This is a genomic window from Paracoccus pacificus (assembly GCF_042680785.1).
Lineage (GTDB): Bacteria > Pseudomonadota > Alphaproteobacteria > Rhodobacterales > Rhodobacteraceae > Paracoccus > Paracoccus pacificus.
In genome coordinates this window covers 113179-170849 of the sequence record NZ_JBHUEN010000021.1, presented here as the reverse complement: position 1 = coordinate 170849, position 57671 = coordinate 113179, and the positions used below count along the sequence as shown (strand labels likewise).

The following is a 57671-nucleotide window of genomic DNA, read 5'->3' as shown; positions in this document are numbered from 1 at the left end:
TCATGTTGATTGGCGGCTTGGTCCTTATGTTTGCCGCGCTTTCGGTGATGTTGGTCGTTCTGGCCCTGCGTTGGTTGCGGCGAAACCCTCACCCGCCACGGTTGCAGAACGAACACAATCGCGAAGGGGCGGTGCTGCTTTTTCGCGGCACCCGGCTGATCGACAGCACCGCGCCCGCGCGCGGCCTGCTTGCCGCGATCGGGGGCAACGGCGGCGAATATGACCGGCTGATCGGCTGGCTGACCCCCCGGATGCCCGATTTGTCCGGCCGGCTGCAACAGCTTCCGGACACCGGATCGGACGAGATTTTCGGCGTCGACGGGCGTGGCTCGGCGCGTCTGAAACTTCTGGCCGAGGATCTGGGCGACGGCTATCGCCGCTTTAACCTGACCGACCCCGGTGCCGAAGGCGCCGGCATCATTGTCGATTCGCTGTCCCAGAACGCGCTTGAGGAAGAGTTGCACATCCTGCGCGAACTGGTGGATCACGCCCCGATGCTGGCATGGCATCAGGAACCGTCTGGCGCGATCACCTGGGCGAACGACGCCTATTTGTCCCATATGGCGCAGCATCTGCCCGATACCGCGGACGAAGGCCCGATATGGCCGATTCCGGCGCTGTTCGATCTGATCGTGCCGGAAACCGACCAGACCGTAATCCGCCGCGCCCGATTGGGCGGTGATGCCGCGCCCGAGGCCGATCTGTGGTTCGACTGTCACATTCAGCGCAAGGACAGCCAGATCATGTGCTTTGCGCTGCCCGCCGGCGCGGCCGTGCGTGCCGAACGTTCGCTGCGGGAATTCGTCCAGACCCTGACGAAAACCTTTGCCGACCTGCCGATCGGGCTGGCGATCTTCGACAAGGACCGGGCGCTTCAGCTGTTCAATCCGGCGCTGATCGACCTGACCGGGCTGTCGGCGGGTTTCCTGATCGGGCGGCCGACGCTTTATGCCTTTCTGGACCGGCTGCGCGAGGCACGGATGGTGCCCGAGCCCAAGAATTATCGCAGTTGGCGCGAACAGATGAGCAATCTGGAAAGCGCCGCCGCCTCGGGCCATCACGTCGAGACATGGTTGCTGCCCGGCGGTCAGACCTATCGCGTCACCGGCCGGCCGCACCCGGACGGGGCCGTCGCCTTCCTGTTCGAGGATATCACCTCGGAAACCTCGCTGACCCGCAAGTTCCGCACCGATCTTTCGATGGGCCGCGCGGTAATCGAGGCGATGGACGACGCGATCATCGTCTTTTCGGCCACCGGTCAGACGATGCTGGCGAACGCGGCCTATCAGACCGCCTTCGGGCTGAGCGAGGCGATGCATCACCCCTCGGCCCCCGAAGCGTTGCGCGCATGGCAGTCCTCGGCACAGGGCGGGGCGGGTTTTGAACGGCTGCGCGGCTGCCTGAACGGCACCGCCGGGCGGCAGCGCCAGCGCGGCGCAATGATGGGCCCGGACGGCCGGCTGATGAACTGGCACTTCCAGCCCTTGCAGGGCGGCCTGTCGATGGTGCGTTTCGAGGCGGCGACCGAAACGCTGGCGCCAACGCAGCCGGCTGCGCCGCAGGCCGCGCCGGAACCGCAGGCCGAACCGATGTCCCGGCAGCGCGCGCAGGCATGATCCGCGTGCAAGCCTGATCAACGTGTGGGCGTGATCGACGCCCCCGCATGATCAACGCACAGGTTTGACAGCCCCCGGCCGCCGTGGTGATCTGCGGCTCATCGCCGGGGGACACATGCAAACGACAGATCTTTTTGTTATCGGCGGCGGCGTTAACGGCTGCGGAATTGCGCGGGACGCCGCCGGGCGCGGGCTGAGTGTCCGGCTGGCCGAGATGGGCGATCTGGCGCAATCGACCAGCTCGAAATCGACCAAGCTGTTCCACGGCGGCCTGCGCTATCTGGAATATTTCGAGATCCGGCTGGTCCGCGAAGCCCTGACCGAGCGCGAGATTCTGTTGCGCGCGATGCCGCATATCAGTTGGCCGATGCGCTTCGTCCTGCCGCTGAACCCGCAGATGCGCTTTGCCGGCGACACCCCGGCCTCGCATATCCTGGGCCGGCTGATGCCCTGGCAAAAGGGCCGCCGCCCGGCCGCGCTGATCCGGCTGGGGCTGTTTCTGTACGACAACCTCGGCGGCAGAAAGATCCTGCCCGGCACGAAATCGCTCGACCTGCGCCAGGACCCGGCTGGCGCGGCCCTGCAGGACCGCTTCGCGCGCGCCTATGAATACTCCGATTGCTGGGTGGACGACGCCCGTCTTGTCGCCCTTAACGCGCGCGATGCGCGACAGCGCGGCGCCGATATTCTGACCCGCAACCGGGTGACGCTTGCCCGGCGCGAGGGTGATCTGTGGCGGATCACGATGGAGGACGGGGCCGAGCATACCGCCCGCGTGCTGGTCAACGCCGCCGGCCCCTGGGTCGGCGATGTGATCCGCGACGTGGCGCATCTGCCGACGCACGAATCGGTGCGGCTGGTGCGCGGCAGCCATATCGTCGTGCCGAAACTGTTCGATCACCAGAAATGCTATTTCTTTCAGGGCGAGGATGGCCGGATCATCTTCGCCATCCCTTACGAGCAGGATTTCACCCTGATCGGCACCACCGATCGCGACCATCACGGCCCGGCGCAGGATGCCGTCTGCACCCCGGAGGAACAGGAATATCTGTGCAGTTTCGCCAGCAGCTATTTCCGCAACCCGGTGACGCGCGACCAGATCGTCTGGACCTATTCCGGGGTTCGCCCGCTTTACGACGATGGCGCCAAGTCGGCGACGGCCGCCACGCGCGAATATGTCCTGTCGCTGGATGCGAACGGCCCGGCCTGCCTGAATGTCTTCGGGGGCAAGATCACCACCTATCGCCGACTGGCCGAACACGCGCTGGAAAAACTGGCGCCGCATCTTCCGGCGGCCGGACCGGCATGGACGGCCGGTGCTCCCCTGCCCGGCGGCGATTTTCCCGTGGATGGCGCCGATGCCCTGACCCGGGCGCTCATCGCCGAGTTTGCATTCCTGACGCCCGCGTGGGCCAGCCGCCTGATCCGCGCTTACGGGACCGACGCGCGGCTGATGCTGGCGGGCGCGCGGGACATCGCCGGGCTTGGCCGGAACTTCGGTGCCACATTGACCGAGCGCGAGGTGCGCTGGCTGGTCACCCATGAATTCGCCCGCCGGGCCGAGGATGTGGTCTGGCGCCGCTCAAAGCTGGGATTGACCATGACGCCCGCGCAGATCGAAGATCTGGATGCATGGCTGAAGGCCGAAGCGGGCGTCTGAGGACGTCCCGCGCCCGGCTTGGGGCCTACCTGTTAGCGGCCCGCTGATATCGGAGGAGTTGACGTGACCATATTAGCCATTGATCAGGGCACCACCTCCTCGCGCGCCATTCTGTTCGACGATCAGTTGAACGCGCGGGCCAGTGCACAGCAGGAATTCGCCCAACATTTCCCGCAATCCGGCTGGGTCGAACATGATGCGCATGATCTCTGGACCTCGACCGCGGCGGTGGCGCGGGCCGCGATCGAGAAAGGCCGCTCCAGCGGTGCGGCGATCGCCGCCATCGGCATCACCAACCAGCGCGAGACGACCGTGATCTGGGACCGGCGCAGCGGCGAGCCGATCCACCGCGCGATCGTATGGCAGGACCGCCGCACCGCCGCGCTTTGCCAGCGCCTGAAGGACGAGGGGAACGAGGCCGCCGTGACCGAGGCGACGGGATTGCTGCTCGACCCCTATTTCAGCGCCACCAAGATCGCCTGGCTTCTCGATAATGTCGAAGGCGCGCGGGCCGCGGCGGAACGCGGCGAACTGGCTTTCGGAACCGTCGATTCGTGGCTGATCTGGAACCTGACCGGCGGCCGCGTGCATGCGACCGATGCCACCAACGCAGCGCGGACCATGCTGTACGACATCCGCCGCGGCGAATGGTCGCAGCCGATGTGCGCCCTGTTCGGGGTGCCCGCCGCCATTCTGCCCGAGGTCCGCGACAGTGCCGGCGATTTCGGTCTGACCCGCCCCGACCTGTTCGGGAAAGAGCTGCCCATTCTGGGCGTCGCGGGCGATCAGCAGGCGGCGACGGTCGGGCAGGCCTGTTTTCAGCCCGGGATGATGAAATCGACCTATGGCACGGGCTGTTTCGCGCTTCTGAACACCGGCGACCGGGCGGTGACCAGCCAGAACCGGCTGCTGACAACCATCGCCTATCAACTCGACGGCAAACCGACCTATGCGCTGGAGGGAAGCATCTTCATCGCGGGCGCGGTGGTCCAATGGCTGCGGGACGGGCTGGGCCTGATCCGTCAGGCCGCGGATACGCAAAAGCTGGCCCAGAAGGCCGACCCCGCACAGGACGTGATCATGGTGCCGGCCTTCACCGGACTTGGCGCGCCGTGGTGGCAGCCGGATGCGCGTGGCGCGATCTATGGCCTGACCCGCAACACCGGGCCGGCCGAACTGGCGCTTGCGGCGCTGGAAAGCGTCGGTTTCCAGACCCGCGACCTGTGGCAGGCGATGCACGCCGATTGGCCCGGGGGCGGCGATGCGGTGCTGCGGGTCGATGGCGGGATGAGCGCCTCGGACCCCACGATGCAGTTCCTTGCCGATATTCTCGGCGCGCCCGTGGACCGGCCGAAGGCGGTCGAGACGACCGCCAAGGGGGCGGCGTGGCTGGCCGGGATGCGCGCCGGTATTTGCCCGGGCGCCGAGGAATACGCCGCAAGCTGGGCGCTTGACCGGCGGTTTGAACCGAAATTGCCCGAAGCCGAACGTGAGGCCCGTTACGCCCGCTGGACCAAGGCGGTTCAGGCCACCATGTCGCTGTGATCGCGCCTTAGGCTCAGCCGGTATTGAATCAGTCTGTGGTGGATCAGCCTATGATGACTCAGCCGGCGGCAAGGGCCGGGGTCATCTGCCCGCGCGCGACGATCCAGTAACGCGCGCCATCCCCGGTTTCGCCCTCGGCCAGCAGGACATGGCCCGACTGGGCGCAGAAATGCGGAACGTCGATGACGGCGGCGGCGTCCGTCGCCTCCAACCGGACCCGTTCGCCGGGTGAAAGCTGTTCCAGCCGCTTGCGCAGCCTCAGGACCGGCAGCGGACACAAAAGATCCCGTGCATCGACGGTCCGGGCCGTAAGCTGGTCCACGCACCAGCCGAAAACCGCATCCTCGCCGCTGCCAAGCGGCACCGCCAGATCGCCGGCGAACGCCTGAAATGCGGGCATAACCGATGCCGGGACCGCCAGCAGCACCGGCACATCGGCTTCCAGCGCCTGCGCGATGGCGGTGCGAAAGCCGCGGCCGGCGGCCTCGTGCTTGCCGAACTTGTTCAGGATGACCAGCTCGGCCCCGGCATCCAGCCGCGCGCCAACCAGCCCGACCGCCGTTTCCAGCGCGCCGGTATCCAGACGGCACCCCTCGGCCCCGCCCCCCAGGTTTTGCGAGATGCGCAGGACAGGACCGTCGCCCAGCACCCGCAGATCCATGTCGCAAGGGCTGTTTTCACCGCGATCGGTGTTGATCTGGACCGCCCCGGCAAGATCGACGCCGGCCGCGGCCAGCCGGTCGGCAACCGCGACCAAAAGCGCGTCCGCCCGGCCGGCACCGTCCTTGGCGGTGGTTTGCACCAGATAACCCAGCATGGTTTCATCCCATCAGCATTTCGGACTGATATTTCGTACCGGCATTTCAGACCGGCATTTCAGACCGGCTAGCATAGCGGCGCCCCGGGCAATGGCAACTTGCCCCGGAGGGGCTAACGGGGTTGGATGGCGGTGCAAGATGGGGGGCGCTGGTGCGGGGAATTGCGGGACTTGTCCTTGCCGGAGGGTTGGGGCGCCGGATGGGTGGCCGCGACAAGGCGCTGATCCCGCTGGCGGGACGGCCGATGATCGCGCATGTCATCGACGCGCTGTCGCCGCAATGCGCCGCCCTTGCCATCAGCGCCAATGGCGATCCGCAGCGGTTCGGAGCCTTCGGCCTGCCGGTGCTGCCGGATCCGTTGCCGGACCATCCGGGGCCGCTGGCCGGGTTGCTGGCCGGGATGGAATGGGCGGCCGGGAACGGGTTTTCCCGCATTGTCACCAGCCCGGTCGATACCCCGCAGCCGCCGGGCGATCTGGTGGCGCGGCTGTCATCGGTCGATGCCGCCGTCGTGCTGCCGCGCGGAATGACGGCTGACGGGTCGCGGCTGCACCCGACCTCGGGGCTGTGGCGGTGCGATCTGGCGCCCCTGTTGCGGCTTGCGCTGGACCGGGGCGTGCGCAAGGTCCGGGTTTTCGCCGATATGGTCGGTTTCGCGCAGGTCGCCTTTCCCGGGGATGAACCCTTCGCCAATCTGAACACACCCGAGGCGATCGAATCATGGCGGAACCGGCGCGAATCCGCCAAGTAACCGCCAAGGCTGAAAAAAATCTTGGATCGAGGGAAACAATTTCGGTCTAAACGGGTTTTATGACCGACATGGCCCGCTGAACTCGGGCGCGTGCAGCAAAGAAGGGACCAGTTATGTCTGATCACAACACCGATCCGAACCGCACGACCCCGCGGACCACGACGACCAACAACATCAACACGGGCGAGCGTGCGGGCTCGGGCGGCATCATCGGCATCGTTATCGTGCTTTTGATTCTGGCTGCTCTGGCTTGGTATTTCCTGGCTGGCCGCAGCACTGAGACCGCCACCACCACGACCGAGCCTCCGGCCGCGACCGCGCCCGCCGATTCTTCGGCGACCCCGCCGGCTGACACGGCCCCGGCCACCGATGCGCCGGCAACCGACGCACCGGCGGCTGATGCGCCCGCGGCTCCGACCGACACCGCCCCGGCTCCGACCGAGTCGACCCCGCCGGCCGACGCGGCCCCGGCCGACAGCGGCACCACCCCGGCACCTGCACCGAACTGATCGGGCGCAGGCACGCCCTGGTCCCGATCGGATCAGGGGAAAAGCCACGGAAACCCCGGCCCTTTGCGGCCGGGGTTTTTATTTGGCCCGACACATCTTCGTCGGCGGCCGTCTTTTCGCAGGCTTGCCAACCAGCCTGTAGCGCGCCATGTTCGGCCATCAGGTCCGGGCCAACCGGGCGAACCAACGGGGAATATCACAATGATGCATTTCACGCGAACCAAGTCGCTTTTGCTGGCGACCGCCATCAGCGTTGCAGCTGTATCGGCGCCCGCCGCCTGGGCGGAAACGCCGGCCGATGTGCTGGTCGTCGCCGCGACGATCGACGACATCATCAGCCTTGATCCGGCGCAGAGCTTTGAGTTTTCGGGCAATGACGTCGATCAGAACCTGTATGACCGTCTGGTCGACTTCGACCCCCTGGATCTTGATGCGGGCTTCAAGCCCAGCCTTGCCGAAAGCTGGGAGGTCAGCGAGGACGGCAAGACCATCACCTTCACCATGCGCGACGGCGTCAAGTTCCATTCCGGCAACCCGGTCCGGGCCGAGGATGCCGCCTGGTCGCTTCAGCGGGCGGTCAAGATCAACAAATCGCCCGCCTTCATCCTGAACCAGTTCGGCTTTACCCCCGAGAATGTCGAAGAGCTTATCAAGGCCGACGGCAACAAGCTGACCATCACGCTGGATCAGCCCTATGCGCAATCCTTCGTTCTGAACTGTCTGACCGCCAATATCGGCTCGGTGGTCGACAAGGAACTGGTGATGCAGCATGTCGAAGGCGAGGATCTGGGCAACACCTGGCTCAGCACAAATGACGCCGGTTCCGGTCCCTACACGCTGACCGCATGGCGCCCGAACGAGGTCGTGCAACTGGCCGCCTATGAGGAATATTTCCAGGGCGCGCCGGCGATGAAGCGGGTCATCGTGCGCAACGTGGCGGAATCGAGCGCGCAGCGCTTGCAGCTTGAGCAAGGCGACATCGACGTTGCCCGCAACCTGACGCCCAGCGATATTCAGGGTATCAGCGGCAACGACAAGCTGAAAGTGGTCGACGAAAAGCGCGGCCGCATCCTGTACATGGGGATGAGCCAGAAGGACGAAGTGCTGAAGAACCCGGCCGTCCAGCAGGCGATGCGCCACCTGATCGACTTCGACGGCATGGCGAACAGCTTCCTCAAGGGACAGTGGCAGGTTCATCAGGCCTTCCTGCCCGAAGGCTATCTGGGTGCGCTGTCGGAAAACCCGTGGAAATACGATGTCGAGGAAGCCAAGAAGATTCTGGCCGACGCCGGAGTGACCGGCGGCACGATCACCACGAAAATCCGCGACATCCGTGAATATATCGACGTGGCCCAGACCATTCAGGCCTCGATGGCGCAAGCCGGTCTGACGCTGAACATCGAACAGATGACCGGCGCGCAGGTTCTGGATGCCTATCGCGCCCGCGAAGTGCCGATCTTCCTTGGCGAATGGGGCCCGGACTATGCCGACCCGCAGACCAATGCCGGTACCTTCGCGTGGAACCCGGATAACGAAGGCAAGGGGTCGACGCTCGCTTGGCGCAACAGCTATGCCGTCCCGCAGGAAATGCAGGATCAGGTCAAGGCCGCGACGCTTGAAGGCGACACCGAAAAGCGCAAGCAGATGTATGTCGATATTCAGACCGAATATCAGAAAACCGCACCCGTCCTGCCCCTGTTCCAGCGGATCGAACAGGTTGCGATGCAGAAGGGTATCACCAACTGGAGCGGCGGCGGCGCCGTCACCAGCGTGAACTATCGTCAGGTGACCAAGGGCGAATGACCTTGTCGAACGTGGACAAGGCGGGGGGGCAGGGCAACCTGCCCCCTTCGCCGCGCAGGTCGGGCGCCGCGCGACGGCGCGCCAAGCGCATCGGCGGCATCCTTTTGTCGCTGGCCCTGACGCTTCTGGGGTTGTTGCTGGTCACTTTCGTCATCGGGCGCGTGATGCCGATCGACCCGGTGCTGAAAGTGGTGGGCGAGCGTGCCACACAGGCCCAATACGACGCTGCCTATCAGGCGATGGGTCTGGACAAGCCGCTGTGGGAGCAATTCCTGATCTATATCGGCGACGTTCTGCGCGGAAACTTCGGGCGCTCGATCTCGACCGGTCATCCGGTGACCGAGGATCTGAAGCGCGTGTTCCCGGCAACGGTGGAACTGGCCAGCCTTGGCACGCTGATCGGCATTCTGGTCGGGGTTCCGCTGGGCGTGGTGGCCGCCGCGCGGCGCGGCGGCTGGGTCGATCAGATCGCCCGGGTCGTCGCACTGATCGGGTATTCCATGCCGATCTTCTGGCTCGGCTTGATGGGATTGCTGGTGTTCTACGGCATTCTGGGCTGGGTCGGCGGACCCGGGCGGCAGGGCATCGTCTATGACGGCATGGTGCCGACCTATACCGGCATGATCCTGATCGACAGCCTGATCGCCGGTGACTGGGCCGCGTTCCGCGACGCCTTTTCACACGTCATCCTTCCGGCCAGCCTGCTTGGCTATTTCAGCCTCGCCTATATCAGCCGCATGACCCGCAGCTTCATGCTGGAACAGCTTTCGGCCGAGTATATCACCACCGCGCGGGTCAAGGGCCTGTCCGAAACGCGGGTGATCTGGGGCCATGCCTTCCGCAACATCCTCGTGCCGCTGATCACGGTGATCGCGCTGTCCTTCGGATCGCTGCTGGAAGGTTCCGTGCTGACCGAGATCATCTTCAGCTGGCCCGGAATCGGCCAGTACATCACGAAAACCCTGCTGGCCGGCGACATGAACGCGGTGCTGGGGGGCACGGTGCTGGTCGGCTTGTGCTTCATCGTGCTGAACATGCTGTCGGATCTGCTTTACAAATTCCTTGACCCGAGGGCCGAATGACCCAGGCAAGCACCGAAACCATGACGACCCGCCAATGGCTGTTGTCGAATGCGCCGCAATCGCGCCGGCAGGCCCGTCTTGGGGCGCTTTATCAGGGCTGGCTGACCTTCCGGTCGAATCATCTGGCGATGGTCGGGCTGATCATATTGGTTCTGTTGGTGCTGACGGCGATTTTCGCCCCGTGGCTGTCGCCACAAAGCCCCGTCGCGCAGAACCTCGCCGGACGGCTGCAACCCCCTTCGGCCGAAAATTGGCTGGGCACAGATGCGCTGGGACGGGACATCCTGTCGCGGCTGATCTGGGGATCGCGCATCACGCTGTTCATCGTCGGAACGGTGGCGCTCATCTCGCCCCTGATCGGGCTGTTGGTCGGCACGGTCGCGGGCTTTACCGGCGGCTGGGTCGATCAGGTGCTGATGCGGATCACCGACATCTTTCTGGCCTTCCCCAAGCTCATTCTGGCACTGGCGTTCGTAGCAGCCCTTGGCGCCGGGATCGGCAATGCCGTTCTGGCGCTGGCGCTGACCGGCTGGCCGCCCTATGCCCGGCTTGCCCGGGCCGAGACGCTGACGATCCGCAATGCCGATTATATCGCCGCCGCCCGGCTTCAGGGCGCGGGTCCGCTGCGGCTGCTGATCGGGCATATCTGGCCGCTGTGCATAAGCTCTCTGATCGTGCGGGTGGCGCTCGACATGGCCGGCATCATCCTGTCGGCGGCGGGGCTTGGCTTTCTGGGCCTCGGCGCCCAGCCGCCGCTGCCCGAATGGGGGGCGATGATCTCGGACGGGCGCACCTATATCCTTGATTTCTGGTGGGTCGCGGCCATGCCGGGTCTTGCGATTTTCATCGTCAGCCTAGCCTTCAACCTCTTGGGCGACGGGTTGCGCGACGTACTTGATCCGAAGGCGGCAAAGCAATGACCGAACCGCTTCTGGACGTGCAGAACCTGCGGGTGACCTTCCCCTCGCGTCAGGGTGATTTCGAGGCCGTGCGCGGGGTGTCCTTCCAGCTTGGTCGTGAGCGGCTGGGCGTCGTCGGCGAAAGCGGGTCGGGCAAATCCATGACCGGCCGCGCCATCCTTGGCCTCGTCCGACCGCCCGGGCGGGTGACGGCCGACCGGATGACGCTCGACGGCCGGTCGATCCTGAACCTGCCCGAACGCCAGATGCGCGCCATTCGCGGCGGCCGTATCAGCATGGTCATGCAGGACCCCAAATTCAGCCTCAACCCGGTGATGACCGTCGGCCGGCAGATCATGGAGGCGTATCGCCTGCACGCCGGTGGCGACCGGAACGCCGCGCGCGACAAAGCCATGGAGATGCTGCGCGCCGTCCAGATCCGGGATCCCGAGCGGGTGTTCGACGCCTATCCGCACGAAGTTTCGGGCGGCATGGGCCAGCGCATCATGATCGCGATGATGCTGGCCCCCGACCCCGAGATCCTAATCGCGGACGAGCCGACCAGCGCGCTTGACGTATCGGTGCGGACCGAGGTTCTGCGGATCATGGACCGGCTGGTGCGTGATCGCGGCATGGGGCTGATCTTCATCAGCCACGACCTCAATCTGGTGGCGCAATTCTGCGACCGGGTGCTGATCATGTATGCCGGCCGCATCGTCGAGACGCTGCCCGCGGATCAGTTGCACGCCGCGAAACACCCCTATACCCGGGGGTTGCTGAACAGCCTGCCCCGTCTGGACGAGCCCGTCGACCGCCTGCCGGTCCTTGTCCGCGATGACGACTGGCGCGACGCGCCGCTGGTCACCGAGTTTCCCGGGGGGCTTTGAACATGCTGAACGTCTCGGACCTGAACGTCTGGTTCGGCCATGATGCCGACCGCGTCGATGCCGTGCGCGGCGTCGGCTTTGAGGTTGCGCAGGGCGAAAGCTATGGGCTGGTGGGCGAAAGCGGGTCGGGAAAATCGACGATCCTGCGCGCGATCACCGGGCTGATCGCCACATGGTCGGGCCGGATCGCCGTCGAGGGACGCCAGGTCACCGGCAGACACCGCGACCGGGCTTTCCACAAGACCGTGCAGATGGTGTTTCAGGACCCCTATGCCAGCCTTCATCCGCGCCACTCGGTCGACCGGGTGCTGTCCGAAACCCTGCGATTGCAGGGTATGGACAACGTCGACCGGCGGATCGGCCGGTTGCTCGAGGATGTGGGGCTTGGCGGCGGCTTCCGGTTTCGCTATCCGCATCAGCTTTCGGGCGGTCAGCGTCAGCGCGTCGCCATCGCGCGCGCGCTTGCTGCCGAACCGCGGCTTTTGCTGCTGGACGAACCGACCAGCGCGCTGGACGTTTCGGTTCAGGCCGAGATCCTGAACCTGCTGACCGACCTGCGGCGCGAACGCGACCTGACCTATGTCATGGTCAGTCACGATCTGTCGGTCATCGCCCATATGTGCGACCGTCTGGCGGTCATGCGCCATGGCGAACTGGTCGAGCAGATGACCACCGCCCAGCTTCGCGGCCGCGCCGCAAAAAGCGATTATGCCCGCCATCTCATCGCCGCCAGCGAGGGCTATCTGCGCGAAGATGCGCCGCACTGAGCCTGATCGGGGCGGGATCCAACGGTTTTTTCAAGCGAAATCCCAGGTTTTCGTCGCGGATGCCGGGCGCGGGCTGCCTCCGTTCAGAGGATGGTAACTATTTCACGCTAGATCTTTCCCAACTGCGAGGGGAATCAGCATGAATCTGACCATCACCGAAAGCGACGACAACCGCACCGTGATCCAACTGGCCGATGCACGGCTGGATGCGGCCATCGCCACCCGGTTCAAGGACAAGATGCGCGCCGTCACCGGATCGCGGCACGGCGCGGTCATTCTGGACATGTCTTGCGTCGATTTCATGGACAGTTCGGGGCTTGGGGCGATCATCGCGGCCCGAAAGAACATGCCCGACGGCGCCGACCTCCAGATCGCCGGCCTGACCCAGAATGTGGCGCGGGTGTTCAAGCTGACCAAAATGGACACGATCTTTACCATTCACGACACGATCGCCCCGGGACCCGCGGAATGACTTCGGCGCATCGGACCGAGGCGCTTGCCGATCCGATGCGGCAACCGCTTTTCCATCGGGTCTTTCGGGCGGATCCCGGCAATGTGCGCCGAACGCTGATCGAGATCAGGTCCCGTTTCTCGACGCTGCTGGAATCCGCAACCGCGGGCCGGTTGGAGCTGGTTTTGGCCGAGGTGCTGAACAACGTGGGTGAACACGGCGCGCCGACGCCGGATCTTCACGCTGACGATCAGGGCGACAATCTTGATGGCGGCGGGCGTGCCATGGCGCCCGGCCGTCGGCGCGTGCCGCTGGTCCATCTGGCGCTGACCCGCCACACCACCGGCATCGCCTGTGCGATCAGCGATGACGGCAGGCGGATCCCCGCGAATTGCCTGATCCAGCCCAGCATGCCCGTCATCCTCGGGCCGGATCATACGCTGCCCGAAGGCGGGTTTGGCTGGTTCCTGATCCATGATCTGACCCAGTCGCTTTGCTATTTCCGCGAAGGGCACCGCAATTTTCTGGCCTTCTGCGTGCCGTGGGAAGACACCGAGAATCAGCGCTGATCGGGTCGGTCGCGGTGCCGGATCGACCCCGGTTCCAGGCGCGCCCGGTTCAGCCCGGCGTGGCGGCGTGTTTCATCGGCTGCCCGGCGACATAGGTCTGGGCTATGGCGCGGTCGTCGCCCATGATCTGCAGGATGAACAGCTCTTCCGCCAGCGTCGTCGCACGCTCCATCCGCAAGGCCATCGCGGGCGTGGCGTTGGCGTTCAACACCACGAAATCGGCATCCGTCCCCGGCTCCAGCGTGCCGATCCGGTCCGCCATTCCCATCGCCAGCGCATTGCCGCGCGTGGCCCAGTGAAACGCCGCCAGCGGGTGCAGGTTCTGGCCACGCAACTGCATGACCTTGTAGCCCTCGGCCAGCGTGGTCAGCATGGAATAGCTGGTGCCCCCGCCGACATCCGTCGCCACCCCGGCGACGATACCGGCCGCCCGCGCCCCCTCGGCGTCATAAAGCCCCGATCCGATGAACAGGTTCGAGGTCGGGCAGAAAATCGCCCGGCTGCCGGTTTCCGCCATCCGCGCGATCTCTCGGGGTTCAAGGTGAATGCAGTGCCCCAGCATCAGCTTTGGCCCCAACAACCCAACCTGCTCATACACGTCCAGATAGTCGCGCGCCTGTGGATAGAGCTCCCGCGTCAGCGCGATCTCGTCGCGGTTTTCCGACATATGGGTCTGGATCAGGCATTCGGGGTGTTCGGCCGCCAACTGCCCCGCCGCGGCAAGCTGCGCCGGCGTCGAGGTGATCGCAAAGCGCGGTGTGATGACATATTGCGCTCGGCCACGCCCGTGCCATTTCGCGATCAGCGCCTTGCTTTCGTCATAGCCCTGCTGCGCGGTATCCAGAACGGCGGCCGGCGCGTTGCGGTCCATCATCACCTTGCCGGCGGCGATCGCCATGTTGCGGGCCTCGGCCGCCGCGAACAGCGCCTCGGCCGACCCGGCATGGACCGAGCAATAGGCGCTGGCCGTGGTCGTCCCCGCCTCGATCAGCCGGTCCAGAAACGCCTCGGCCATGCGGGCGGCGTGGGCCGGGTCCGAAAACCGCGCTTCCTCGGGGAAAGTATAGGTGTTCAGCCAGTCCAGAAGCTGCGTGCCCCAACTGGCGATGACCTGCACCTGCGGAAAATGGATATGCGGGTCGATGAAGCCGGGCAGGATCAGATGCGGTCTGTGGTCGGTCTCGGCCAGACCATCGGCGCGCAGATCGGCATAGTCGCCGATCGCGGCGATCTTGCCACCTTCGACGATGATCGCGCCATCCTCGATAAAGCGGTGATTGTCCTCGGTCTCGGCCGGATCGGCGTGAAAGTTAAGAACGCGGCCACGAATCAGATGTTTCATGAATTTTCTTGTATGAGGTCGGTGGATACGGCCGAGGTGAGCCGGCCGATGATTTCGGCGGCCGCGAAGGCGGCGATCACTTCGGGGCGTTTGTCGCGGCTGTATCCGGCCCCGATCGGGCAGATCAGCGGCGCGGGGTCAATGCCGCGCGTCCGGGCAAAGCGCGCGAAGCTGGCGCGTTTAGTGCCGCTGCCGATCATGCCGACATAGCCCGCGTCACCGCGCTGCAACGCCTCGGCCGCCAGAAGGAAATCCAGCGCATGATCATGGGTCAGGATGACATAGCTGCTGCGCGGCGGGGCGGCGCGCAGCTCAGCCTCGGGCAGGGGCGTCAGACGGGCGTCAAGACCCGGCGCCGCCAGCGAAAGTTCATCCGCGCGGCTGTCGACCAGCGTCGCCCGCACCGGCAAGGGCCGCAGCGCCAGCGCCAGCGCGCGCCCGACATGACCGGCGCCGAAGATCAGAACCCGGGGCTGTTCGGGATCGGGACCGGGCAGCGCCTGTTCCAGCGACAGCGCGACCCGTCCGCCGCAACACTGCCCGATTTCGGGCCCCAAAGGCACGTCCATCGTCGCGCGGCTTTCGCCGAAGGCCAGCATCTGCCGGGCCCGGTCGATGGCCATGTATTCAAGCGCGCCGCCGCCGATCGTGCCGCGCGTCATATCGCGATCCACCCACATCTCGGCCCCCGCCTCGCGCGGGGTCGAGCCTTTGGTATGGGTCACGCGAATGCGGATCATGCGGCCGTCCCCCCGCCGCGCAGCCGCTCGACCGCCATCAACACCCGCTCGGGTGTGGCGGGCGCGTCCAGCCGGGGACATTCGCGGTAATGCGCGACGCTGGCCACGGCCATGCCGATCGCCTCGAACACCGAGATCGCCAGCATGAACGGCGGCTCGCCCACCGCCTTTGACCGCTTGACCGTCTTTTCGCGGTTCACCGACCAATCGGCCAGCGCCACATTGAAGATACGCGGGCGGTCGCCGGCCAGCGGAATCTTGTAGGTCGAGGGCGCGTGCGTCTTCAGCTCGCCCTTGTCGTTCCACCACAGTTCTTCGCTGGTCAGCCAGCCCACGCCCTGAACGAACCCGCCCTCGACCTGGCCCTTGTCTATGGCCGGGTTGATCGAGCGGCCGACATCGTGCAGCACGTCCACGCGGTCGACTTCGTATTCGCCAGTCAGCGTATCGACCGAAACCTCGGACACGGCCGCACCATAAGCGAAATAATAGAAGGGGCGGCCGGTGCCCTTGGCGCGGTCCCAGTGGATCTTGGGCGTCTTGTAAAAACCCGCCGCGGACAATTGCACCCGCGCCAGATAAGCCGCGCGGATGAAATCGGCGAAGGGCATGGTTTCGCCACCGATCCGCACGGTTTCGCCGATGCTGATCTGGTCGGCGGGCACGTTCCACGCCGAAGCGGCGAAACCGGTCAACCGGGCGAGCAACTGATCGCACGCATCCAGCGCCGCCATCCCGTTCAGGTCCGAGCCCGAGGACGCCGCCGTGGCCGAGGTATTCGGCACCTTCTCGGTCGTGGTCTTGGTGATCTTGATCCGCGACAGATCGACCCCCAACGCCTCGGCCGTCACCTGCGCCACCTTGATGTTCAGGCCCTGCCCCATCTCGGTCCCGCCATGGTTCAACTGGATCGAGCCGTCGCTGTAGATATGGATCAGCGCACCGGCCTGATTGTACCAGGTGGCGGTGAAGCTGATCCCGAACTTGACCGGCGTCAGCGCGATGCCCTTGCGGATAACCCCGCCACGGGCATTCCAGTCCAGCACCGCCTTGCGGCGGACGTGATAGTCGCTGCTCGCCTCCAGCTCATCAAAGATGCGGGGCAGGATCTGGTCCTCGACCTCTTGATGATAGGGCGTCAACTGGCCGTTCTGGTATAGGTTGGCCTTGCGGATCTCCAACGTATCCTTGCCCAGCGCATAGGCGATTTCCTCGATCATGCGCTCGGCCACGATCACGCCCTGCGGACCGCCAAAGCCGCGAAAGGCGGTGTTCGATACGGTATTCGTGCGCATCGGATGGCTGCGCAACTCCACGTCGGGATAGAAATAGGCGTTATCGGCATGGAACAACGCCCGGTCGGTCACCGGGCCGGACAGGTCGGCCGAGAAACCGCAGCGCGCATACCAATCGCCGCTGACGCCCTGAATCCGGCCCTGCCGGTCGAAACCCAGCGCATAATCGGCCACGAAATCGTGCCGCTTGCCGGTTGCGGTCATGTCATCGTCGCGGTCGGGCCGCAGCTTGACGGCGCGGTGCCATTTCTTGGCGGCGACGGCGGCCACGCAGCAGAACAGGTTCATCTGCGTTTCCTTGCCGCCAAAGCCGCCGCCCATGCGCCGGACATTCACCACCACCGCGTTCGAGGCGACGCCCAGCGCGTGGGCGACCATGTGCTGCACCTCGCTTGGGTGCTGGGTCGAGGTATGGATGACGACATCCTCATCCTCGCCCGGGACGGCCATGGCGATCTGGCCCTCAAGGTAAAAATGGTCCTGGCCGCCGATGACCATACGGCCGGTGATCCGATGCGGCGCGGTGGCAAGGGCGACCTCGGGTGCGCCCCGGCGCAGCTTCAGCGGATCGGTCACGTAGCCCATGCCGGCGTCGCGCGCGGCGATGGGGTCAAGCGCGTGAGGCAGGGCATCATATTCGACAACCGCCAAGGCGGCGGCGCGGCGCGCCTGATCGCGGGTTTCGGCGATCACCGCAAATATCGGCTGGCCCCAGAACCGCACCTCGCCCTCGGCGAAGATCGGATCATCGTGATTTCCGGCGGGGCTTACGTCATTCACGCCCGGAATATCGGCGGCGGTCAGCACGTCGATCACGCCGGGTGCGGCACGCACCGGGTCCAGATCCAGCCGCGTGATGCGGCCATGGGCGCATTTCGACAGGCCTAGATAGGCGTGCAGCGTGCCCTGCGGCTCGGTCAGATCGTCGGTATAGTCGGCCCGCCCGGTGACATGCTTTTCGGCGCTGTCGTGGCGGATGTCGTCCGAGATACCGGGGCTGAGGTTATCCTTCATCCTACTCTCCTGCGGCGCGGGGCAGGCGCACCGGCAATGCGCCACCGGCATGTTCCAGCCAGAAGCGGCGGAAGAAATTCGCCGCGACCGTGCGGCGATATTCCGCGCTGGCGCGCCAGTCCGACAGGGGCTGGAAATCCTCGGCCACGGCGCGGGCAGCGGCCTCGAACGACTGCCGGGCGAAGGGCGCGCCGACCAATGCCGCCTCGGCGTGCGCGGCGCGCTTGGGAATGCCGGCCATGCCGCCAAAGGCGACATGCGCGCGGGTGATGATGTCATGCGCGACGGTGATGCGGAAGCCGGCGGCGACGGCCGAAATATCCGCGTCCCGGCGCTTGCTGATCTTGTAGGCGGCGATCAGCGCGTCGCCCCGGCGCGGAATGATGATGGTTTCCAGAAATTCGCCCGGTTTGCGGTCCTGTTTGCCATATTCGATGAAATAGCTTTCAAGGGGAATTTCGCGCCGCTCGGCCCCCCGGCGCAGCACGATCCGCGCCCCGAGTGCGATCAGCAGCGGCGGGCTTTCCCCGATGGGTGAGCCGTTGGCGATATTGCCGCCGACCGTGCCCATGTTGCGCACCTGCCAGCCGCCGATCCGGTGCCAATAGCTGTCGACCTCGGGGAAATGTTCGGCGATGACGGGCGCCGCCTCGGAATAGGTGACACCCGCGCCGATGCGGATTTCCTGGTCGTCGACCGCGATATCCTTCATCAGATGGCCGATGAACACGGCGGGCGAGATGTTGCGCAGGAACTTCGTCACCCAAAGACCGACATCGGTCGCGCCGGCCACAAGGGTGGGTTTGTCTTGCGCCAGCATCACCTCCGCCAGATCGTCCACATCGGCGGGAACGATCGCCCGGTTTCGACCGTCGCGCGCGACATCGACGCGACCCCGCATGCCCGCCAGCCGGGACGCGACATTTTCACGCTCGGTATTCAACGCATCGGCGGCCTGACCGCCGGCGCGGGTTGCGGCGAATGCGGCGCGGACGATGGGCTCATACCCGGTGCAGCGGCACAGATTGCCCTGCAACGCCGTCTCGACCTCGGTCATCGTGGGATCGGGATTGGTCATCCATAGACCATAAAGCGCCATGACAAAGCCGGGCGTACAGAAACCGCACTGGCTGCCGTGATGGTCGACCATCGCCTGCTGGACCGGGTGCAGCTTGCCGTCCTGCCCGCGCAGATGTTCGATCGTGACCACATGACAGGCGTGGCACGAGGCAACGAAGCGGATACAGGCGTTCACCGGCTCATAGATCAGCCCGACCGGTGTCAGCCGCCCGACCATGACCGTGCAGGCACCGCAATCGCCCTCGGCGCAGCCTTCCTTGGTGCCGGTCAGACGCCTTGAAATACGCAGGAAATCCAGCAGCGTATCCGAGGCCCCGACCTCGGACAGGCTGATTTCGGTATCGTTCAGCAGAAAACGCAGTTCGGTCATCTTCCCCTCGCGGCCCGGCGCCGGGCAAGTCATTAACCTAATCCTTTAATTGGAAATCCAAAATGTTTTCAGCGATAGAAGAGTTTACACGAGTCGTTGAAAAACGGGATGCATAACGTTGCCCTATCTTGAAAGTCTGCGGGTCTTCGTCCGGGTGATCGAACTGGGCTCGATCACCGCCGGGGGACGCGATCTGCGCATGTCGCCCGCGGTCGCGTCGAACCGGATCAGGGATCTGGAAACCCGGTTTGGCGTGCGCCTGTTGAACCGGACCACGCGCAAGCTGACCCCGACCGAAATCGGGCGCGCCTTCTATGACAGCGCGCGGCGGGTCATCGAGACGCTGGATCAGGCCGAGGCGGTCGTGTCCGGCTTTTCCGGCACCCCGCGCGGCGTCATCCGCCTGACCGCGCCGCTGGGCGTCGGCCGCAGGCTGGTCGGGCCGCTGGTGCCGCGGTTCTGCGAACAGAACCCCGAGGTCGAGATACGGCTTCGGCTGTCTGACCGCTCGGTGAACATCGTCGAGGACGGGATCGACATCGCCTTCTTTCTGGGCGAGCCGCAGGACAGCGCGCTTTTGTGGCGCAAGATCAGCGATTGCCCGCGCCGGCTGGTGGCCGCGCCGGAATATCTGGCGCGGCACGGTGTGCCCGGATCGCCCGACGATCTGGCCGGACATAATTGCCTGCTGCTGCGCTATCCCCGCAGCCCGGAATATTACTGGATGCTGTCGACCGCTGATGGCCCGCGCAAGATGCTGGTCTCGGGCCGGTTCGATGCCGATGACGGCGATGTGCTGACCGGATGGGCGCTGGACGGTCACGGCATCGCCAACCGGCCCGCCTATGAGGTCGCCAGCCATCTGGCACAGGGCCGGCTGGTCGAGGTCCTGCCCGAGACGCCGCCGCTGCCGGCGCAGTTCGGGATACTGACCCCTCACCGGCAGTTGCAGGATCCGAAACTGCGAATATTCGCGGATTTCGCGCTGCGCGAGTTGAAAGGCGCAACCGATACCGGCCGATAAGGACCGTTCGGGACCATATGACGGGTTGCCACCCGCCACGGACGGCCGCGATCTGAACCGGATCACGCCTGCCGCCTCCGCCAGGCTTTCACGGCATCGCCTGCCCGCGCGGAAAACCTAGTTCCAGGCCAGCTTGTCGGTCCCGATGCCGCGATACCAGCGAACGATTTTTGCCCGTTCCTCGGGCTCCATGAAGCTGACGTTGGCGGGCGGCATGGCATCGGTCAGCCCGGCCTGAATATAGATCTCGCGCGCGGCATCTGCGATTTCGCCGTCGGTCTGCAACAGGACCCCCTTGGGCGCGTGCCAGATCCCTTCGAAGGCCGTTTCGCGCGCATGGCACATCGAACAGCGCCCGCCGATGATGTCGCGCACCTCGTCAAAGCCCGCCGATTGCACGATACGTTGCTGGGCGGCGTTCAGCGGGCGGGCCTCGGCCTCTTCCAGCGGCTCGACCCGCAGCCCCAGCGAGGACAGCCACATGATGATCACGAACAGGATCGCAGTCACCGCCCAGGTCCACCACAGATAGCCACGGCGGGCATGCAGCGTGTTGAAGAAATGCCGGATCGTGACCCCCATCAGGAACACCAGCGCCGCGATCAGCCAGTTGTATTCCGAGGCGAAGGCCAGCGGATAATGGGTCGACAGCATCAGGAAGATGACCGGCAGGGTCAGATAGTTGTTGTGGGTCGAGCGCAGCTTGGCGATCCTGCCATATTTCGGATCGGGCACCCGCCCCGCCTTCAGGTCGGCGACCACGATGCGCTGGTTCGGCATGATGATCAGGAACACGTTCGCCGTCATGATCGTGGCGGTGAATGCGCCCAGATGCAAAAGCGCGGCGCGGCCGGTGAAGATCTGGTCATACCCCCAGCCCATCACCACAAGCGCCACGAACAACAGCAGCATCAGCACCGTCGGCTTGTCACCCAGCGGCGATTTGCACAGCGTGTCATAGATCAGCCAGCCGATGGCCAGCGACCCGCCCGAGATCAGGATCGCCTGCCAGACCGCCAGATCCATCTTGGACGGGTCGATCAGGAACAGGTTCGCACCCGCCCAATAGGTGACCATCAGCAGCGCGAGGCCCGACAGCCAGGTCGAATAGCTTTCCCATTTGAACCATGTCAGATGTTCGGGCATCTGTTCGGGGGCGACCAGATATTTCTGGATGTGATAGAAGCCGCCGCCATGGACCTGCCATTCCTCGCCATAGGCTCCCTTCGGCAGGTGCGGGGCTTTTTGCAGGCCAAGGTCCAGCGCGATGAAATAGAAGGACGACCCGATCCACGCGATCGCGGTGATGACATGGGTCCAGCGGATGGCGAAGGCCAGCCATTCCCAGATGATCGCATAATCGGGCATGCGCGACTCCAAATTGATCCGCGGCAAAGACTATCGGCTTTGCGCCCCGGCGAACATGGGTCGCGGCCGCCGGGCAGTCTTTACGGTCGATTGAAAATCAGCTTCCCCGATAGGTGGAATAGCCATAGGGCGCGATCAGCAGCGGCACGTGATAATGGCTGTCCTCGGCCATGCCGAAACGGATCGGCACCACATCCAGAAAGCGCGGTGTCTCGGCCCGGTGATTCAGGCCGTCCAGCCAGTCGCCGACATGAAACAGCAATTCATATTCGCCGGTGGCGAAACGATCGGCCGGCAGGATATGGGCATCGGTGCGGCCGTCGTCATTGGTCACGACCTCGGCCAGACGCTGGCGATCACCGCCGTCCAGCCGAAACAGCTCGATCCGAAGGCCCTGCGCCGGGCGCCCCGTGGCGGTGTCGAGCACATGAGTGGTCAGAAAACCCGCCATCGCTCAGGCCTCGGCGAAAAAGGCAAAGCGGATCACGAACAGCACCGCCACCACCCAGGTCGCGGGATGCACCTCGCGGGCGCGGCCGGTCAGCAGCTTCAGCGCGGCGTAGCTGATGAAGCCAAAGGCCAGACCGTTCGCGATGGAATAGGTGAACGGCATCATCAGCGCGGTCAGCGCGGCCGGCGCGGCGTCGGTGATGTCGGTCCATTGCACCTCGGTCAGTTCGCGCAGCATCAGGGTCGCCACGTAAAGCAGCGCCGGCGCCGTGGCATAGGCCGGAACCGACCCTGCCAGCGGCGCCAGAAACATCGCCAGCAGGAACAGGACCGCCACGGTCAGCGCCGTCAGCCCGGTGCGCCCCCCCGCCTGCACACCCGACGCGCTTTCCACGTAGGCCGTGGTCGACGAGGTGCCCAGCAGCGAGCCCGCGACAATGGCGGTCGAATCGGCCATCAATGCGCGGGACAGGCCCTTGTTGGTATGCGTCGGCCCCTCGGTCAGCAGGCCGGCGCGCTTGGCCACCCCGATCAGCGTACCGGTGGCGTCGAACACCTCGACCAGCACCATGACCAGCACGACATGCACGATGCCGAAGCCAAGCGCGCCGATGATGTCCAGTTGCAGGAAGGTCGGCGCGATGGATGGCGGCATCGAGACGATGCCCCCGAACTGGCTGACACCCAAGCCGATCGAGACGATCGTGACGGCCAGAATACCGATCAGGATCGCCCCCCTGACCCGCAGCGCATCCAGCGCGGCGATCAGGAAAAACCCCGCGATGGCAAGCAGAACCGTCGGCTGGGTCATGTCGCCAAGGGTGACAAGCGTCGGCTCGCTCGGCACGACGATCCCCGCCGTTTTCAGCGCGATCAGCCCAAGGAACATGCCGATCCCGGCGGCGATGGCGCTGCGCATGGATTTCGGAATACCCTCGATCAGCCAGCGGCGAATGCCGGTGACCGACAGGATCAGGAAAATGATGCCCGAGATGAACACCGCCCCAAGCGCCTGCTGCCACGTGAAACCCATGCCGGCCACCACGGTAAAGGCGAAAAAGGCGTTCAGCCCCATGCCCGGCGCCATTCCGATCGGCCAGTTGGCGAAAAGCCCCATGACCGCCGATCCCAGCGCCGCCGCCAGACAGGTGGCGACAAAGACGGCGTTGCGGTCCATGCCGGTGGTCGACAGGATCTCGGGGTTGACGAAGATGATATAGGCCATCGTCAGGAATGTGGTGATCCCCGCGATGATCTCGGTCCGCGCCGAGGTGCTTCGTTCAGTCAACCCGAACCATTGTTCCAGCATTTTCATGTCCCTGATCTGGTTGCACCGTCCGGCTTGACGCCGTTCCGGACGGGAAGCCTAGGCCGGCGCCGGCATTCAGACCATAGGGCGGCCGCTGGCAGTCTTTCAACGGAACGTTGAAAACGCATCGGCGGCCGGACCGTTCACCCGGCCGCCGCCCGATGCCTTGTTCTTGAAGCCTAGTTATAAACCGACTGCTTATTGAACTGCGTGCACAGCATGTAATAGATGACCGGCCGGAACTTGTTACGATTGCTGGTGCCGTATTTTTCCAGCACCGATTTGATCGCCGCCATCAGCTCAGGGCCGTCGGCAAGGCCGAGTTTCTTGACCAGATAGCTGTTCTTGACCCGGGCCAGCTCATCCGGGTCCGAGCCCGCTACGGTTTCGCTGTCCTGATTATAGATGGATGGTCCGCAGCCGATGACGACCTTTGTCAGCAGATCCATGTCGGGCGTGACACCCATCTTGGATTTGAGGTCCTCGGCATATTTCGCGATCAGTTCGTCCCGTCTACTCATGTCGTCCCCGTTCGGTGATCAGGGCCTTGCGCCCTGACCAAACCCTAATGGCGGCTTAACAAAAAGCAAAGTCTTTCAGTAGCGGTAGTGATCCGACTTGAACGGGCCTTCGGGGGTAACGCCGATATAATCGGCCTGTTCCTTGGACAATTGGGTCAGTTTGACGCCGATCTTGTCCAGATGCAGCCGCGCCACTTTTTCGTCCAGATGCTTCGGCAGGATATAGACGCCGGGCTGATATTCATCGCCCTTGGTCCACAGTTCGATCTGCGCCAGAACCTGATTGGTGAAGCTGGCCGACATCACGAAGGACGGGTGGCCGGTGGCGTTCCCAAGGTTCAGAAGCCGCCCCTGCGACAGCAGAATGATGCGATTGCCCGAGGGCATCTCGATCATGTCGACCTGATCCTTGACGTTGGTCCATTTGTGGTTGCGCAGCGCGGCGACCTGAATTTCGTTGTCGAAATGGCCGATGTTGCCGACGATGGCCATGTCCTTCATCGCCCGCATATGCTCCAGCCGGATCACGTCCTTGTTGCCGGTGGTGGTCACGAAGATGTCGGCGCTGTCGGCCACATCCTCCAGCGTCACCACCTCGAACCCGTCCATGGCTGCCTGCAAGGCACAGATCGGATCGACCTCGGTCACCTTCACGCGCGCACCGGCGCCGCGCAGCGACGCGGATGAGCCCTTGCCGACATCGCCATAGCCGCAGACCACGGCGACCTTGCCGGCCATCATCACGTCGGTGGCGCGGCGGATGCCGTCGACGAGGCTTTCCTTGCAGCCATATTTGTTGTCGAATTTCGATTTGGTGACGCTGTCGTTCACATTGATCGCCGGAAACGGCAGCAAGCCTTTCTTGTGCAGATCATAAAGGCGGTGCACGCCGGTCGTGGTTTCCTCGGACACGCCCTTGATCGCATCGCGCTGACGGGTGAAGAAACCCGGGCTTTCAGCCATCCGCTTCCTTATCTGCGCGAACAGAGCCTCTTCCTCTTCGCTGGTGGGGACGGCGATCAGATCGGTCTCGCCCGCCTCGACCCGCGCGCCTAGAAGGATATACAGCGTCGCGTCGCCGCCATCGTCCAGGATCATGTTCGCGGTCGCTTCCGGGAACTGGAAGATCCGGTCGGTATAGGCCCAGTATTCCGGCAGCGTTTCGCCCTTGATCGCGAAAACCGGGATGCCGGCGGCGGCGATGGCGGCCGCGGCGTGATCCTGGGTGGAATAGATGTTGCACGAGGCCCAGCGCACATCCGCCCCCAGCGCCACCAGCGTTTCGATCAGCACGGCGGTCTGCACCGTCATATGCAGCGATCCGGCGATCCGCGCGCCCTTAAGGGGCTTCGATTCGCCATATTCGGACCGCAGCGCCATCAGCCCCGGCATTTCGGTTTCGGCGATGTCGAGTTCCTTGCGGCCGAACTCGGCCAGCGCGGCGTCCTTGATGATGAAGTCTTTCACGCGGCGCACCCTGCTTGAATTGCGTTAGGCGCGCCCCATAGCACTCGGACGGCGGCAGTTCAATCAAACAGCCGCGGCACCGTTCCCGGACGGGCGTTCGATACCCGCCGCGTCAAGAAACGCCCCGCTGTCGATACCGCTTCTGTACCCGGTCCCCGAGGCGACGACGCAGGCCGTATCATCGGGCCGCGCATAAACGATCGTCCAGGTGCCCATGACGTCGGAGCCCCAAAGTTCGGCCTGACCGCCCGCGTTGACCGTCTGCATCTGAATCAGCTCCTCGCCGAAATCATGGTCCAGCGAGGCACCAAGCGCCGAGTAGGTTTCGCAATAGGGCTGCATCGTCGGATCCTCGGGCAACGGGATTTCGCCCGCCGCCATGCCGATCACCTGCGCCACCGGAACATCGGCGATTGCCGAATAGGCGCGAATATCGGGGCGGCTCATCGCCTGCGATCCTGCCAGCGCAATACCCCCGATCAAAGTCAGGGCGGTCGCGCCGATAATTACCTTTTTCTTAACATCCATTGCCTTCTTCCCATCCAGATGGGGTTACAGGGAAAACCGGCAATCGCGGAAAAAGTTCCGTTTTCGGGGTTTCCGCCGGCGCACTTGCGATAATCCGGCCGCAACGTCATCTTGGCCATGACACGAAATTCATCGGGCGGAGGAAACCGAATGGCCATGTTATTGGCGGATGTGGGCGGGACGAATGCGCGTCTGGCGCTGGCCCATGCCGGCAAGATCGACCCGGTTTCGATCACCCGGTTTCGCGGCGAAGATTATGCCGATTTCGACAGCGTGGTGACCACCTACCTGCAACAGCAATCCCAACCCGCGCTGACCGCCGTCTGCGTCGCCGTCGCCGGTCCGGTCGCGGGCGGGCAGGCGCGGCTGACCAATCGGGACTGGAGCTTTGATCAGACCGGACTGGCGCGGCTGACCGGTGTCGACCGGGTGCGGCTGATCAACGACCTGACCGCGCTTGGCTATGCGACCGCGATGCTGGGGGACGACGGCTATGGCGTCCTGCGCGCGGTCGATCCGGCACGGTCGCGCAACGGTCAGGGGCTGGTGGTGAATGCCGGAACCGGCTTCAACGTCTGCTCGGTCCGGCACCTGTCCGGCGGCGGCGTGATCTGCCTTGAGCATGAAGAAGGCCACACCGTTCTGCCCGGCAATATTCAGGATCGCCTGCGCGCCGCCCTTGGCCCGGCCGCCGCCGGCTTTCCCACCACCGAGGATCTTTTCGCGGGGCGCGGCCTGTCGCGTCTGCACGCCGCCCTGCACGGCACCGAACCCGTCCGGTCCGAGGAAATCGCCCGGGCGCTTGAGGGCGGCGACGCGGCCGCGCTGCGCACCTATCGCTTCTACGCCGAGCTTTTCGGCCTGCTTTGCCGTGAACTGGCGCTGCGGTTCATGCCGCTGGAGGGGCTTTATCTGGCCGGCAGCGTCGCCCGGTCGGTCAACCGTCAGGATCTGCAATCCATTTTCATCGACGCCATGATGGCCGAGCCGTTCATGCGGGCGATTCCGGCCAATGTGCCGATATTGGTGATTCGCGACGACATGGCGGCGCTTTCGGGATGTGTGGCCGCGTTGACATGAATTCGGCCGGATAACGCACAATCGACCGCCAAAAGGTTAATGTTCACTGGAATTGAGCCCGATTTCCTGCGAAAACGGTCTCAAGGCCCGGTACAAGGGTTAACGAGGCACTTTTTTTGGCAGGTCAAGCATGGCGAGACGGCGAATTCTGCGAACGGGCGTGACGGCCTTCGCACTGGGCGGTTTGGCGATATGCGGACAGGTGCCCGAACGGGCCGCGGCGCAATCGTCCTCATCCGCGTCATCGGCATCGTCCTCGCCTTTCTCGGGAATCTTCGGCGGCCCGAAAGCCGAGGCGCCGGTCAAGCTGAACTTCAACATCGCCGGCGATACCGATCTGGAAAAATCGCTGCGCGGGCGGTCATTGATGTCCGGCGCGATCGACGAAGGCCGCTATACCGGGCAGGACCTGCTGGCCGCCGCACGGGCGGATTACGCGCGGTTTCTGGCGGTCCTGTACGGGCAGGGATATTATTCCGGGGTGATCAACATCACGCTGGACGGTCAGGAGGCGGCGCAGATCGCCGCGCTCGATGCGCCGCAGACGGTGCGCCAGATCAACGTGACCGTGCAGACCGGCCCGCAATTCCGCTTTTCACGCGCCGCCGTCGGCCCGCTGGCGCCGAACACCAAACTGCCGAGTGATTTCCAGACCGGAAAGGTCGCCAAATCGGAACTGGTGGGCGACGCCGCCCGCGCCGGCGTCAAGGCATGGCGCGAGAACGGCAACGCCAAGGCGGATATCGCCGGCGACAATATCGTCGCCGACCACGCCGCCCGCACCCTGTCGGCCGAGGTTGCGCTTGCCCCCGGACCGGTGGTCACCTTCGGGCAATTGCGGATGCGCGGCTACGACCGGATGGACCCGCGCCGTCTGGCCAAGATCGCCGGCTTTCCCGAAGGACAAAGGTTCGACCCGGAAAAGCTGGAAGACGTGCGCAAGCGTCTGCGGCGGACCGGGGTTTTCTCGGCGATCACGCTTGAGGAATCCGAAAAGCTCGGCCCCGGCAATACGATGGATGTCGATCTGACCGTCGTGGAACAGAAGCCCCGCCGGATCGGCGCGGGCTTTGAGATTTCAACCAACGAAGGCGCGGCGCTGTCGGCCTATTGGCTGCATCGCAACCTGTTGGGCGGCGGCGAAAGGCTGCGGATCGAGGGCAAGATCGCCAATCTCGGGGCGCGGGACAGCGGCCGGGACTATTCGCTTAACCTGCGGCTGGAACGCCCCGCCACGATCACCGCCGACACCACGGCCTATCTGGATACCGGCATCCAGCACACCGATGACGTCGATTACAAGGAAGACGCGGCCCATTTCGGTCTCGGCCTCAACCGGATCTGGAGCGACGAATTAAGCGCCCAGACCGAGATTCAATATCGCGTGTCGCGGGTCGAGGACGAAAGCGGCAAGACCCGGTTCAAGGTACTGTCCTTTCCGACCTCGATCACCTGGGACAAGCGCGACGACCCGAACAACGCCAAAAGCGGCTTCTGGCTGTCGGGCGGCGTGATCCCGTTCGTCGGTTTCGCCGATACCGGATCCGGGTCGCAACTGACCGCCGAGGGCCGGATCTATCGCAGCTTTGGCGAAGATCAGCGTTTCACGCTGGCGGCGCGGGCGCGGCTGGGCACGGTCGCCGGTCCCACGCTGGCGGAAACCCCGCGCGACTATCTGTTCTATTCCGGCGGTGGCGGCACGGTTCGCGGCCAGCCCTATCAGTCGCTGGGGGTCCGGGTACTTCAGGGTCCCGACGGACCGATCAAGACCGGCGGCATGAGCATCGCGACCGTATCGACCGAGGCGCGCATTCAGGTTCGCGAAAAAATCGGCACCGTGCTGTTCGTCGATGCCGGCCGCGTCTGGGAGGACGAATTGTGGGGCGGCGCCTCGGGCTGGCAGGCGGGGGCCGGTGTCGGGGTACGTTATGATACGCCCATCGGTCCGCTGCGCCTTGACCTGGCGGGCCCGGTCGGCGGCGATACCGGAAAGGGGCTGCAATTGTACCTTGGTCTGGGGCAGGCATTCTGATGCGGCGCTTTATCCTTTTGCTGTTACTGGTTCTTTTGCCGGTTTCGGTTATGGCCCAAGACAGCCAGACCGAGGAAGACAAAGGTTTTCTCACCCGGTTTCTGGAAGAAAAACTGTCCGGTGCGGGCCGTCAGGTCGTGATCTCCGGCTTTGCCGGGGCGCTTTCGTCGCGCGCGACATTCGCCTCGATCACCATCGCGGATGACCAAGGCGTCTGGTTGACGCTGCGCAACGGCGCCATTCAATGGAACCGTTCGGCCATTCTGCGGGGCCGGATCGAGATCGCCGAACTGTCGGCGGCCGAGATCGACCTGCCGCGCACCCCCACCCCCGCCGCACAGGCCAGCGTGGCGACCCCGGAAGCGCGGGAATTCAGCCTGCCGGAACTGCCGGTTTCGGTGAAGATCGAGAAATTGCTGGCCGAGCGGGTGGTTCTGGGCCAACCGATCATCGGTCTGCCGGCCGAGTTGCGCGTCTCGGGCGACATGAGCCTTGAGGGCGGCGAGGGCACGGCGGTTCTGAACATCGACCGGCTGGACGGCCCGCGCGGGCGCTTTGCGCTGAACGCGGCGTTTTCGAACACCACCCGGAACCTGAACCTGAACCTTGATCTGGACGAGGACAAGGACGGTCTGGCGGTCAATCTGCTGAACATCCCCGATCGTCCGGCCATCAAGTTGCAGGTGGCGGGTCGCGGTCCGATTTCCAATTATGCGGCCGATATCGTGCTGGCGACCGACGGCCAGCCGCGCGTGACCGGCAAGGCCACGCTGGCCACGGCGGCCGGCCCCGACGACAGCCCGGGCCAGAAATTCCGGCTGGCGCTGGACGGCGACATCTCGCCCCTGCTTCCGGTTCAGCACCGCGCCTTTTTCGGCAACAAGGCGGTTCTGCTGGCCGAGGGTTGGCGCGGCGAAAGCGGCCGCATCGCCCTGCCCGTGCTGATGATCGACACCAATGCGCTGAATCTTTCCGGCTCGCTCAATCTGGGTGACGACGGCGCGCCGCAATCGGCGGTGATGCTGATGACCGTCGGGACCGAGGCGGGCGCCACCGAACCGGAAACGCTGCTTCCCTTCGGCAATGCCGCGACCCGGGTCAGCACCGGACGGTTCGAACTGGTCTATGACAAGGCCAAGGGCGACGGCTGGACGCTGAATTCGCGCATGCGCAACCTGAAACAGGCGATGATGACCATCGACGCCGTCGATCTGAACGGATCGGGTTCGGTCAAGCAGGAAGCGGGCCGGGTCGACGAGGTAACCGGCGTGCTGAATTTTGACACCACCGGCATCGCGCCCACCGACAAGGGGCTGGCGCTGGCTATCGGCGAGACGCTGAAAGGCCGCACCGACATTCACTGGGCGCGTGAAAACCCGCTGGAACTGACCAACCTGTCGCTTGAGGGCGGCGGCTACGGCCTGACCGGCGATATCCGCGCCGACGGGCTGGGCAGCGGCATCACCGTCTCGGGCGAGGTCGAGGCGCGGCACGACGATCTGTCGCGGCTGTCGACGCTGGCCGGGCGCGCGCTGAAAGGCAATGCGACCGCCACGATCAGCGGGCTTTACACGGTGCTGACCAAGGGCTTTGACGTCGAAGCCAAGGTCACCGGCAACGACATCGCCATCAACCAGCCGCAGGTCGACCGCATGCTGGCCGGCGAATCGGCGATCGAGCTGTCGGCGCGCCGCGATGAAACCGGGATCGAGTTGCGCGACCTGACCGTCAACGCGCAGAACCTGACCGCACAGGCGCAGGGCATGCTGACCTCGAACAACAGCGACCTGACGGCGACGGCCTCGATGCCCGATCTGTCGGTGGCAGATCCGGCCTTTGGCGGCGCGCTGAAGGTCAATGCCAAGATTACCGGGCCGGCCGGGCTGCGGCGTCTGGCCGTCGACGGCATCGCCGACGATCTGGTCACCGGCATTGCCGAGCTTGACGGCGCGCTCAAGGGGCAGACCGTGCTGACCGTCGCCGCGCAACAGCAGGAAAACGGTGGTCTGGCGGTCGAGACCCTGCGGCTGGCCAACACCCAGCTTATCGCCGAAGGCAACGGCACCTATGCCAAGGGCACCGGCGGGAATGCCAACATCACCTTCAGCATGCCCGATCTTACCGTGATGGGACGCGGCTTTGCCGGCGCGATCAAGGCGAATGCGCGCTTGTCCGAGGCGAACGGCACCCGTTCGGTCGACATCGCCGGGACCGGCACCAATCTCAGCTTCGGTCAGGCGCAGGTCGATGGCGCGATGATGGGGGATACCCGGTTGATGGTCCGCGCCAGCGAAAAGGACGGCACCATCTCCATCGAAGAGGCGCGGCTGACCAATGATCAGATGAACGCGACGGCGCAGGGCACCATCGGCAAAGAGGGGACGAACGCATCCGCCCATGCCGTGATCCGCAACCTTGCCGCCTTCGGGGCCGGCTGGCGCGGCACGGTCACCGCCGATGCGACCTTTGCCGATGATGGCACCGGGGCGCGCAAGCTGACCGTCGACGGAACCGGGCAGAACATCTCGCTTGGCCAGCGCGACCTTGACGCCGCCTTGTCGGGGGAAACCAAGCTGACCGTGCGGGCGACCGAGCGTCAGGGCGTTTTCGACATCGAACAGGCCGACATTCAAGGCCCCAACCTGACAGCCAGCGCCAAGGGCGTATACGGCGGCGGCAAGACCGACATCAACGCGACCGCGCGGGCCAGCAGTCTGGCGTTTCTGGGCCGCGGACTGTCCGGCGCGCTGAACGCGGATGCCCGTCTGGTCGAGCAGAACGGCGAGCGGCAGATCACCGCCAGCGGCAATGCCTCGAACCTTGCGATCGGCAATGAAAAGGCCGATGCGCTGCTGCGTGGCCAGACGACCTTTGACGTGGCGGCGACCCAGAAGGGCGGCCTGATCTCGGTTCAGCGGTTGAACCTTCGCAACCCGCAGCTTTCGGTGCAGGGCGACGGCGCGCTGAACGATGGCGTGCCCAGCGTCAAGCTGACCGCGATGCTGGGCGATCTGGCCCTGCTGGTGCCGGGCTTTCCCGGTCCGGTCCAGATCAACGGAACCGCACGTCAGGACGGCAGCAATTACGTGATGGACCTGAACGGCACCGCGCCCGGCGGTACCCGGCTTCAGGTTGCCGGATCCATCGCCAGCAATTTCCAGAACGCGGATCTGCGGATCGAGGGGGTCTCGGACGCGGCTATCGCGAACCCGTTCCTGCGCACCCGCTCGCTTGAGGGGGCAGTGAATTTCAATCTGCTGATGCAGGGCAAACCGGGTCTGGACGCGCTTTCCGGGCGGATCAGCATACCCTCGGGACGGCTGGCCGATCCCAAGCTGGGCATCCGCATCGACAATCTGGCCCTGAATGCCGATCTTGGCGGCGGCCGGATCAACGTGGATGCCCGGGGCAACGTCAACGCCGGCGGTTCGCTGCGGGTGTCGGGGCCGATCGAGTTGCGCGGCGATCGCAATATGGACATCGTGGTCATGCTGAACGACGTCCGTATCCGCGACCCGAACCTGTATCAGACCCGCGCGAACGGCGAGATCCGCATTCAGGGGCCGCAGGCCCTTGGCGCGACGATCAGCGGCACGATCAACCTCTTCGACACCGAAATCCGCGTCCCGGCCACGTCGGGCGGCGGCGCGGGCGACATTCCCGAAATCCGGCACATCAACGACAGCGCCGCCGTGCGCGCGACCCGGGCCAAGGCGGGCTTAGCGCCATGGCCCAGCCGCGCTTCGGCCGAGGCGGGCATGACCGGCCCGGCCGCGACGCCCCCGACCCATCCGATGAAGCTGGATCTGCTGATCTCGGCCCCCACGCAGGTTTTCGTGCGGGGTCGCGGTCTGGACGCCGAGCTTGGCGGCCAGATCAGGTTGACCGGAACGACCCAGAACATCATCCCGATCGGAACGATCGAGTTGATCCGGGGGCGGCTTGATCTGCTGGGCAAACGCTTTGACCTGGATACCGGGATCATCGAGATGCAGGGTAGCCTGATGCCGGTGGTGCAGTTCATCGCCTCGAACCAGCAGGACGGCATCACCACCCGGATCGAGATCGAGGGCGACATCACCGACCCCGAAATTCACTTCACCTCCGACCCCGACATGCCCGAGGAAGAGGTGCTGTCGCAGCTTCTGTTCGGGCGCGGGCTGGACAAGATCTCGGCGCTTCAGGCGGCTCAGCTTGCCAATGCGATCGCGGTTCTGGCCGGCCGCGGCGGCGCCGGCATCGTCGACAAATTGCGCAGCAGCTTTGGTCTTGACGATCTGGACCTGTCCACCGACGATCAGGGCAGGGTCTCGGTCCGGGCCGGAAAATATATCTCGAAGAACGTCTATACCGACGTCGCGGTGGGACAGGATGGCAAAAGCACGGTCAACCTGAACCTCGATATCTCGCCCAGCCTGACGGCACGGGGATCGGTCGACAACGAAGGCGACAGTTCTCTGGGCCTGTTCTATGAGCGGGACTACTAGGCACCGGTCCGGGCGGCATTGACTCGGCCGGTGGCGGCGCGCCATTTACCGTTGCAGTTGGACGGAAGGATAGCGCATGCGCATCGCGATGATCGGAACCGGCTATGTCGGGCTTGTGTCCGGCGTCTGTTTTTCGGATTTCGGCCATCAGGTCGTCTGCGTCGACAAGGATCAGCGCAAGCTGGAGCGGTTGCGCGCCGGTGAAGTGCCGATATTCGAGCCCGGTCTGGACACGCTCATGGCCCGCAACATCGCCGACGGGCGGCTGAGCTTTACCGACGATCTGGCGGCGGCGGTCGATGGTGCCGAGGCGGTGTTCATCGCAGTCGGCACGCCCACCCGGCGCGGCGACGGCCATGCCGATCTGAGCTATGTCTATGCCGCCGCCGAGGAAATCGCCGCGGCGCTGACCAGACCGACCGTCGTGGTCACGAAATCCACCGTCCCGGTCGGCACCAACCGCGAGGTTCTGCGCCGGATCCGCGCGGTTCGCCCCGATCTGGTGATCGACGTCGCCTCGAACCCCGAGTTTCTGCGCGAAGGCGCGGCGATCGACGATTTCATGCGGCCGGACCGGGTGGTGATCGGTGCCGAAACCGAGCGGGCGCGAAAGGTCATGGCCGAGATATATCGGCCGCTGTCCCTGCGCGATTTCCCGATGGTCCAGACCGATCTGGAAAGCGCCGAGATGACCAAATACGCCGCCAACGCCTTTCTGGCGACCAAGATCAGCTTCATCAACGAAATCGCCGCGCTGTGCGAACGCGTCGGCGCCGACGTCAAGGCGGTGGCGCGCGGCATGGGGCTGGACAAGCGGATCGGCGACAAGTTCCTGCATGCGGGCCCCGGCTATGGCGGGTCGTGCTTTCCCAAGGACACCATGGCGCTGGCCCGGATCGGGCAGGATCACAGCGTCCCGCAGCGGATCACCGAAACCGTCATCGCCGTCAACGACCACACCAAGCGGCGGATGATCGACAAGCTGATCGACCTGTGCGACGGCAGTTTCAACGGCAAGCGCATTGCCGTGCTGGGCGTGACCTTCAAGCCCAATACCGACGACATGCGCGAGGCCCCGGCCCTGACCATCGTGCCCGCCCTGATCGGCGGCGGCGCCGAGGTGCGCGTGACCGACCCGCAAGGCCAGCGCGAGGGCGAGCATCTGTTGCCCGGCGTGCGCTGGATGGCCAATGCCTATGATGCCGCCGATGGCGCCGATCTGCTGGTCATCCTGACCGAGTGGAATGAGTTTCGCGCCCTTGATCTGGGGCGTCTGGCCCGGTCGATGAACCGCGCAGCCCTTGCCGATCTGCGCAATATCTATGACCGCCAGATGGCCGAGCGCTCGGGCTTTGTCGCCTATGATTCCGTGGGCCGCGAGGCATGACCACCGCATTGGTGACCGGCGCTGCGGGGTTCATCGGCTTTCACCTGTGCCGCCACCTGCTGGCCGAGGGCTGGACCGTCATCGGTTTTGACGCGGTGACCGATTACTATGACCCGCAACTGAAAGAGGCGCGGCTGGATATCCTGCGCGCCGACCCGAAGTTCACCGAGATCCGCGCGGCCTTGGAAACCCCCGGCGCGCTGGATAACGCATTCGCGCAATACCGCCCCGATGTGGTCGTGCATCTGGCCGCGCAGGCGGGGGTTCGCTATTCGCTCGAGGCGCCGGAAAGCTATGTAAACGCCAATCTGATCGGCACCTTCCGCGTGCTCGAGGCCGCCCGCGCCTATCCCCCGGCGCATCTGCTGATGGCCTCGACCAGCAGCGTCTATGGGGCGAACGACGAATACCCCTATGCCGAGGCGCAAAAGGCCGACAGCCCCATGTCCTTCTATGCGGCGACCAAAAAGGCCAATGAGGCGATGGCGCATTCCTATGCCCATCTCTACGGCCTGCCGATCACCATGTTCCGGTTCTTCACCGTTTACGGGCCATGGGGCCGGCCGGACATGGCGCTGTTCAAATTCACCAACGCGATCCTGAAGGGCGAGCCCATCGACATCTACAATCATGGGCAGATGGAGCGCGATTTCACCTATATCGACGATCTGGTCGAGGCGGTGCTGCGTCTGATCCCCGCCGTGCCGGTTCGCGGCCAGCCGGTTCCCGGCGACAGCCTGTCGCCGGTGGCACCGTGGCGGGTGGTCAATATCGGCAATGACAGCCCGGTGCCGTTGATGGAATATGTCGCGGCGGTCGAGGATGCGCTGGGAACAAAGGCGCAGAAGAACATGATGCCGATCCAGCCCGGAGAGGTCCCGCGCACCTGGGCCGATGTGACGCTGTTGCACCGGCTGACCGGGTTTCGCGCAAAAACCGATGTGGCGACCGGCGTGCGCGCCTTTGTCGACTGGTATCGCGGCTTTTACGGCGCATGAGGGCCTGCGCGCGTCACCGGACCTGATGCATCACCCGCACCGCCTCTTGCATGGTGCGGTAGAGGGTGGCCCCCGCCGGGGTCAGCACCCGGTCGCGCAAACGGATCAAGCCATATGTCCCGACTTTCAGATCATCGGCCAAGGGCAGTCGGGCGATGCGCGCGCCAAGCGATTGCGGCGCGGCAAAGAACTGCGCGGCGGCCGTCGACATGACCCCGATCGCATTGGTGCGCGCGACGAAAGCCAGCGTCAGCATCAGCGAGCTTGTCCCGATGATCCGGGCCGGCTGACCGAAACCGCGCGTCGCCAGATATTGTTCGACCGTGGTGCGCAGCAACCCGCCCAGCGGCTGCATCACCCAGTCGAAACGCAGGCATTCGGACAGATCCCGGGGCGTGTGTCGATGCAGTTCGTGCCCCTCGCGGACAATCATCGACAACGCTTCCTCGCCGATCGGCTCCATCTGGTACATCGCGGCTTCGGCGCGGGTGGGAATGCGGCCGATATAAAACTCGATCCGCCCCGATTGCAGGTGCTCAAGCAGCCGATCGCTTGATTCCACAACGATGTCGGTCAGAATCTCGGGGTGCAGGATGCGCAAATTCTGCAACAGCGGCAAAACCAGATCCAGCGACGGGCCGGCGACCGAACCAAAGCTGATACGCCCTGCCCGGCCGCGGTCGATGTCCAGAACCTCGCGACTGGCAAGGTCAAGGTCGCGCAGGATCGTCCGGGCACGTTCGGCCAGACGCATGCCGGCCTCGGTCAGGTGAACGCCGCGCGGGTGGCGCCGGGTCAGTTCTGCGCCGACATTTCGTTCCAGCTCGGCCAGCATCCGCGATGCGGCGGGCTGGGTCATGTTGATCGCGGAAGCCGCCGCGCCGATCTGTCCGGTATCGGCCACCGCGACGATCAGCCCAAGCTGGCGCATCTTGATCCGGCGTTTCAGCACATCGTCCATCGAATCCCCCGTCATACCGATTCCGGCATATCCAACAGCGATAAACGCACTTGACCGGTATGACCAGCAACCGCTAGCCAAAGAGGTGGCGACACCGTCGCAGGGCGCCCGATCGGGCAGCCCCAGGGAGGCAAGACAAAACACTGATGCTCGGGCGGGCGGTCTGCACGCCGGTACATCCTGCATCGACGGAGGAAATTCATGATGCTGAAGCTTAGAAAGCTGGCCATGGTGCTGGCTTCCAGCGCCGCGCTGGCCCTGCCGGGACTGGCCATGGCCGAGGGCACGGTCGGGATCTCGATGCCGACCAAATCGTCGGCGCGCTGGATCGACGACGGCAATAACATGGTCAAGCAGTTCCAGGACGCCGGCTATCAGACCGATCTGCAATATGCCGACGACGATATTCCGAACCAGCTCGCCCAGATCGAGAACATGATCACCAAGGGCGTGAACGTGCTGGTGATCGCGGCCATCGACGGCACCACGCTGTCGAACGCGCTGGCCAATGCCAAGGCGGCCGATATCAAGGTCATCGCCTATGACCGGCTGATCCGCGACACGCCCGATGTCGATTATTACGCCACCTTCGACAACTTCAAGGTCGGGGTAGAGCAGGCGAACACTCTTGTCGGCGGCCTGAAAGAGCGGTTCCCGGATGTGAAACCGTGGAACGTCGAGCTGTTCGGCGGCAGCCCCGACGACAACAACGCTTTCTTCTTCTACGATGGCGCGATGTCGGTCATCCAGCCGCTGATCGACGACGGCTCGATCGTGATCCCCTCGGGGCAGATGGGCATGGACAAGGTCGGCACCCTGCGCTGGGACCCCGCGACCGCACAGGCCCGCATGGATAACATTCTGTCGGCGAACTATACCGACAAGCAGGTGAACGGCGTGCTTTCGCCCTATGACGGGCTGTCGATCGGCATCCTGTCGTCGCTGAAGGGCGTCGGCTATGGCTCGGGCGACATGAAGATGCCGATCGTCACCGGTCAGGACGCCGAAATCCAGTCGGTCAAGTCGATGGAGGCGGACGAGCAGTATTCGACCATCTTCAAGGACACCCGCGAACTGGCCAAGGTCACCGTCGGCATGGTCAACGCGATGCTGGAAGGCAAAGAGCCCGAGGTCAACGACACCAAGACCTATGACAACGGCGTCAAGGTCGTGCCGTCCTATCTGCTGCAACCGGTGCCGGTCCTTAAGGGCGATATCCAGAAGGTTCTGGTCGACTCGGGCTATTACACCGCCGATCAGATCAAGTGATCCGACCGGGGCGGGGCAGAACCCCCGCCCCCTTTCACGCCGTTCACGCAACACGTCATCCGGGGGGAGATCATGCAATCAATCAAACGTTTCGCCTTTGCGGTCGCATCCACGATCGCGCTTGCCGCGCCTGCCGCAGCACTGGCCGAGGGTATGGTCGGCATTTCGATGCCGGAAAAGACCACCGCCCGCTGGATTGCGGACGGCGACAACATGGTCAAGCAGTTTCAGGACGCCGGCTATCAGACCGATCTGCAATATGCCGATGACGATATTCCGAACCAGCTTTCGCAGATCGAGAACATGATCACCAAGGGCGTCAACGTGCTGGTGATCGCCGCCATCGACGGCACCACCCTGTCGAACGCGCTGGCCAATGCCAAAGGGGCGGACATAAAGGTCATCGCCTATGACCGGCTGATCCGTGACACGCCGGACGTCGACTATTATGCCACCTTCGACAATTACAAGGTCGGGGTCGAACAGGGCACCTCGCTGGTCAACGGCCTGAAGGAACGGTTCCCGGATGTGAAGCCGTGGAATGTCGAGCTGTTCGGCGGCAGCCCCGACGACAACAACGCCTATTTCTTCTATGACGGCGCGATGTCGGTCATCCAGCCGCTGATCGACGACGGTTCCATCGTGATCCCCTCGGGGCAGGTGGGCATCGACAAGGTCGGCACCCTGCGCTGGGACGCCGCGACCGCGCAATCGCGCATGGATAACATCCTGTCGGCGAATTACACAGACAAGCAGGTGCATGGCGTGCTGTCGGCGAATGACGGGCTGGCGCGCGGCATCATCTCATCCGTGAAGGGCGTGGGCTATGGCTCGGGCGATCAGAAAATGCCGATCATCACCGGCCAGGACGCCGAGATTCCGGGCATCAAGGCGATCATCGCGGGCGACCAGTATTCGACCGTGTTCAAGGACACCCGCGAGCTGGCCAAGGTCACCGTCGGCATGGTCAACGCCATGCTGGAAGGCAAAGAACCCGAAGTGAACGACACCAAGACCTATGACAACGGCGTCAAGGTCGTGCCCTCCTATCTGCTGCAGCCGGTGCCGGTGACCAAGGACAATTATCAGCAGGTGCTGATCGACAGCGGCTATTACACCAAGGAACAGTTGCAATAGGCGACCGGGCGGGTCGGCAGGTGCCGGCCCGCCGCCGCAAGGTCTTAGGCAGGCAAGGGGACCGCGATGGACAGCATTCTGGAAATGCGTGGCATCACCAAGACCTTTCCCGGGGTCAAGGCGCTGGATAACGTCAATCTCAACGTCCGTCGCGGCGAGATACGGGCGCTGGTCGGCGAAAACGGCGCCGGCAAATCGACCCTGATGAAGGTCCTCTCGGGCGTCTATCCGCATGGCAGCTATGAGGGCGAGATCCTGTTCAACGGCGCGCCGGTGGCCTTCAACGGCATCCATGACAGCGAAGCCAAGGGCATCGTCATCATCCATCAGGAACTCGCGCTGGTGCCGCAGATGTCGATCGCCGAGAACATCTTTCTGGGCAACGAGATTGCCCGCCGCGGCGTCATCGACCGCCACGAGACCAACCACCGCACGGCCGAGCTTCTGGCCAAGGTCGGCCTGCGCGAAAGCCCCGAAACCAAGGTCGGCGACCTTGGCATGGGCAAGCAGCAGTTGATCGAGATCGCCAAGGCGCTGTCGAAAAAGGTCAGCTTGCTTATTCTGGACGAGCCGACCAGCTCGCTGAATGAAAAGGACAGCGACGCGCTGCTGACGCTGCTTGACGAATTGCGCGGTCAGGGCATCACCGCGATCATGATCTCGCACAAGCTGAACGAGCTGTCGAAGATCGCCGACAGCGTGACGGTGCTGCGCGACGGCTCGACCGTCGCCAGCCACGAGGGCATGATCCCCGAGGATCAGATCGTCCGCGAGATGGTCGGCCGTTCGATGGAGAACCGCTATCCCGAACGCGACCCGAAGATCGGCGAGGTCATCATGGAGGTCCGCGACTGGACGGTCAGCGACCCCAACCGCTTCGACCGCAACGCCGTCGAGAACGTCAGCTTCACCCTGCATCGCGGCGAGGTCCTGGGCTTTGCCGGGTTGATGGGCGCGGGGCGGACCGAGCTCGCGATGAGCATTTTCGGCGGCAGCTTCGGCAAGCGGTTGTCGGGCAGCGTGACGATCGACGGCCGTTCCGCCGATGTCTCGACCATTCCGCGCGCCATCGCCGCCGGTCTGGCCTATGTGACCGAGGATCGCAAATCGCTGGGGCTGGTGCTGGACGACAACATCCGCCGCAACATCCCGCTGGCCAACCTGCCGGGGATCGCCGATCGCGGCGTCGTCAACCGCCGGGTCGAACAAACGGTCGCCGAGGATTACCGCAAGCGCATCAACATCAAGGCCCCCTCGATCGAGGCGCGCACCGTGAACCTGTCCGGTGGCAACCAGCAAAAGGTCGTGCTGTCGAAATGGCTGTTCGCCGGCCCGGAAATCCTGATCCTCGACGAACCGACCCGCGGCATCGACGTCGGGGCGAAATATGAAATCTACACCATCATCCGCGACCTCGCCGCCGCGGGAAAAGCGATCATCGTGATCTCGTCCGAGATGCCCGAGCTTCTGGGCGTCACCGACCGCATCTGCATCATGAACGAAGGCCATCTGGTGGGCGAAATGCCGACGTCGGAAGCCTCGCAGGAAAAGATCATGTCGATCATCATCAAGACCGGCCACAACGTGACCGATCCCGACATACGCCCCGAAGATCTGATGGAGGAAAATGCCGATGTCTGACCCAACCCTGCACGGCCAGCACAGCACCTTCGGCTTCATCCGCCGCAACATGCGCGAATACGGAATTCTGTTCGCGCTGGTCATCATCATGATCTTCTTTCAGATCGTGACCGGCGGCATCCTGTTCCGGCCGGTCAACCTGACGAACCTTGCGCTTCAGAACAGCTATATCGTCATCATGGCGGTCGGCATGCTGCTGGTCATCGTGGCCGGGCATATCGACCTTTCGGTCGGGTCGGTCGCGGGGTTCATCGGCGGGCTTGTCGCCATCATGATCGTCAAATGGGACATGAATTACCTGCTGGCGGCGGTGCTTTGCATCATGGCGGGCGGGGTGATCGGGGCCATGCAGGGGTATTGGATCGCCTATTGGAAGATTCCGTCCTTCATCGTGACGCTTGCCGGGATGCTGGTGTTTCGCGGGTTGACGCTGTGGCTTCTGGCGGGCCAGTCGGTCGGCCCCTTCCCGTCCAGCTTCCAGGCCATCGCATCGGGCTTTATTCCCGACCTGTTCGGCATGGGAAAGCCCAACCTGTTCTCGCTATTGCTGGGCTGGGCCGTGGCCTTGGTCCTGCTGATCATGGCGTTCCGCGGCCGCCGCCGGGCCGAGGCCGCAGGCATCGCCGAGGAACCCTATCCGTTCTTCATCGGCAAGACGGTCCTGATCTTTCTGGCGCTGGTGTGGATGAGCTGGCTGATGGCCAATTTCCGCGGCCTGCCGAACGTGTTCATCGTCATGGCGATACTGGTCGCGCTTTATTCCTTTATCGCCGAGCGCACCACGCTGGGCCGGCGCATCTATGCGATCGGCGGCAACGCCAAGGCCGCAACCCTGTCGGGCATCAAATCCGAGCGCATCGTGTTTCTGACCTTCGTCAACATGGGCATGCTGGCGGCGCTTGCCGGGATCGTGGTCGCTGCGCGCCTGAACTCGGCCACGCCAAAGGCCGGGCAGGCGTTCGAGCTTGACGTGATCGCGGCCGTTTTCATCGGTGGCGCCTCGATGGCGGGGGGTGTCGGCACGGTGATCGGCGCGGTGGTCGGCGCCTTCATCATGGGGGTGATGAACAACGGCATGTCGATCCTTGGCATCGGTATCGACTATCAGCAGATCATCAAGGGGCTGGTGCTGCTGGCCGCCGTGATCTTCGACGTCTCGAACAAGAACCGGGGCTGATCGCGCCATGCTGCTGTCCCAGACCATCACATCGGACGGGCGTCATGCCGCGGTGGTCCGGCAGGGGACCGAAGCGCATGAGATCGAGGGCGTTTCCTCGACGCTCGAACTGGCCCTGTCCTGCATAGCCGCCGGTCAGACGCTGGCGCAGCGCCTGCAAACGCTGCGCCCCGGCCCGGCGGTCGATCTGGGTGCGGCGCTGGCCGAGGGGCGGGTTCTGCCGCCCCTGACCCACCCGGACCCGGCCCATATGCTGATCACCGGCACCGGCCTGACCCATCTGGGTTCCGCCGCCACCCGCGATACCATGCACAAGGCCGCCGCGCTTGATCAGATCGAGACGCTGACCGATTCCATGCGCATGTTCCGCATGGGTGTCGATGGCGGCAAGCCCGGTGCGGGGCGGGTGGGGGTCCAGCCCGAGTGGTTTTTCAAGGGCGACGGCTCTTGCGTGGTGCCGCCGGGTGCGGCCCTTGACGCGCCGCCTTTTGCGTCCGACGGTGGCGAAGAACCCGAGATCGCCGGGCTTTACGTTATCGGACCGGACGGCGCGCCGTTCCGGCTGGGCTTCGCACTGGCCAATGAATTTTCCGATCATGCGATGGAAAAGGTGAACTACCTCTATCTCGCCCATTCCAAGCTGCGCCAGACCAGCTTTGGCCCCGAGATTCTGGTCGGTCCCCTTCCCGCCGACCTGCGGGGCATCTCGCGGATCCGGCGCGGCGGCCAGACCGTGTTCGAACAGCCGTTTTTGTCGGGGGAATCGAACATGTCCCACACAATCGCTAATCTTGAGCATCACCATTTCAAATATGATCAGTTCCGCCGCCCGGGCGATGTGCATGTCCATATGTTCGGCACCGCCACCCTGTCCTTTGCCGCCGGCTTCAAGACCCGCGACGGCGATGTGTTCGAGATCGAGGCGCCGGAATTCGGTTTGCCGTTGTCGAACCGGCTGACCCTCACCGATCCCGCCACAGCCAAGTTTGTCGCCGTTCAGGCGCTTTAAGACCGGAAGGAACCGAAAATGACCTTCAAACCGGCCAAATGGCCCCGCAAGCTGCGTTCCCAGCATTGGTATGGCGGCAATTCCCGCGACACGATCTATCATCGCGGCTGGCTGAAGAATCAGGGCTATCCGCATGACCTGTTCGACGGCCGCCCGATCATCGGCATCATGAATACCTGGGCCGATCTGACGCCCTGCAACGGCCACCTGCGCGAATTGGCCGAAAAGGTGAAGGCCGGTGTGTGGGAGGCCGGCGGCTTCCCGGTCGAGGTGCCGGTGTTCTCGGCCAGCGAGAACACCTATCGCCCGACCGCGATGATGTATCGCAACCTTGCCGCCATGGCGGTCGAAGAGGCAATGCGCGGCCAGCCCATCGACGGCGCCGTGCTGATGGTCGGCTGCGACAAGACCACGCCCAGCCTGCTGATGGGGGCGGCATCGACCGACATTCCGTCGATCGTGGTCACCGGCGGCCCGATGCTGAACGGCTGGTTTCAGGGCGAGCGTGTCGGCTCGGGCACCCATCTGTGGAAATTCAGCGAGGCGGTGAAGGCCGGCGAAATGACGCAGGAGGAATTCCTTGAGGCCGAGGCTTCGATGAGCCGGTCGACCGGGACCTGCAACACGATGGGCACCGCCAGCACCATGGCCAGCATGGCCGAGGCGTTGGGCATGGCGCTTTCGGGCAATGCGGCGATCCCGGCGGTGGACAGCCGCCGCCGCGTCATGGCGCAGATGACCGGGCGGCGCATCGTGCAGATGGTCAAGGACGATCTGAAGCCCAGCGACGTGATGACCCGCGAAGCCTTCGAGAATGCGATCCGCTGCAATGGCGCGATCGGCGGCTCGACCAACGCGGTCATCCATCTGATGGCCATCGCCGGCCGGGTCGGCATCGAGCTGTCGCTGGACGACTGGGACCGGCTGGGCCGGGACGTGCCGACCATCGTCAACCTGATGCCGTCCGGCAAATACCTGATGGAGGAATTCTTCTATGCCGGCGGCTTGCCGGTGGTGCTGAAGCGTCTGGGCGAAGCCGGGATGCTTAACAAGGACGCGCTGACGGTCAGCGGCCAGACCGCCTGGGAACAGGTCAAGGACGCCCGCAACTGGAACGAGGATGTCATCCTCCCGGTTGAAAAGGCGCTGACCCAGCATGGCGGCATCGTGGTCCTGCGCGGCAATCTCGCCCCCGACGGCGCGGTGCTGAAACCCTCGGCCGCGAGCCCGCATCTGATGAAGCATCGCGGCCGTGCGGTGGTGTTCGAGGATATCGACGACTACAAGGCCCGGATCAACGACGATGCGCTCGAGATCGACGAAAACTGCATCATGGTGATGAAGAACTGCGGTCCGCGCGGCTATCCCGGCATGCCCGAGGTCGGCAACATGGGGCTTCCGCCGAAAGTGCTGATAAAAGGCGTGACCGACATGGTGCGCATATCCGATGCCCGCATGTCCGGCACCGCCTACGGCACCGTCCTTCTGCACACCAGCCCCGAGGCGGCGCGGGGCGGCCCGCTTGCCATCGTGCGCACCGGCGACATGATCGAGATCGACGTCGACGCGCGACGGGTGCATCTGGACCTGACCGACGCCGAAATCGCCGACCGTCTCAGGGACTGGACGCCGCCCGTCCCGCGTCCGGACGGCGGTTATGCGCAGCTTTTCTATGACCATGTGCAGGGCGCAGATACCGGCGCGGATTTCGATTTCCTCAAGGGATGCCGGGGATCGGAGGTGGGACGTGACAGCCACTGACACGCAGATACCGATCGCCATCGCCGGCTTTGGCAAGATCGCGCGCGAACAGCATCTGCCCGCGATCAGCGACAACCCCGTGTTCCGGCTGGCGGCGACCGTCGACCCGGTGTCCCGGGCGCCGGGACTGCCGGTCTATGCCAGCGTGGCCGAGTTGCTGAAGGCCCAGCCCGAGACCCGCGCGCTTTCGCTCTGCACGCCGCCTCAGGTCCGGTTCGCCGTCGCGCGCGAGGCGCTGCTGGCGGGCTGCGACGTGCTTTTGGAAAAACCGCCCGGCACCACCGTCAGCGAGGTCGAGGCGCTGACCCGCATCGCCCGCGACGAAGGCCGGGTCCTGTTTGCCGCGTGGCATTCGCAATTCGCCCCCGGCATTCCGGGCGCGCGCGAATGGCTTTCCACGCGCCGTGTGGCCCGCATCACCGTGACCTGGCGCGAGGATGTGCGGCGCTGGCATCCCGGGCAGGACTGGATCTTTGCCCCCGGCGGCACCGGCGTCTTTGATCCCGGCATAAACGCCTATTCCATCCTGACCTACATCCTGCCCGTGGCGCTTTACACCACCTCGGCCGAACTGGAATTCCCGGCCAACCGCGACACGCCGATCGCCGCCCGTCTGACCATGCTGACCGAGGACGGCGCGCCGGTCGATCTGGACTTCGATTTCCGCGAAACCGGCGTACAGACATGGGACATGCGGATCGAGACCGACGACGGGGTGCTGGAGATGTCGAACGGTGGCGCAAAGATCACCGCCGGCGGCCAGACGATTGCCAGCGAAAGCGCGCTCGCCGGTGAATATGACCGTATCTACGCCCGCTTTGCCGAGTTGATCGCCAAACGCGAAAGCGAGGTCGATCTGGACCCCTTCCGCCATGTGGCCGACGCGATGATGCTTGGCCGCCGTATCCAGACCGAGGCGTTCAATTGGTAGACGCGCCCCGCCCCGAATGGCTTGCCGTTGACTGGGGCACCAGCCGGCTGCGGGTCTGGGCGATGGCGGGGGATCATGTGCTCGAGGCCCGCGCCTCGGATCAGGGTATGGGCGGGCTAGGCCGCGACGGCTTTGAACCGGCCCTGCTGGCGCTGACCGAGGGGTGGCTGCCGGCGACGGGGCAAATTCCGGTCATAGCCTGCGGCATGGTCGGTGCCCGCACCGGCTGGGCCGAGGCCGATTATCGCGCCATTCCCTGCACACCCCTTGACCCGGCGGCGGCCGCCCGCCCGGCGGTCCGCGACCCGCGCCTGTCGGTCCTGATCCTGCCCGGCCTGTCGCAGGCCGAGCCGCCCGATGTCATGCGGGGCGAAGAAACCCAGATCGCCGGATTTCTGGCCCGCCACCCGGATCACGACGGCACGCTTTGCCTGCCGGGCACGCATTCCAAATGGGTGCGGCTTGCGGGCGGTAAGGTGACCTCGTTCCGGACCTTCATGACCGGAGAGCTTTACGCGCTTTTGTCGCGCCAATCGGTGCTGCGGCTGTCGATCGGCGAGGCCGAACCCGACGCCGCCGCCTTCGCCACGGCGGCGGCCCATCCGGGCGCGATGGTCGAGCATCTGTTTCCGCTGCGCGCCGCGTCGCTCTTGAACGGCGCCACGCCCGAAGTTACCGCCGGTCGTCTGTCCGGCCTGCTGATCGGGGCCGAAGTCGCGGCGGCGCGCGATTTCTGGCACGACCGCCGGGTCACGCTGATCGGCGCCCCCGGCATTTCGGCGCTTTACGCCCAGGCGCTGGCCACCCACCGCGCCGCCGCGACCCAGATGGACGGGGCGGAACTGGTGCTGGACGGCCTTCGTGCGGCGCGTCGGGCGCTATCCACGGACGCAACCGGAAAGGATGCAATGCGATGACCCACCTTCCCCTGATCGCGATCCTGCGCGGCGTGAAACCGACCGAAGTCCGGGACATCGGCGCGGCGCTGATCAAGGCGGGATTCGGCCGGATCGAAGTCCCGCTGAACTCTCCCGATCCGCTGAACAGCATCGGCATCCTCGCCCGCGAATTCGGCGATGACGCGATGATCGGCGCGGGCACGGTCCTGACCATCGACGAGGTCGTCCAGATCCGGGACTCGGGCGGGACGATGATCGTCTCGCCCAATGCCGATGCGGGGGTGATCCGCAAGACCAAGGAAATCGGCATGACCTCATATCCCGGCATCATGACCCCGACCGAGGCTTTTGTGGCCATCGCGGCCGGGGCCGACGGGCTGAAGCTGTTCCCCGCCGCCGATGTCGGCATGGGTTTCATCGGGTCGCTGCGCAGCGTGCTTCCCCCCAACATGCCGGTCTATGCGGTGGGCGGCGTCGGCGCCGCAGATTTCGCCGAATGGCGCAAGGCCGGCGCGGCCGGATTCGGGCTTGGCAGCGCGCTTTACAAACCGGGCGACAGTGCCGAAACCGTGGGCGCCCGCGCGCGCGAGATGGTCGCGGCATGGAACGCGATCGCATGACCGCCGTGGTCTTCGATACCCGCGTTTGCGCGCTGGGTGAGGGCGCATTCTGGCACCCGGAACGCCAACAGGCATTCTGGTTCGACATATTGGGGCGGCGGCTGCTGACCCCGGGCGCCGAGTGGCGGTTCGACCAGATGGTTTCGGCCTGCGGCTGGCTTGACCGGGATCATCTGCTCATCGCCTCGGAAACCGGGCTTTTGCAATTCGATCTGCGCGACGGGCAAAGCCGGATCGTCACGGCGCTCGAGGCCGAAAACCCCGAGACCCGCAGCAATGACGGCCGCGCCGACCCGATGGGCGGGTTCTGGATCGGGACCATGTCCAAAACCGCGGCCCGGCGCGCGGGCGGCATCTGGCGTTATTACCGGGGCCAGTTGCGCCGGATCGTTGCGGATATCACCATTCCCAACGCGATCTGTTTCTCGGCCGATGGGCGCAAGGGCTGGTACGCCGATACGCAGGAACAGCAGGTCTGGACGCTGGCGCTTGACCCGGACGGCTGGCCCGAGGCGCCACCACAGCCGTTTCTAGACCTGCGTCGCGAAGGGTTGAACCCGGATGGCGCGGTGATCGACGATCAGGGCCGGTTCTGGAACGCGCAATGGGGGGCAGCGCGGGTCGCCTGCTATGACCCGGCGGGGCAGTTCGTAACCGCCCATGACGTGCCCGGCTTGCATAGCTCCTGTCCGGCCTTCATCGGCGCGGCGCTGGATCGGCTGATGATGACAACGGCGACCGAGAATATCGCCGATCCCGGCCCGTCCGACGGGCAGACCTTCGTCATCGAACATCCGGGCGCGCGCGGCCGCCCCGAACCCCGGGTGATCCTGTGACGATGGAACCATTCGGGCAACTTCCGGACGGCGGGACGGTTCAGAGCGTGACGATCGCGGGGTATGGGCTGACGGCCAATATCCTCAGCTATGGCGCGACCATTCAGGATCTGCGGCTGGACGGCCACGCGCAATCGCTGGTGCTGGGATTTCCACAGCTTGACCCCTATCTGACCGAAGGCGCCTATATGGGCGCGGTCGTCGGACGCTACGCCAACCGTATCGGCGATGCAAAGGCCGTGATCGGCGGCAGGCCCTACCGGCTTGATGCGAATTTCCGTGACCGCCACCTGCTTCACGGCGGGCGCGACGGCACCGGGCAACGCAACTGGACCATCGGCGACAGCGGCGCCGAGCACGTGACCCTGACCGACCGCCTGCCTGACGGGCATATGGGCTTTCCCGGCAATCTGGAGGTCGGCACCACCTATCGCATTCTGCCCGGCCCGCTGCTCGAGGTACGGATAACCGCCACGTCGGATGCCGAAACGCTATGCAATTTCGCCACCCACGGCTATTGGAACCTTGGCGGGGACGATATTGCCGGGCATCTCTTTCAATGCATCGCCGATCGCTGGACCCCGGTCGATGACGATCTGATCCCGACCGGACGGGTCGAACCCGTGCAGGGGCCGACCGACTGGCGCCGGCCGGTCCGGCTGGGCGACCGGCTGGATGACGGGCTGATCGACTCTAACCTGTGCCTGTCGGACCAGCGCCTGGCCCTTCGCGACGTGGCGTGGCTGTCGGTGCCCGGGGGACCTTCGATGACGGTTCAGACCACCGAACCCGGGCTTCAGGTCTATGCCGGCGATCATCTGCGGCCCGGCGTCCCCGGTAACGACGGCAAACCCTTTGGCCGTTTCGCCGGTCTAGCGCTCGAGCCGCAGATATGGCCCGATGCCCCGAACCATAAGGGCTTTCCCGACCCGATCCTGCGCCCGGGTCAGACGTATGAACAAATCACCAGATTTCGGTTCGGCGCAGAGGAGGGCTGAACCCGAATAGCCCCGAATTCGGGGCATTATCTCGACCAGTAACTTTGGAGGAAGTTATGAAAACCTTTACATTGACGGCTGCTCTTGCCACCACCACGGCACTTCTTGCCCAGCCCACGCTGGCTGAAACCGTCGGTTTCGCGCAGATCGGCTCGGAATCCGGCTGGCGCGCGGCGGAAACCACCGTCACCAAGCAAGAGGCGGAAAAGCGCGGCATCGACCTTAAATTCGCCGACGCGCAACAAAAGCAGGAAAACCAGATCAAGGCGGTCAAAGGCTTCATCGCCCAAGGCGTCGACGCGATCCTGCTGGCCCCGGTCGTCGCCACCGGCTGGGACGAGGTTCTGAAAGAGGCGCAGGAAGCCGAGATCCCGGTCGTCCTTCTGGACCGCATGGTCGACAGCGACAAAAGCCTTTACCTGACCGCCGTCGGATCGGATCTGGTGCATGAGGGGAATGTCGCCGGCGAATGGCTGGTGAAGGATGTCGGTGACAAGCCCTGCAATGTCGTCGAGCTTCAGGGCACCACGGGCTCATCGCCCGCCATCGACCGCAAGAAAGGCTTCGAGGACGCCATCGCGGGTCACGACAATATCAAGATCATCCGCAGCCAGACCGGCGATTTCACCCGCACCAAGGGCAAGGAAGTCATGGAGAGTTTCCTTAAGGCCGAGGATGGCGGCAAGAATATCTGCGCGCTTTACGCCCATAACGACGACATGGCGGTGGGTGCCATTCAGGCGATCAAGGAAGCCGGGCTGAAGCCGGGGACCGACATCAAGGTGGTCTCGATCGACGGCGTTCCCGACATCTTCACGGCCATGGCGGCGGGCGAGGCGAACGCGACGGTCGAGCTGACCCCGAATATGGCCGGCCCCGCATTCGATGCGCTGGCTGCGTATTGGAAGGACAAGACCGAGCCGCCGAAGTTCATCCAGACCGAATCCAAGCTGTTCACACAGGCGGATGATCCGCAGGCGGTCTATGAGACCAAGAAAGACCTCGGCTACTAAGGCCGGACGGCCGGAGGGCATCGCCGCCCTCCGGCCTTTCCCGCCATTTTCGAGGAAGGGGAATCTGGATGCATGTGCTGCTTTCGGCCAAGGGCGTCACCAAGATATTTCCGGGCACCATCGCGCTCGACGGCGTCGATCTGGACCTGATCGCCGGCGAGGTGCATGCCCTTCTGGGCGAAAATGGCGCCGGAAAGTCGACCCTGATCAAATGCCTGACCGGGGTCTATCAGCGTGACGGCGGCAGCGTGACCATGGCAGGCCAGCCGATCGACCCCCGTTCGACCGCGGATGCGCAGGCGCTGGGGATCGGAACGGTCTATCAAGAGGTGAACCTGCTGCCGAACCTGACCGTGGCAGAAAACCTGACGCTCGGCCGCCAGCCGCGCCGTCTGGGCATGATCGACACCCGCGCCATGAACCGGATGGCCCGGGAGATGCTGGCCGATTACGATCTCGGCATCGATGTCGGCCGTCCGCTTGCCGCCTATTCCGTCGCCATTCAGCAGATCGTCGCCATCGCCCGCGCCGTCGCGCTTTCCGGCAAGGTGCTGATCCTTGACGAGCCGACCGCCAGTCTGGACGCGCGCGAGGTCGAGGGCCTGTTTCGCATCGTCAGGGCGTTGAAGGATCGCGGGCTGGCGGTGGTTTTCATCTCGCATTTTCTGGATCAGGTCTATGCGATCAGCGACCGCATCACCGTTCTGCGCAATGGCAGGAACGTGGGCGGCGGGCTGGCCCGCGACATCGACCGGCTGACGCTGGTGCGGCTGATGCTGGGCCATGATCTGGCCCAGGTCGAGGCGCAGGCGCGGCGTGAAACCGTCGGCACGATCGGCGGCGAACCCGCCGTCGCATTCGAAAACTTCGGCAAAAAGGGCCGGGTCGAGCCCTTCGATCTGACCGTCCACAAGGGTGAGGTCGTGGGTCTGGCCGGTCTGCTTGGATCGGGCCGGACCGAGACAGCCGAGGCGATTTTCGGCATCTCGGGACATGACAGCGGCGCGGCCCGGATCAACGGCGCCCCCGCACGGCTGGACACGCCGCGCGACGCCATCCGCGCCGGCATCGGTTTTTGCCCCGAGGACCGCAAGACCGATGGCATCGTGGCCGAGTTGAGCGTGCGGGAAAACATCCTCTTGGCGATGCAGGCCCGGCGCGGCTGGTCGCGGCCGGTGGCTAGGGCCGAACAGAACCGCATCGCCGCCGATTATGTCAAACGGCTGGACATCCGCACGCCGGACGCCGAAAAGCCGGTCGGCCTGTTGTCCGGCGGCAATCAGCAAAAGGTCATTCTGGCCCGCTGGCTGCTGATGAACCCCGATTTCCTGATCCTGGACGAGCCGACCCGCGGCATCGACGTCGGCGCGCATGCCGAAATCATCCGGGTGATCGAGGCGCTTTGCGACCGGGGCATGGCGCTTTTGGTCATCTCGTCCGAGCTTGAGGAGCTTGCCAGCTATTCGCACCGGATCGTGGTCATGCGCGACCGCAGACAGGTGGCCGAACTGACCGGCGCCGATGTCGCGCCTGACCGCATCGTGCAGTCCATCGCCGCGGCCCCCACCGTCAGCGAAGGCGCGCAGTGATGCCGGCCGCGATCATGCGCATTCTGCCGATGCTGGCGACCTTGGCCATTCTGGTCATCGCCATCTCGATCGTCTCACCGAATTTTCTGGATATTTCGCTGGCCAACGGACGGCTTTACGGCAGTCCCATCGACGTCCTGAACCGCGGCGCGCCGGTCGCGCTGCTCGCCATCGGCATGACGCTGGTGATCGCGACCGGCGGGATCGACCTGTCGGTGGGCGCGGTGATCGCGATTTGCGGCGCGGTGGCCGCCAAGACGATCACCTCGGGCTATGGGTTGCCCTCGGCCATCGGGCTTTCGTTGCTGGTCGGGCTGCTTTGCGGGCTTTGGAACGGGTTTCTGGTCGCGGTGCTGCGCATCCAGCCAATCGTTGCGACGCTGATCCTGATGGTGGCGGGGCGCGGCATCGCGCAACTGATCACCGAGGGCGCGATCCTGACCTTCAACCATGCCGGGCTGGCCTTCATGGGCTCGGGCATCGTCGCGACAATTCCGGTGCCGATCCTGATCTGGGTGGGGATGGCGATCGTGACCATGCTGGTGGTCCGGCGCACCGCCCTTGGCTTTCTGATCGAATCGGTCGGCATCAATGCGCGCGCCGCCTTTCGCGCCGGGGTCAACACAAGGGCGCTGATCATCGCGGTCTATGTCATCTCGGGCCTGTGCGCGGCCATCGCGGGGATCATCGTCGCCGCCGACATCCGCGGCGCGGACGCCAACAACGCCGGCCTGTGGCTGGAGCTTGACGCGATCCTTGCGGTGGTGATCGGCGGCAACTCGCTTCTGGGTGGGCGGTTCTCGATCCTCGCCTCGCTGATCGGGGCGATGATCACCCAGACCGTCAACACCGGCATCCTGATCTCGGGGTTTCCGCCCGAGTACAACCTTGTCATCAAGGCCTGTATCGTGCTGGTCATCCTGCTGGTGCAATCGCCGCGCCTGAGATTGACCGAAAGGCTGCGCCTGCGCGGCAAACCGGGGGCACGGACATGAGGAACCTGCGCGCGCTGCCGCTGCTGGCCACCTGCCTGATCTTCGCGCTGGCCTATGCGCTGGCGTGGATGCAGTTCCCGAACATCCTGTCGACGCGGGTGATCGGCAACCTCTTGACCGACAATGCCTATCTGGGCATCGCGGCGGTCGGCATGACGATCGTGATCATGTCGGGGGGGATCGACCTGTCCGTCGGCTCGGTCATCGCCTTTTCGGGGGTGTTCATCGCCGTGGTGCTGCGCGACACCGGGCTGCATCCGCTGGTGGTTTTCGCGATGCTTCTGGTGATCACGACCCTGTTCGGCGTCGCCATGGGCGCGATCATTTACGGGCTTCAGATGCCGCCCTTCATCGTCACGCTTGCGGGCATGTTCATGGCCCGCGGCGTGGCTTATGTGCTGTCGATAGATTCGATTCCGATTGACGATCCGTTCATCGGCGGGCTGCAAAGCGTCTATTGGCTGATGCCCGGCAAGGGCCGGTTCACGCTGATCGCGGGCATCATGCTGGCGACCTTCGTCGCGGGCGCGTTGCTGGTGCACCGGACGCCGCTGGGCACGCGGATCATGGCGATCGGCGGCGACGCGCGAACCGCCGCGTTGCTGGGCGTGCCGATCGCCTCGACCACGATCATCGTCTATGGCATCTCGGGGTTTTGCGCCGGGCTGGCGGGGATCGTTTTCGCCATATACACCTCGGCCGGCTATTCGCTGGCCACCGTCGGGACCGAGCTTGACGCCATCGCCGCCGTGGTCATCGGCGGCACGCTGCTGACCGGGGGCAGCGGTTATGTGCTGGGCACGCTGGTCGGAGTGCTGATCATGGGGCTGATCCAGACCTACATCGTCTTTGACGGCACCTTGTCCAGTTGGTGGACAAAGATCGTGATCGGGGCGCTTCTGTTCCTGTTCATCGGGCTGCAAAAGGGGCTTTTGCGGCTGACCAGCCGCAACGCCTGACCGCCGCCCGCGCACCCCGCCCGTTCAGCCCGGCCAGCCCAATCGGCGCGGTCAGCCGATGCGGCGGTCCAGATGGGTATAGCCGCCATCGGGGAATATCCATTGCCCGGTCGTGTGGCTGGATCGGTCGGACAGCAGAAAGGCGCAGGTGTCCGCGATCTCGTCGGCGGTGGTCATCCGCTTGCCAAGCGGGATGCGTTCGGTGATCTCGGCCTCGGCCGCCGCCGGATCCGGCAGGGTGTTCAGCCAGCGGCGGTAAAGCGGCGTCATCACCTCGGCCACGACGATCGCATTGACCCGCACCAGATCCGGCAGGAACTCGACCGCCCATTCCCGCGTCAGCCCCAGAATGGCCGCCTTGGCCGCGATATAGGCCGAGGTTCCACCCTGTCCCGTCAGCGCCGTCTTGGAGCCGATATTGACGATTGCGCCCCGGCTGCGGCGCAGATCATCCGCCAGCAGGTGAACCATCGTGTAGTAATGCACCAGATTCTGGTCGAGGCTGTCGCGGAACGCCCCGGGCCCCCTGTCGAGCCCCACCCCGTCATTCGCACCCGCATTGTTGACCAGACCGTAAATTCCGGGATGGCGGTCGCGCACGCCCTGAACGGCGGTGCGGCAGGCGTCATCGTCGGAAAGCTCGACCTGCACGAACTCGGCCCCGGTCCGCGACAGCCAGCCGGCATCCGGCGCGGTGCGGCCGAAGATCACCGGGACGGCGCCTTCGGCCGCCAGCACCTCGGTTATGCCCGCCCCGATGCCCGAGCCGCCGCCGGTCACGATAACCACCTTGCCGGTCAGATGAAGGTCCATCACGCCCCCTTGAACCGATATTTCTCCAGACTCTCCGGCCGCATCTCGATCGAGAAACCGGGCGCTTCCGGTGGCATATAGGCCCCGTCCCTGATCACGCAGGGATCCAGAAAATGCTCGTGCAGATGGTCGACATATTCGATCACCCGGCCCTCTTGCGAATCCGAGATGCACAGAAAGTCGATCATCGACATGTGCTGCACATATTCGCAAAGCCCGACGCCACCGGCATGGGGGCAGACCTTCAGATCGTATTTCGCCGCCATCAGCAGCACCGCCAGCACTTCGTTCAGTCCGCCCATGCGGCAGGCGTCGATCTGAACCACGTCGATTGCGCCGCGCATGATGAACTGTTTGAAGATGATGCGGTTCTGGCACATCTCGCCGGTCGCGACCTCGATCGGTGACACCCCCTCGCGGATCTTGCGATGACCCTCGATGTCATCGGGGCTGGTCGGTTCCTCGATGAACCACGGGTCGGCAAATGCCAGTTCGCGCACCCAGTCGATGGCCTGATCCACCTCCCACACCTGATTGGCGTCGATCATCAGCCTGACATCGGGGCCGACCGCGTCGCGGGCGATGGTCAGACGGCGGATGTCGTCCTGAAGGTTTTGACCGACCTTCAGCTTTACATGCCGAAAACCCGCCTCGACGGCCTCGCGGCAAAGGCGGCGGAGCTTCGCATCATCATAGCCGAGCCAACCGGCCGAGGTGGTATAACAGGGATACCCCCGCGCCTTCAGATCTGCAATGCGTTCGGCCTTGCCCGCCGCCTGCCGGGTCAGGAACTCCAGCGCCCATTCGGGCGTGATGCAGTCGGTCAGATAGCGAAAATCAATGCAACGCACCAATTCCGCCGGCGACATGTCGGCGACAAGCTGCCAGACCGGCTTGCCCTGATCCTTGGCCCAAAGGTCCCAGACCGCATTCACCACCGCCCCGGTGGCAAGATGGATGGCGCCCTTGTCGGGACCGATCCAGCGCAACTGGCTGTCGCCGGTGATGTAATGCCAGAAGCGGCCCATGTCGGCGGTGACCCAATCCATATCCAGCCCGACGACCAGCGGCCGAAGCGCCTCGATCGCGGCGATACAGATCTCGTTCCCGCGCCCGATGGTGAAGGTCAGGCCATGGCCCTGATTCGGCCCGTCGGTCTCGAGTATCACATAGGCGGCGGAATAGTCCGGGTCCGGGTTCATGGCGTCCGAACCGTCAAGCTGCTGACTGGTCGGAAAGCGCACGTCGATGCTGCGCATGCCGGTAATCTTTGTCATGAGGGTTACCTTTCAGAACAGGACAGCGCGGAAAAGCCGGGGGTCAGGGGGCGGCGCGCCGCCCCCTGCCTTCGTGGACGGACAATCAGTCGTACAGGACCGCCGCGATTTCCGGGCTGTCGATATTGGTCTTGTCATACCAGAAGAATCCGGTGTCGATCTTCGGCTCGACCTTCTCGCCCTTGCTGGCGGCCAGCGCCGCCTTGACGGTCTCATAGCCGATGCCGATCGGGTTCTGGGTGATGGCGCCGGCCATATCGCCGTCGCGGATCGCCTGCTTCTGCGCGGCGCCGCTGTCATAGCCGATGACCACGACCTTGGAGCCCATCTCCTTGACCCCGTTCAGCACGCCGATGGCCGACCCCTCATTGGCGCCGAAGATGCCTTTCAGATCCGGGTTCGCCTGCAGGATCGTCTTGGTGATCTCGGTCGATTTCAACTGGTCGCCATCGCCGTATTCGACCGCCACGACCTCGATATCGGGATATTTGTCGGCCATCTGCTTCAGGAAGCCGTCGCGCCGGTCGATGCCGGTGCGCGAGGTCTGGTCATGCACGACCACCGCGACCTTGCCCGAGCCGCCGATCAGCTCGGCCATCTTGTCGGCCGCCAATGCCGAGGCGGCAAGGTTGTCGGTCGAGGCGGTGGCGACGGGGATGTCACTGTCCACGCCCGAGTCGAAGGCAACGACCGGGATGCCGGCGTCCTTGGCCTGTTGCAAGAGCGGGATCGCCGCCTGACTGTCCAGCGCGGCCAGACCGATCGCGGCCGGTTTCTTGGCAAGGGCTGCGGCCAGCATGTCGATCTGACGATCGACCTGGGTTTCGTTGTCCGGCCCCTCAAAGGTGACCTCGGCGCCCAGTTCGGCCGCAGCCTTGTCCGCACCGGCCTTGACCGCCTGCCAGAACTGATGCTGATACCCTTTCGAGATCAGCGCGATATACGGCTTGTCCTGAGCCGAAGCCAGCCCCGCCGACAGCATGAGGGTGCCTGCGGCAACAGCGCCAAGCAGGATACGTCTGGTGAACATGGTTTCCTCCCTTTCGTTCACTTGATCTTGCCGCGCCGCAGTTGATCTGCGTAAACGGCGGCGATGATGATGGCCCCGGTAACGACGGTCTGCCATTCCTGCGCGACCGACAGGATGCGCAACCCGTTGGTCAGAACCGACATGATCAGCGCGCCGATCAGTGTGCCCAGAATTGTGCCGCGCCCGCCCGCAAGGCTGGTGCCGCCGATGACCACGGCGGCGATGGCGTCAAGCTCATACCCCTGACCCAGCGCCGGCTGGGCGCTGTTCAGCCGGCTGGAGATCAGGATCCCCGCGATGCCGCAGATCGCGCCGGCAAGTGCATAGACCGACATCTTCCAGAAATCGGTGTTCACGCCCGACAGCCGCACCGCCTCTTCGTTCGAGCCGAGTGCAAAGGTATAGCGGCCCAGAACCGTGCGCGACAGGATATAGGCGGCGACGCCCGCGACGATGAACAGGATCAGAACCCCGTTCGGGACCGGCAGGAACGGCAGCACCTTTCCGATCAGCGACCCCTGCGCGATCTGGGTATAGCCGGGAGAATTGTTGAAATAGATCGGTTTGGTGCCAGAGATGACCAGCGACAGCCCTTTCAGGATCAGCATCATGCCCAGCGTGGCGATGAAGGGCGGGATCTTCAGCTTGGCGATGAAGGTGCCCGATACCAGACCGACGCAGCCACCCGCCGCGATGGCCGCGATCACGCCGATGATGATTGGCATGCCGGCCCAGGTCAGCACCACCCCCGCGATCACCGCGCAGAAGGTCATCAACGTGCCCACAGAAAGGTCGATGCCGCCGGTGATGATGACCAATGTCGCCGCCACCGCCAGCACCCCGTTGACCGAGGTCGCCTGCAGGATCGACAGGATGTTGGTCATCTGCATGAACTGCGGCTTGGCGA

49 protein-coding genes (1 of these 49 running past the window's edge) are annotated in these 57671 nt (G+C 64.7%); 33 read left to right on the top strand and 16 right to left on the bottom strand.

Going from position 1 to position 57671, the window contains the following annotated elements; all coding sequences use genetic code 11:
* Nucleotides 1-131 precede the first annotated feature (131 nt).
* The 3 genes from ACFSCT_RS08905 to glpK all read left to right on the top strand — a co-directional run bounded on the left by ACFSCT_RS08905 (nucleotide 132) and on the right by glpK (nucleotide 4821).
* Nucleotides 132-1616, top strand: a complete 1485-nt coding sequence (locus ACFSCT_RS08905; protein ID WP_379142015.1) for a PAS-domain containing protein — start codon at nucleotides 132-134, stop codon at nucleotides 1614-1616.
* 115 nt (nucleotides 1617-1731) lie between these two features.
* Nucleotides 1732-3276 carry a glycerol-3-phosphate dehydrogenase gene (gene glpD, locus ACFSCT_RS08900; RefSeq protein ID WP_379142014.1) on the top strand — a complete coding sequence of 515 codons (1545 nt, stop codon included), beginning with the start codon at nucleotides 1732-1734 and terminating at the stop codon, nucleotides 3274-3276.
* Between the two features lie 63 nt (nucleotides 3277-3339).
* Nucleotides 3340-4821: a glycerol kinase GlpK gene (gene glpK, locus ACFSCT_RS08895; RefSeq protein ID WP_379142012.1), complete on the top strand. Its 1482-nt coding sequence runs from the start codon at nucleotides 3340-3342 to the stop codon at nucleotides 4819-4821.
* A gap of 58 nt (nucleotides 4822-4879) precedes the next feature.
* Here the strand turns inward: glpK and ACFSCT_RS08890 are convergent, their stop codons facing one another.
* Nucleotides 4880-5638 carry a DUF2478 domain-containing protein gene (locus ACFSCT_RS08890; RefSeq protein WP_379142009.1) on the bottom strand — a complete coding sequence of 253 codons (759 nt, stop codon included), beginning with the start codon at nucleotides 5636-5638 and terminating at the stop codon, nucleotides 4880-4882.
* Between the two features lie 152 nt (nucleotides 5639-5790).
* Between ACFSCT_RS08890 and mobA the strand changes: the two genes are divergently transcribed.
* From mobA to ACFSCT_RS08845, 9 genes are all read left to right on the top strand, one after another.
* Complete coding sequence (gene mobA / locus ACFSCT_RS08885; protein WP_379142007.1) at nucleotides 5791-6390, top strand: molybdenum cofactor guanylyltransferase MobA; 600 nt, start codon at nucleotides 5791-5793, stop codon at nucleotides 6388-6390.
* A 113-nt stretch (nucleotides 6391-6503) separates the two neighbouring features.
* Nucleotides 6504-6899: a hypothetical protein gene (locus ACFSCT_RS08880; RefSeq protein ID WP_379142006.1), complete on the top strand. Its 396-nt coding sequence runs from the start codon at nucleotides 6504-6506 to the stop codon at nucleotides 6897-6899.
* A gap of 201 nt (nucleotides 6900-7100) precedes the next feature.
* Nucleotides 7101-8702, top strand: coding sequence for an ABC transporter substrate-binding protein (locus ACFSCT_RS08875; protein ID WP_379142004.1), 1602 nt, complete (start codon nucleotides 7101-7103; stop codon nucleotides 8700-8702).
* Entirely contained in the window at nucleotides 8699-9784 is a 1086-nt protein-coding gene (locus tag ACFSCT_RS08870; RefSeq protein WP_379142002.1) for an ABC transporter permease, read from the top strand. Before ACFSCT_RS08875 ends, ACFSCT_RS08870 begins: the two co-directional genes overlap by 4 nt.
* Complete coding sequence (locus tag ACFSCT_RS08865; protein WP_379142001.1) at nucleotides 9781-10704, top strand: ABC transporter permease; 924 nt, start codon at nucleotides 9781-9783, stop codon at nucleotides 10702-10704. Before ACFSCT_RS08870 ends, ACFSCT_RS08865 begins: the two co-directional genes overlap by 4 nt.
* Nucleotides 10701-11570 (top strand): ABC transporter ATP-binding protein, encoded by an 870-nt coding sequence (locus ACFSCT_RS08860; protein ID WP_379141999.1) that lies wholly within the window; start codon nucleotides 10701-10703, stop codon nucleotides 11568-11570. The genes ACFSCT_RS08865 and ACFSCT_RS08860 overlap by 4 nt, the downstream gene beginning before the upstream one ends.
* Nucleotides 11567-12337 (top strand): ABC transporter ATP-binding protein, encoded by a 771-nt coding sequence (locus tag ACFSCT_RS08855; protein ID WP_379141998.1) that lies wholly within the window; start codon nucleotides 11567-11569, stop codon nucleotides 12335-12337. Before ACFSCT_RS08860 ends, ACFSCT_RS08855 begins: the two co-directional genes overlap by 4 nt.
* Nucleotides 12338-12476: 139 nt before the next feature.
* Nucleotides 12477-12809 (top strand): STAS domain-containing protein, encoded by a 333-nt coding sequence (locus ACFSCT_RS08850; protein ID WP_379141997.1) that lies wholly within the window; start codon nucleotides 12477-12479, stop codon nucleotides 12807-12809.
* Nucleotides 12806-13357: an ATP-binding protein gene (locus ACFSCT_RS08845; RefSeq protein ID WP_379141995.1), complete on the top strand. Its 552-nt coding sequence runs from the start codon at nucleotides 12806-12808 to the stop codon at nucleotides 13355-13357. Before ACFSCT_RS08850 ends, ACFSCT_RS08845 begins: the two co-directional genes overlap by 4 nt.
* Nucleotides 13358-13406: 49 nt before the next feature.
* Here the strand turns inward: ACFSCT_RS08845 and guaD are convergent, their stop codons facing one another.
* Genes guaD through xdhA form a run of 4 tightly spaced genes read right to left on the bottom strand, consistent with a single transcriptional unit; the run spans nucleotide 13407 to nucleotide 19198 of the window.
* On the bottom strand, nucleotides 13407-14699 hold the full coding sequence (guaD, locus tag ACFSCT_RS08840; RefSeq protein ID WP_379141993.1) for a guanine deaminase: 1293 nt from the start codon (nucleotides 14697-14699) through the stop codon (nucleotides 13407-13409).
* On the bottom strand, nucleotides 14696-15439 hold the full coding sequence (xdhC, locus tag ACFSCT_RS08835; RefSeq protein WP_379141991.1) for a xanthine dehydrogenase accessory protein XdhC: 744 nt from the start codon (nucleotides 15437-15439) through the stop codon (nucleotides 14696-14698). Before xdhC ends, guaD begins: the two co-directional genes overlap by 4 nt.
* Entirely contained in the window at nucleotides 15436-17748 is a 2313-nt protein-coding gene (xdhB, locus tag ACFSCT_RS08830) for a xanthine dehydrogenase molybdopterin binding subunit (RefSeq protein ID WP_379141990.1), read from the bottom strand. Before xdhB ends, xdhC begins: the two co-directional genes overlap by 4 nt.
* 1 nt (nucleotide 17749) lies before the next feature.
* Complete coding sequence (gene xdhA, locus ACFSCT_RS08825) at nucleotides 17750-19198, bottom strand: xanthine dehydrogenase small subunit (RefSeq protein ID WP_379141988.1); 1449 nt, start codon at nucleotides 19196-19198, stop codon at nucleotides 17750-17752.
* A gap of 118 nt (nucleotides 19199-19316) precedes the next feature.
* Between xdhA and ACFSCT_RS08820 the strand changes: the two genes are divergently transcribed.
* Nucleotides 19317-20222 (top strand): LysR family transcriptional regulator, encoded by a 906-nt coding sequence (locus ACFSCT_RS08820; protein ID WP_379141986.1) that lies wholly within the window; start codon nucleotides 19317-19319, stop codon nucleotides 20220-20222.
* Between the two features lie 117 nt (nucleotides 20223-20339).
* On the opposite strand, the gene ACFSCT_RS08815 is transcribed toward ACFSCT_RS08820, so the two are convergent.
* The 6 genes from ACFSCT_RS08815 to ACFSCT_RS08790 all read right to left on the bottom strand — a co-directional run bounded on the left by ACFSCT_RS08815 (nucleotide 20340) and on the right by ACFSCT_RS08790 (nucleotide 25865).
* Nucleotides 20340-21590 (bottom strand): urate hydroxylase PuuD, encoded by a 1251-nt coding sequence (locus ACFSCT_RS08815; RefSeq protein WP_379141985.1) that lies wholly within the window; start codon nucleotides 21588-21590, stop codon nucleotides 20340-20342.
* 97 nt (nucleotides 21591-21687) lie between these two features.
* Nucleotides 21688-22041, bottom strand: a complete 354-nt coding sequence (uraH, locus tag ACFSCT_RS08810; RefSeq protein ID WP_379141982.1) for a hydroxyisourate hydrolase — start codon at nucleotides 22039-22041, stop codon at nucleotides 21688-21690.
* 3 nt (nucleotides 22042-22044) lie between these two features.
* Entirely contained in the window at nucleotides 22045-23349 is a 1305-nt protein-coding gene (locus ACFSCT_RS08805) for an NCS2 family permease (protein WP_379141979.1), read from the bottom strand.
* A 179-nt stretch (nucleotides 23350-23528) separates the two neighbouring features.
* Nucleotides 23529-23870: a DUF2853 family protein gene (locus tag ACFSCT_RS08800; protein WP_379141977.1), complete on the bottom strand. Its 342-nt coding sequence runs from the start codon at nucleotides 23868-23870 to the stop codon at nucleotides 23529-23531.
* A gap of 75 nt (nucleotides 23871-23945) precedes the next feature.
* Entirely contained in the window at nucleotides 23946-25337 is a 1392-nt protein-coding gene (ahcY, locus tag ACFSCT_RS08795) for an adenosylhomocysteinase (protein WP_379141975.1), read from the bottom strand.
* 63 nt (nucleotides 25338-25400) lie between these two features.
* Nucleotides 25401-25865 carry a hypothetical protein gene (locus tag ACFSCT_RS08790; RefSeq protein ID WP_379141973.1) on the bottom strand — a complete coding sequence of 155 codons (465 nt, stop codon included), beginning with the start codon at nucleotides 25863-25865 and terminating at the stop codon, nucleotides 25401-25403.
* A 150-nt stretch (nucleotides 25866-26015) separates the two neighbouring features.
* On the opposite strand from ACFSCT_RS08790, the gene ACFSCT_RS08785 reads away from it, so the two are divergent.
* From ACFSCT_RS08785 to ACFSCT_RS08765, 5 genes are all read left to right on the top strand, one after another.
* A complete protein-coding gene (locus ACFSCT_RS08785) occupies nucleotides 26016-26945 on the top strand; it encodes a glucokinase (RefSeq protein WP_379141972.1) in 930 nt (309 codons plus the stop codon).
* A 160-nt stretch (nucleotides 26946-27105) separates the two neighbouring features.
* Entirely contained in the window at nucleotides 27106-28977 is a 1872-nt protein-coding gene (locus ACFSCT_RS08780) for an autotransporter assembly complex protein TamA (protein WP_379141970.1), read from the top strand.
* The gene (locus ACFSCT_RS08775; RefSeq protein ID WP_379141968.1) at nucleotides 28977-33464 is read left to right on the top strand and encodes a translocation/assembly module TamB domain-containing protein; all 4488 of its coding nucleotides are present in this window, start codon (nucleotides 28977-28979) and stop codon (nucleotides 33462-33464) included. The genes ACFSCT_RS08780 and ACFSCT_RS08775 overlap by 1 nt, the downstream gene beginning before the upstream one ends.
* A gap of 76 nt (nucleotides 33465-33540) precedes the next feature.
* Nucleotides 33541-34851: a UDP-glucose dehydrogenase family protein gene (locus tag ACFSCT_RS08770; RefSeq protein ID WP_379141966.1), complete on the top strand. Its 1311-nt coding sequence runs from the start codon at nucleotides 33541-33543 to the stop codon at nucleotides 34849-34851.
* On the top strand, nucleotides 34848-35849 hold the full coding sequence (locus ACFSCT_RS08765) for an SDR family NAD(P)-dependent oxidoreductase (RefSeq protein ID WP_379141964.1): 1002 nt from the start codon (nucleotides 34848-34850) through the stop codon (nucleotides 35847-35849). The genes ACFSCT_RS08770 and ACFSCT_RS08765 overlap by 4 nt, the downstream gene beginning before the upstream one ends.
* A gap of 13 nt (nucleotides 35850-35862) precedes the next feature.
* Here ACFSCT_RS08765 and ACFSCT_RS08760 read toward each other — a convergent pair whose 3' ends face one another.
* Nucleotides 35863-36825 (bottom strand): LysR family transcriptional regulator, encoded by a 963-nt coding sequence (locus ACFSCT_RS08760; protein WP_379141962.1) that lies wholly within the window; start codon nucleotides 36823-36825, stop codon nucleotides 35863-35865.
* Between the two features lie 189 nt (nucleotides 36826-37014).
* On the opposite strand from ACFSCT_RS08760, the gene chvE (ACFSCT_RS08755) reads away from it, so the two are divergent.
* The 15 genes from chvE (ACFSCT_RS08755) to yjfF all read left to right on the top strand — a co-directional run bounded on the left by chvE (ACFSCT_RS08755) (nucleotide 37015) and on the right by yjfF (nucleotide 53644).
* Nucleotides 37015-38079: a multiple monosaccharide ABC transporter substrate-binding protein gene (chvE, locus tag ACFSCT_RS08755; RefSeq protein ID WP_379141960.1), complete on the top strand. Its 1065-nt coding sequence runs from the start codon at nucleotides 37015-37017 to the stop codon at nucleotides 38077-38079.
* A 72-nt stretch (nucleotides 38080-38151) separates the two neighbouring features.
* Nucleotides 38152-39216: a multiple monosaccharide ABC transporter substrate-binding protein gene (gene chvE, locus ACFSCT_RS08750; protein WP_379141958.1), complete on the top strand. Its 1065-nt coding sequence runs from the start codon at nucleotides 38152-38154 to the stop codon at nucleotides 39214-39216.
* 66 nt (nucleotides 39217-39282) lie between these two features.
* Entirely contained in the window at nucleotides 39283-40857 is a 1575-nt protein-coding gene (gene mmsA, locus ACFSCT_RS08745; RefSeq protein WP_379141956.1) for a multiple monosaccharide ABC transporter ATP-binding protein, read from the top strand.
* Nucleotides 40850-42034: a multiple monosaccharide ABC transporter permease gene (gene mmsB, locus ACFSCT_RS08740; RefSeq protein WP_379141954.1), complete on the top strand. Its 1185-nt coding sequence runs from the start codon at nucleotides 40850-40852 to the stop codon at nucleotides 42032-42034. The genes mmsA and mmsB overlap by 8 nt, the downstream gene beginning before the upstream one ends.
* 7 nt (nucleotides 42035-42041) lie before the next feature.
* Nucleotides 42042-43043, top strand: coding sequence for an AraD1 family protein (gene araD1 / locus ACFSCT_RS08735; RefSeq protein ID WP_379141952.1), 1002 nt, complete (start codon nucleotides 42042-42044; stop codon nucleotides 43041-43043).
* A gap of 18 nt (nucleotides 43044-43061) precedes the next feature.
* Nucleotides 43062-44804 (top strand): L-arabinonate dehydratase, encoded by a 1743-nt coding sequence (araD, locus tag ACFSCT_RS08730; RefSeq protein WP_379141949.1) that lies wholly within the window; start codon nucleotides 43062-43064, stop codon nucleotides 44802-44804.
* Nucleotides 44791-45735 carry a Gfo/Idh/MocA family protein gene (locus tag ACFSCT_RS08725; RefSeq protein WP_379141948.1) on the top strand — a complete coding sequence of 315 codons (945 nt, stop codon included), beginning with the start codon at nucleotides 44791-44793 and terminating at the stop codon, nucleotides 45733-45735. Before araD ends, ACFSCT_RS08725 begins: the two co-directional genes overlap by 14 nt.
* Complete coding sequence (locus ACFSCT_RS08720; RefSeq protein WP_379141945.1) at nucleotides 45729-46652, top strand: 2-dehydro-3-deoxygalactonokinase; 924 nt, start codon at nucleotides 45729-45731, stop codon at nucleotides 46650-46652. The genes ACFSCT_RS08725 and ACFSCT_RS08720 overlap by 7 nt, the downstream gene beginning before the upstream one ends.
* A complete protein-coding gene (locus ACFSCT_RS08715; RefSeq protein ID WP_379141943.1) occupies nucleotides 46649-47254 on the top strand; it encodes a 2-dehydro-3-deoxy-6-phosphogalactonate aldolase in 606 nt (201 codons plus the stop codon). Before ACFSCT_RS08720 ends, ACFSCT_RS08715 begins: the two co-directional genes overlap by 4 nt.
* On the top strand, nucleotides 47251-48090 hold the full coding sequence (locus ACFSCT_RS08710) for an SMP-30/gluconolactonase/LRE family protein (protein WP_379142237.1): 840 nt from the start codon (nucleotides 47251-47253) through the stop codon (nucleotides 48088-48090). The genes ACFSCT_RS08715 and ACFSCT_RS08710 overlap by 4 nt, the downstream gene beginning before the upstream one ends.
* Before the next feature lie 47 nt (nucleotides 48091-48137).
* Nucleotides 48138-49088 carry an aldose epimerase family protein gene (locus ACFSCT_RS08705; protein ID WP_379141941.1) on the top strand — a complete coding sequence of 317 codons (951 nt, stop codon included), beginning with the start codon at nucleotides 48138-48140 and terminating at the stop codon, nucleotides 49086-49088.
* 56 nt (nucleotides 49089-49144) lie between these two features.
* Nucleotides 49145-50101 carry a galactofuranose ABC transporter, galactofuranose-binding protein YtfQ gene (gene ytfQ / locus ACFSCT_RS08700; protein WP_379141939.1) on the top strand — a complete coding sequence of 319 codons (957 nt, stop codon included), beginning with the start codon at nucleotides 49145-49147 and terminating at the stop codon, nucleotides 50099-50101.
* 68 nt (nucleotides 50102-50169) lie between these two features.
* The gene (locus tag ACFSCT_RS08695; RefSeq protein WP_379141937.1) at nucleotides 50170-51690 is read left to right on the top strand and encodes a sugar ABC transporter ATP-binding protein; all 1521 of its coding nucleotides are present in this window, start codon (nucleotides 50170-50172) and stop codon (nucleotides 51688-51690) included.
* Complete coding sequence (locus ACFSCT_RS08690) at nucleotides 51690-52685, top strand: ABC transporter permease (RefSeq protein ID WP_379141935.1); 996 nt, start codon at nucleotides 51690-51692, stop codon at nucleotides 52683-52685. Before ACFSCT_RS08695 ends, ACFSCT_RS08690 begins: the two co-directional genes overlap by 1 nt.
* A complete protein-coding gene (gene yjfF, locus ACFSCT_RS08685; RefSeq protein WP_379141934.1) occupies nucleotides 52682-53644 on the top strand; it encodes a galactofuranose ABC transporter, permease protein YjfF in 963 nt (320 codons plus the stop codon). The genes ACFSCT_RS08690 and yjfF overlap by 4 nt, the downstream gene beginning before the upstream one ends.
* Before the next feature lie 51 nt (nucleotides 53645-53695).
* Here the strand turns inward: yjfF and ACFSCT_RS08680 are convergent, their stop codons facing one another.
* From ACFSCT_RS08680 to ACFSCT_RS08665, 4 genes are all read right to left on the bottom strand, one after another.
* Complete coding sequence (locus ACFSCT_RS08680) at nucleotides 53696-54457, bottom strand: L-fucose dehydrogenase (protein ID WP_379141932.1); 762 nt, start codon at nucleotides 54455-54457, stop codon at nucleotides 53696-53698.
* Complete coding sequence (locus ACFSCT_RS08675; RefSeq protein ID WP_379141930.1) at nucleotides 54457-55734, bottom strand: L-fuconate dehydratase; 1278 nt, start codon at nucleotides 55732-55734, stop codon at nucleotides 54457-54459. Before ACFSCT_RS08675 ends, ACFSCT_RS08680 begins: the two co-directional genes overlap by 1 nt.
* An 85-nt stretch (nucleotides 55735-55819) precedes the next feature.
* The gene (locus ACFSCT_RS08670) at nucleotides 55820-56764 is read right to left on the bottom strand and encodes an ABC transporter substrate-binding protein (protein ID WP_379141928.1); all 945 of its coding nucleotides are present in this window, start codon (nucleotides 56762-56764) and stop codon (nucleotides 55820-55822) included.
* Nucleotides 56765-56781: 17 nt separating this feature from the next.
* Nucleotides 56782-57671: the 3' portion of an ABC transporter permease gene (locus tag ACFSCT_RS08665; RefSeq protein WP_379141927.1), read on the bottom strand. The gene runs 115 nt beyond the window's last position; 890 of the gene's 1005 nt are visible here — the last part of the coding sequence; its start codon lies off the right edge, out of view; the stop codon is at nucleotides 56782-56784.

Bases quoted from the DNA above. Each gene is read 5' to 3' on its own strand.
- xdhC (WP_379141991.1), bottom strand. From the start codon at position 15,439: ATGATCCGCATTCGCGTGACCCATACCAAAGGCTCGACCCCGCGCGAG.
- ACFSCT_RS08815 (WP_379141985.1), bottom strand. From the start codon at position 21,590: ATGCCCGATTATGCGATCATCTGGGAATGGCTGGCCTTCGCCATCCGC.
- mmsA (WP_379141956.1), top strand. From the start codon at position 39,283: ATGGACAGCATTCTGGAAATGCGTGGCATCACCAAGACCTTTCCCGGG.
- ytfQ (WP_379141939.1), top strand. From the start codon at position 49,145: ATGAAAACCTTTACATTGACGGCTGCTCTTGCCACCACCACGGCACTT.
- chvE (WP_379141958.1), top strand. From the start codon at position 38,152: ATGCAATCAATCAAACGTTTCGCCTTTGCGGTCGCATCCACGATCGCG.
- ACFSCT_RS08690 (WP_379141935.1), top strand. From the start codon at position 51,690: ATGCCGGCCGCGATCATGCGCATTCTGCCGATGCTGGCGACCTTGGCC.
- xdhA (WP_379141988.1), bottom strand. From the start codon at position 19,198: ATGACCGAACTGCGTTTTCTGCTGAACGATACCGAAATCAGCCTGTCC.
- uraH (WP_379141982.1), bottom strand. From the start codon at position 22,041: ATGGCGGGTTTTCTGACCACTCATGTGCTCGACACCGCCACGGGGCGC.
- ACFSCT_RS08760 (WP_379141962.1), bottom strand. From the start codon at position 36,825: ATGACGGGGGATTCGATGGACGATGTGCTGAAACGCCGGATCAAGATG.
- ACFSCT_RS08695 (WP_379141937.1), top strand. From the start codon at position 50,170: ATGCATGTGCTGCTTTCGGCCAAGGGCGTCACCAAGATATTTCCGGGC.
- ACFSCT_RS08865 (WP_379142001.1), top strand. From the start codon at position 9,781: ATGACCCAGGCAAGCACCGAAACCATGACGACCCGCCAATGGCTGTTG.
- ACFSCT_RS08850 (WP_379141997.1), top strand. From the start codon at position 12,477: ATGAATCTGACCATCACCGAAAGCGACGACAACCGCACCGTGATCCAA.
- yjfF (WP_379141934.1), top strand. From the start codon at position 52,682: ATGAGGAACCTGCGCGCGCTGCCGCTGCTGGCCACCTGCCTGATCTTC.
- ACFSCT_RS08765 (WP_379141964.1), top strand. From the start codon at position 34,848: ATGACCACCGCATTGGTGACCGGCGCTGCGGGGTTCATCGGCTTTCAC.
- guaD (WP_379141993.1), bottom strand. From the start codon at position 14,699: ATGAAACATCTGATTCGTGGCCGCGTTCTTAACTTTCACGCCGATCCG.
- ACFSCT_RS08710 (WP_379142237.1), top strand. From the start codon at position 47,251: ATGACCGCCGTGGTCTTCGATACCCGCGTTTGCGCGCTGGGTGAGGGC.
- ACFSCT_RS08860 (WP_379141999.1), top strand. From the start codon at position 10,701: ATGACCGAACCGCTTCTGGACGTGCAGAACCTGCGGGTGACCTTCCCC.
- ACFSCT_RS08675 (WP_379141930.1), bottom strand. From the start codon at position 55,734: ATGACAAAGATTACCGGCATGCGCAGCATCGACGTGCGCTTTCCGACC.
- ACFSCT_RS08775 (WP_379141968.1), top strand. From the start codon at position 28,977: ATGCGGCGCTTTATCCTTTTGCTGTTACTGGTTCTTTTGCCGGTTTCG.
- ACFSCT_RS08870 (WP_379142002.1), top strand. From the start codon at position 8,699: ATGACCTTGTCGAACGTGGACAAGGCGGGGGGGCAGGGCAACCTGCCC.
- ACFSCT_RS08805 (WP_379141979.1), bottom strand. From the start codon at position 23,349: ATGCTGGAACAATGGTTCGGGTTGACTGAACGAAGCACCTCGGCGCGG.
- mmsB (WP_379141954.1), top strand. From the start codon at position 40,850: ATGTCTGACCCAACCCTGCACGGCCAGCACAGCACCTTCGGCTTCATC.
- ACFSCT_RS08680 (WP_379141932.1), bottom strand. From the start codon at position 54,457: ATGGACCTTCATCTGACCGGCAAGGTGGTTATCGTGACCGGCGGCGGC.
- ACFSCT_RS08880 (WP_379142006.1), top strand. From the start codon at position 6,504: ATGTCTGATCACAACACCGATCCGAACCGCACGACCCCGCGGACCACG.
- ACFSCT_RS08800 (WP_379141977.1), bottom strand. From the start codon at position 23,870: ATGAGTAGACGGGACGAACTGATCGCGAAATATGCCGAGGACCTCAAA.
- ACFSCT_RS08770 (WP_379141966.1), top strand. From the start codon at position 33,541: ATGCGCATCGCGATGATCGGAACCGGCTATGTCGGGCTTGTGTCCGGC.
- ACFSCT_RS08785 (WP_379141972.1), top strand. From the start codon at position 26,016: ATGGCCATGTTATTGGCGGATGTGGGCGGGACGAATGCGCGTCTGGCG.
- araD1 (WP_379141952.1), top strand. From the start codon at position 42,042: ATGCTGCTGTCCCAGACCATCACATCGGACGGGCGTCATGCCGCGGTG.
- chvE (WP_379141960.1), top strand. From the start codon at position 37,015: ATGCTGAAGCTTAGAAAGCTGGCCATGGTGCTGGCTTCCAGCGCCGCG.
- ACFSCT_RS08670 (WP_379141928.1), bottom strand. From the start codon at position 56,764: ATGTTCACCAGACGTATCCTGCTTGGCGCTGTTGCCGCAGGCACCCTC.
- araD (WP_379141949.1), top strand. From the start codon at position 43,062: ATGACCTTCAAACCGGCCAAATGGCCCCGCAAGCTGCGTTCCCAGCAT.
- ACFSCT_RS08890 (WP_379142009.1), bottom strand. From the start codon at position 5,638: ATGCTGGGTTATCTGGTGCAAACCACCGCCAAGGACGGTGCCGGCCGG.
- xdhB (WP_379141990.1), bottom strand. From the start codon at position 17,748: ATGAAGGATAACCTCAGCCCCGGTATCTCGGACGACATCCGCCACGAC.
- ACFSCT_RS08845 (WP_379141995.1), top strand. From the start codon at position 12,806: ATGACTTCGGCGCATCGGACCGAGGCGCTTGCCGATCCGATGCGGCAA.
- ACFSCT_RS08790 (WP_379141973.1), bottom strand. From the start codon at position 25,865: ATGGATGTTAAGAAAAAGGTAATTATCGGCGCGACCGCCCTGACTTTG.
- glpD (WP_379142014.1), top strand. From the start codon at position 1,732: ATGCAAACGACAGATCTTTTTGTTATCGGCGGCGGCGTTAACGGCTGC.
- ACFSCT_RS08875 (WP_379142004.1), top strand. From the start codon at position 7,101: ATGATGCATTTCACGCGAACCAAGTCGCTTTTGCTGGCGACCGCCATC.
- ACFSCT_RS08715 (WP_379141943.1), top strand. From the start codon at position 46,649: ATGACCCACCTTCCCCTGATCGCGATCCTGCGCGGCGTGAAACCGACC.